53 protein-coding genes (2 of these 53 cut by a window edge) are annotated in these 55786 nt (G+C 69.7%); 22 read left to right on the plus strand and 31 right to left on the minus strand.

The genetic code is table 11. The annotated features are described in order from the left end of the window. On the minus strand, positions 1-196 hold the 5' portion of the coding sequence (locus ABD235_RS21115) for a DUF4244 domain-containing protein (protein WP_344176574.1). 44 nt of this gene lie to the left of the window's left edge; only the first 196 of its 240 coding nucleotides appear in the window; its start codon is at positions 194-196; its stop codon lies off the left edge, out of view. A gap of 101 nt (positions 197-297) precedes the next feature. Next, positions 298-1125, minus strand: coding sequence for an aldo/keto reductase (locus tag ABD235_RS21120; RefSeq protein ID WP_344176576.1), 828 nt, complete (start codon positions 1123-1125; stop codon positions 298-300). A gap of 96 nt (positions 1126-1221) precedes the next feature. On the opposite strand from ABD235_RS21120, the gene ABD235_RS21125 reads away from it, so the two are divergent. Continuing rightward, on the plus strand, positions 1222-2277 hold the full coding sequence (locus tag ABD235_RS21125; protein WP_344176578.1) for an ArsR/SmtB family transcription factor: 1056 nt from the start codon (positions 1222-1224) through the stop codon (positions 2275-2277). Here the strand turns inward: ABD235_RS21125 and ABD235_RS21130 are convergent. From ABD235_RS21130 to ssd, 4 genes are all read right to left on the minus strand, one after another. After that, positions 2274-3059, minus strand: coding sequence for a type II secretion system F family protein (locus ABD235_RS21130; protein WP_344176579.1), 786 nt, complete (start codon positions 3057-3059; stop codon positions 2274-2276). The two genes, ABD235_RS21125 and ABD235_RS21130, sit on opposite strands and share 4 nt — an antisense overlap. 228 nt (positions 3060-3287) lie before the next feature. Next, complete coding sequence (locus ABD235_RS21135) at positions 3288-4100, minus strand: type II secretion system F family protein (RefSeq protein WP_344176581.1); 813 nt, start codon at positions 4098-4100, stop codon at positions 3288-3290. After that, the gene (locus ABD235_RS21140; RefSeq protein ID WP_344176584.1) at positions 4097-5257 is read right to left on the minus strand and encodes a TadA family conjugal transfer-associated ATPase; all 1161 of its coding nucleotides are present in this window, start codon (positions 5255-5257) and stop codon (positions 4097-4099) included. The genes ABD235_RS21135 and ABD235_RS21140 overlap by 4 nt, the downstream gene beginning before the upstream one ends. After that, positions 5254-6414 (minus strand): septum site-determining protein Ssd, encoded by a 1161-nt coding sequence (ssd, locus tag ABD235_RS21145; RefSeq protein WP_344176586.1) that lies wholly within the window; start codon positions 6412-6414, stop codon positions 5254-5256. Before ssd ends, ABD235_RS21140 begins: the two co-directional genes overlap by 4 nt. Positions 6415-6640: 226 nt before the next feature. On the opposite strand from ssd, the gene ABD235_RS21150 reads away from it, so the two are divergent. Both ABD235_RS21150 and ABD235_RS21155 read left to right on the plus strand, forming a co-directional pair. Then, on the plus strand, positions 6641-8380 hold the full coding sequence (locus ABD235_RS21150; protein WP_344176588.1) for a glycosyl hydrolase family 18 protein: 1740 nt from the start codon (positions 6641-6643) through the stop codon (positions 8378-8380). Positions 8381-8388: 8 nt separating this feature from the next. Continuing rightward, positions 8389-9939, plus strand: a complete 1551-nt coding sequence (locus ABD235_RS21155; protein ID WP_344176590.1) for a glycoside hydrolase family 18 protein — start codon at positions 8389-8391, stop codon at positions 9937-9939. Between the two features lie 101 nt (positions 9940-10040). On the opposite strand, the gene ABD235_RS21160 is transcribed toward ABD235_RS21155, so the two are convergent. Beyond that, complete coding sequence (locus ABD235_RS21160) at positions 10041-10754, minus strand: SGNH/GDSL hydrolase family protein (RefSeq protein WP_344176592.1); 714 nt, start codon at positions 10752-10754, stop codon at positions 10041-10043. Positions 10755-10840: 86 nt separating this feature from the next. Between ABD235_RS21160 and ABD235_RS21165 the strand changes: the two genes are divergently transcribed. Further along, a complete protein-coding gene (locus ABD235_RS21165; protein ID WP_344176594.1) occupies positions 10841-11620 on the plus strand; it encodes an alpha/beta fold hydrolase in 780 nt (259 codons plus the stop codon). Here ABD235_RS21165 and ABD235_RS21170 read toward each other — a convergent pair. Beyond that, positions 11584-12486: a LysR family transcriptional regulator gene (locus ABD235_RS21170; protein WP_344176597.1), complete on the minus strand. Its 903-nt coding sequence runs from the start codon at positions 12484-12486 to the stop codon at positions 11584-11586. The genes ABD235_RS21165 and ABD235_RS21170 overlap by 37 nt on opposite strands. Positions 12487-12557: 71 nt before the next feature. Here ABD235_RS21170 and ABD235_RS21175 point away from each other — a divergent pair, with 71 nt between their 5' ends. Further along, the gene (locus ABD235_RS21175) at positions 12558-13769 is read left to right on the plus strand and encodes an MFS transporter (protein WP_344176599.1); all 1212 of its coding nucleotides are present in this window, start codon (positions 12558-12560) and stop codon (positions 13767-13769) included. Positions 13770-13773: 4 nt separating this feature from the next. Further along, the gene (locus ABD235_RS21180; protein ID WP_344176601.1) at positions 13774-14223 is read left to right on the plus strand and encodes an aminoacyl-tRNA deacylase; all 450 of its coding nucleotides are present in this window, start codon (positions 13774-13776) and stop codon (positions 14221-14223) included. Between the two features lie 26 nt (positions 14224-14249). Here ABD235_RS21180 and ABD235_RS21185 read toward each other — a convergent pair whose 3' ends face one another. Together ABD235_RS21185 and ABD235_RS21190 are read right to left on the minus strand one after the other, a co-directional pair. Continuing rightward, entirely contained in the window at positions 14250-15164 is a 915-nt protein-coding gene (locus ABD235_RS21185; protein ID WP_344176604.1) for a helix-turn-helix domain-containing protein, read from the minus strand. Further along, positions 15164-16861, minus strand: a complete 1698-nt coding sequence (locus tag ABD235_RS21190; RefSeq protein ID WP_344176607.1) for a chitinase — start codon at positions 16859-16861, stop codon at positions 15164-15166. The genes ABD235_RS21185 and ABD235_RS21190 overlap by 1 nt, the downstream gene beginning before the upstream one ends. A 467-nt stretch (positions 16862-17328) precedes the next feature. Between ABD235_RS21190 and ABD235_RS21195 the strand changes: the two genes are divergently transcribed. Continuing rightward, positions 17329-18135, plus strand: coding sequence for an HAD family hydrolase (locus tag ABD235_RS21195; protein ID WP_344176608.1), 807 nt, complete (start codon positions 17329-17331; stop codon positions 18133-18135). Between the two features lie 280 nt (positions 18136-18415). On the opposite strand, the gene ABD235_RS21200 is transcribed toward ABD235_RS21195, so the two are convergent. Continuing rightward, complete coding sequence (locus ABD235_RS21200; protein ID WP_344176610.1) at positions 18416-19198, minus strand: Fic family protein; 783 nt, start codon at positions 19196-19198, stop codon at positions 18416-18418. 25 nt (positions 19199-19223) lie between these two features. Between ABD235_RS21200 and ABD235_RS21205 the strand changes: the two genes are divergently transcribed. Both ABD235_RS21205 and argS read left to right on the plus strand, forming a co-directional pair. Beyond that, a complete protein-coding gene (locus tag ABD235_RS21205; protein WP_344176612.1) occupies positions 19224-21446 on the plus strand; it encodes a bifunctional glycosyltransferase/CDP-glycerol:glycerophosphate glycerophosphotransferase in 2223 nt (740 codons plus the stop codon). Between the two features lie 124 nt (positions 21447-21570). Further along, a complete protein-coding gene (gene argS / locus ABD235_RS21210) occupies positions 21571-23253 on the plus strand; it encodes an arginine--tRNA ligase (RefSeq protein ID WP_344176614.1) in 1683 nt (560 codons plus the stop codon). A 3-nt stretch (positions 23254-23256) separates the two neighbouring features. Here argS and ABD235_RS21215 read toward each other — a convergent pair whose 3' ends face one another. Beyond that, complete coding sequence (locus tag ABD235_RS21215) at positions 23257-23844, minus strand: TetR/AcrR family transcriptional regulator (RefSeq protein WP_344176616.1); 588 nt, start codon at positions 23842-23844, stop codon at positions 23257-23259. A 104-nt stretch (positions 23845-23948) separates the two neighbouring features. Here ABD235_RS21215 and ABD235_RS21220 point away from each other — a divergent pair, with 104 nt between their 5' ends. Continuing rightward, positions 23949-24932 (plus strand): GNAT family N-acetyltransferase, encoded by a 984-nt coding sequence (locus tag ABD235_RS21220; protein ID WP_344176619.1) that lies wholly within the window; start codon positions 23949-23951, stop codon positions 24930-24932. Positions 24933-25062: 130 nt separating this feature from the next. Here the strand turns inward: ABD235_RS21220 and ABD235_RS21225 are convergent, their stop codons facing one another. Continuing rightward, positions 25063-26556 carry an MFS transporter gene (locus ABD235_RS21225; RefSeq protein WP_344176621.1) on the minus strand — a complete coding sequence of 498 codons (1494 nt, stop codon included), beginning with the start codon at positions 26554-26556 and terminating at the stop codon, positions 25063-25065. A 134-nt stretch (positions 26557-26690) separates the two neighbouring features. On the opposite strand from ABD235_RS21225, the gene ABD235_RS21230 reads away from it, so the two are divergent. Continuing rightward, positions 26691-27281 carry a TetR/AcrR family transcriptional regulator gene (locus ABD235_RS21230; RefSeq protein ID WP_344176623.1) on the plus strand — a complete coding sequence of 197 codons (591 nt, stop codon included), beginning with the start codon at positions 26691-26693 and terminating at the stop codon, positions 27279-27281. A 12-nt stretch (positions 27282-27293) separates the two neighbouring features. Here the strand turns inward: ABD235_RS21230 and rfbD are convergent, their stop codons facing one another. From rfbD to ABD235_RS21245, 3 genes are read right to left on the minus strand one after another with little or no spacing between them, the layout of a single operon-like run. Next, on the minus strand, positions 27294-28121 hold the full coding sequence (gene rfbD / locus ABD235_RS21235) for a dTDP-4-dehydrorhamnose reductase (RefSeq protein ID WP_344176625.1): 828 nt from the start codon (positions 28119-28121) through the stop codon (positions 27294-27296). Next, on the minus strand, positions 28118-28681 hold the full coding sequence (locus ABD235_RS21240; protein WP_344176627.1) for a dTDP-4-dehydrorhamnose 3,5-epimerase family protein: 564 nt from the start codon (positions 28679-28681) through the stop codon (positions 28118-28120). The genes rfbD and ABD235_RS21240 overlap by 4 nt, the downstream gene beginning before the upstream one ends. After that, positions 28681-30954 (minus strand): hypothetical protein, encoded by a 2274-nt coding sequence (locus ABD235_RS21245; RefSeq protein WP_344176629.1) that lies wholly within the window; start codon positions 30952-30954, stop codon positions 28681-28683. Before ABD235_RS21245 ends, ABD235_RS21240 begins: the two co-directional genes overlap by 1 nt. A 181-nt stretch (positions 30955-31135) precedes the next feature. Between ABD235_RS21245 and ABD235_RS21250 the strand changes: the two genes are divergently transcribed. Beyond that, the gene (locus tag ABD235_RS21250) at positions 31136-31819 is read left to right on the plus strand and encodes a class I SAM-dependent methyltransferase (protein WP_344176630.1); all 684 of its coding nucleotides are present in this window, start codon (positions 31136-31138) and stop codon (positions 31817-31819) included. Between the two features lie 56 nt (positions 31820-31875). Further along, positions 31876-32604 (plus strand): glycosyltransferase family 2 protein, encoded by a 729-nt coding sequence (locus tag ABD235_RS21255; protein ID WP_344176632.1) that lies wholly within the window; start codon positions 31876-31878, stop codon positions 32602-32604. Between the two features lie 138 nt (positions 32605-32742). Here ABD235_RS21255 and ABD235_RS21260 read toward each other — a convergent pair whose 3' ends face one another. From ABD235_RS21260 to ABD235_RS21275, 4 genes are read right to left on the minus strand one after another with little or no spacing between them, the layout of a single operon-like run. After that, positions 32743-33702 carry a helix-turn-helix transcriptional regulator gene (locus ABD235_RS21260; protein WP_344176634.1) on the minus strand — a complete coding sequence of 320 codons (960 nt, stop codon included), beginning with the start codon at positions 33700-33702 and terminating at the stop codon, positions 32743-32745. Between the two features lie 43 nt (positions 33703-33745). Then, positions 33746-34951 (minus strand): DUF2786 domain-containing protein, encoded by a 1206-nt coding sequence (locus ABD235_RS21265; protein ID WP_344176636.1) that lies wholly within the window; start codon positions 34949-34951, stop codon positions 33746-33748. 13 nt (positions 34952-34964) lie between these two features. Then, positions 34965-35900 (minus strand): sigma-70 family RNA polymerase sigma factor, encoded by a 936-nt coding sequence (locus ABD235_RS21270; protein WP_344176637.1) that lies wholly within the window; start codon positions 35898-35900, stop codon positions 34965-34967. Beyond that, entirely contained in the window at positions 35897-37279 is a 1383-nt protein-coding gene (locus ABD235_RS21275) for a DHA2 family efflux MFS transporter permease subunit (protein WP_344176639.1), read from the minus strand. The genes ABD235_RS21270 and ABD235_RS21275 overlap by 4 nt, the downstream gene beginning before the upstream one ends. Before the next feature lie 125 nt (positions 37280-37404). Between ABD235_RS21275 and ABD235_RS21280 the strand changes: the two genes are divergently transcribed. Then, positions 37405-37686 (plus strand): hypothetical protein, encoded by a 282-nt coding sequence (locus ABD235_RS21280; RefSeq protein ID WP_344176641.1) that lies wholly within the window; start codon positions 37405-37407, stop codon positions 37684-37686. A 2-nt stretch (positions 37687-37688) separates the two neighbouring features. On the opposite strand, the gene ABD235_RS21285 is transcribed toward ABD235_RS21280, so the two are convergent. After that, on the minus strand, positions 37689-38492 hold the full coding sequence (locus ABD235_RS21285) for an LLM class flavin-dependent oxidoreductase (RefSeq protein WP_344176643.1): 804 nt from the start codon (positions 38490-38492) through the stop codon (positions 37689-37691). 112 nt (positions 38493-38604) lie between these two features. On the opposite strand from ABD235_RS21285, the gene ABD235_RS21290 reads away from it, so the two are divergent. Beyond that, positions 38605-39996, plus strand: coding sequence for an FAD-binding oxidoreductase (locus ABD235_RS21290; protein ID WP_344176644.1), 1392 nt, complete (start codon positions 38605-38607; stop codon positions 39994-39996). On the opposite strand, the gene ABD235_RS21295 is transcribed toward ABD235_RS21290, so the two are convergent. Genes ABD235_RS21295 through ABD235_RS21310 form a run of 4 tightly spaced genes read right to left on the minus strand, consistent with a single transcriptional unit; the run spans position 39983 to position 42689 of the window. Continuing rightward, positions 39983-40462, minus strand: coding sequence for a hypothetical protein (locus ABD235_RS21295; RefSeq protein ID WP_344176646.1), 480 nt, complete (start codon positions 40460-40462; stop codon positions 39983-39985). The genes ABD235_RS21290 and ABD235_RS21295 overlap by 14 nt on opposite strands. Then, positions 40446-41192 (minus strand): SDR family NAD(P)-dependent oxidoreductase, encoded by a 747-nt coding sequence (locus ABD235_RS21300; RefSeq protein ID WP_184801742.1) that lies wholly within the window; start codon positions 41190-41192, stop codon positions 40446-40448. The genes ABD235_RS21295 and ABD235_RS21300 overlap by 17 nt, the downstream gene beginning before the upstream one ends. After that, positions 41185-42441, minus strand: a complete 1257-nt coding sequence (locus tag ABD235_RS21305; protein WP_344176650.1) for an AMP-binding protein — start codon at positions 42439-42441, stop codon at positions 41185-41187. Before ABD235_RS21305 ends, ABD235_RS21300 begins: the two co-directional genes overlap by 8 nt. Further along, the gene (locus ABD235_RS21310) at positions 42438-42689 is read right to left on the minus strand and encodes an acyl carrier protein (RefSeq protein ID WP_012918196.1); all 252 of its coding nucleotides are present in this window, start codon (positions 42687-42689) and stop codon (positions 42438-42440) included. Before ABD235_RS21310 ends, ABD235_RS21305 begins: the two co-directional genes overlap by 4 nt. A 487-nt stretch (positions 42690-43176) precedes the next feature. Between ABD235_RS21310 and ABD235_RS21315 the strand changes: the two genes are divergently transcribed. Further along, positions 43177-45426 carry a hypothetical protein gene (locus tag ABD235_RS21315; RefSeq protein WP_344176655.1) on the plus strand — a complete coding sequence of 750 codons (2250 nt, stop codon included), beginning with the start codon at positions 43177-43179 and terminating at the stop codon, positions 45424-45426. Here the strand turns inward: ABD235_RS21315 and ABD235_RS21320 are convergent. The 3 genes from ABD235_RS21320 to ABD235_RS21330 are packed head-to-tail and all read right to left on the minus strand — an operon-like array spanning position 45419 to position 48827. Next, entirely contained in the window at positions 45419-46285 is an 867-nt protein-coding gene (locus tag ABD235_RS21320) for an alpha/beta fold hydrolase (protein ID WP_344176657.1), read from the minus strand. The genes ABD235_RS21315 and ABD235_RS21320 overlap by 8 nt on opposite strands. 25 nt (positions 46286-46310) lie before the next feature. Continuing rightward, complete coding sequence (locus ABD235_RS21325) at positions 46311-47243, minus strand: RNA polymerase sigma factor (protein ID WP_344176660.1); 933 nt, start codon at positions 47241-47243, stop codon at positions 46311-46313. An 18-nt stretch (positions 47244-47261) separates the two neighbouring features. After that, on the minus strand, positions 47262-48827 hold the full coding sequence (locus tag ABD235_RS21330; RefSeq protein ID WP_344176663.1) for a glycoside hydrolase family 10-like protein: 1566 nt from the start codon (positions 48825-48827) through the stop codon (positions 47262-47264). A 100-nt stretch (positions 48828-48927) separates the two neighbouring features. Between ABD235_RS21330 and ABD235_RS21335 the strand changes: the two genes are divergently transcribed. The 3 genes from ABD235_RS21335 (at position 48928) to pseI (ending at position 50933) form a co-directional block, all read left to right on the plus strand. After that, positions 48928-49233 carry a hypothetical protein gene (locus ABD235_RS21335; protein WP_344176666.1) on the plus strand — a complete coding sequence of 102 codons (306 nt, stop codon included), beginning with the start codon at positions 48928-48930 and terminating at the stop codon, positions 49231-49233. A gap of 120 nt (positions 49234-49353) precedes the next feature. Next, positions 49354-49878, plus strand: a complete 525-nt coding sequence (locus ABD235_RS21340; RefSeq protein ID WP_344176668.1) for a GNAT family N-acetyltransferase — start codon at positions 49354-49356, stop codon at positions 49876-49878. Further along, entirely contained in the window at positions 49875-50933 is a 1059-nt protein-coding gene (pseI, locus tag ABD235_RS21345) for a pseudaminic acid synthase (protein ID WP_344176670.1), read from the plus strand. The genes ABD235_RS21340 and pseI overlap by 4 nt, the downstream gene beginning before the upstream one ends. 78 nt (positions 50934-51011) lie before the next feature. Here the strand turns inward: pseI and ABD235_RS21350 are convergent, their stop codons facing one another. After that, on the minus strand, positions 51012-51488 hold the full coding sequence (locus ABD235_RS21350; RefSeq protein ID WP_344176672.1) for a GtrA family protein: 477 nt from the start codon (positions 51486-51488) through the stop codon (positions 51012-51014). A 42-nt stretch (positions 51489-51530) separates the two neighbouring features. Here ABD235_RS21350 and ABD235_RS21355 point away from each other — a divergent pair, with 42 nt between their 5' ends. Further along, the gene (locus tag ABD235_RS21355; RefSeq protein WP_344176674.1) at positions 51531-52484 is read left to right on the plus strand and encodes a glycosyltransferase family 2 protein; all 954 of its coding nucleotides are present in this window, start codon (positions 51531-51533) and stop codon (positions 52482-52484) included. A gap of 2 nt (positions 52485-52486) precedes the next feature. Next, positions 52487-53977: a class I SAM-dependent methyltransferase gene (locus ABD235_RS21360; protein ID WP_344176676.1), complete on the plus strand. Its 1491-nt coding sequence runs from the start codon at positions 52487-52489 to the stop codon at positions 53975-53977. Here the strand turns inward: ABD235_RS21360 and ABD235_RS21365 are convergent, their stop codons facing one another. Continuing rightward, a complete protein-coding gene (locus ABD235_RS21365) occupies positions 53978-54355 on the minus strand; it encodes a DUF4267 domain-containing protein (protein WP_344176678.1) in 378 nt (125 codons plus the stop codon). It abuts the gene before it with no gap. Positions 54356-54446: 91 nt separating this feature from the next. On the opposite strand from ABD235_RS21365, the gene ABD235_RS21370 reads away from it, so the two are divergent. Continuing rightward, a complete protein-coding gene (locus ABD235_RS21370; protein WP_344176681.1) occupies positions 54447-55037 on the plus strand; it encodes a TetR/AcrR family transcriptional regulator in 591 nt (196 codons plus the stop codon). 105 nt (positions 55038-55142) lie between these two features. On the opposite strand, the gene ABD235_RS21375 is transcribed toward ABD235_RS21370, so the two are convergent. Then, positions 55143-55786 carry the final stretch of a hypothetical protein gene (locus ABD235_RS21375; protein WP_344176683.1) on the minus strand. It continues 1129 nt past the right edge of the window, so 644 of the gene's 1773 nt are visible here — the last part of the coding sequence; the start codon falls outside the window, past its right edge; its stop codon occupies positions 55143-55145.

Raw genomic sequence — 55786 nt, forward strand, 5'->3', positions numbered from 1 at the left:
TGATGATTGCCTTGAGCACCGACATCATCGCGTCGGACTTCAGCAGGGCGATCAGGATGCCGCCGAAGCTGCAGGCGGCGACCGTGGCGACGGCGTACTCGGCGGTTGCGGCGCCGCGTTCGGTACGACGGCGGATGCGGAGGAACGCGGATCGTGCGGCCGAGGGGCGGCGGATGGCGACGAGCTGGTGGGACATGGGGATCTCCTGATCTGCGGCCGGGCTGTCCGGACGGCTTACTGACAAGATGCCGTGACGGGAGCCCTTGTACAGAAGGAGATTTCAGGCTGGGGACAACGTCAGCGAACCGCGTCGAGACGGTTCAGCTGCGCGGTGGTCAGCCGCAGATCGGCCGCCTGGACGTTCTCGATCAGGTGGGCCTCGGAGCTGGTGCCGGGGATCGGGACCATGACCGGTGAGCGATGAAGGAGCCAGGCCAGTGCGAGCTGCGACTGGGTGGCGCCGGTTTCGGTGGCGAGCTCGGCGAGAAGCTGTGAGGTTGCGTGATTTCCGCCGGCGATGGGAAGCCAAGGAATGAAGGCGATTCCTTCGGCTTCGCAGTACTTGAGGACGTCGTCGTGAGCCCGGTCGGTCAAGTTGTAGCGATTTTGGACGCTGACGATGTCGACCTGGCGGCGTGCGGTCTCCAACTGGTCGACGGTGACTTCGGACAGGCCGACGTGGCGGACCTTGCCTTCGGATTGCAGCTGGGCAAGAGCGCCCAGTTGATCCTCGAGCGGCACGGCCGGATCGATGCGGTGCAGTTGCAGGAGATCGAGGCGTTCGACGCGGAGTCGTCGGAGCGACAGCTCGGCTGCCTGGCGGAGGTATTCGGGCCTACCGACGGGCTTCCACTCCCCTGGTGACGGGCGGGTGTGGCCGATCTTCGTCGCGATCACCACGCCTCCGGCGTACGGGTGCAGCGCTTCGGCGAGGAGTTCCTCGTTGGCGCCGATGCCGTACGCGTCGGCGGTGTCGATGAAGTCGATGCCGAGCTCGACGGCTCGGCGGGCGACGCGGATCGCCGCGGTGCGGTCGGCGGCCGGGCGATACCCGGTGAGTCGCATGGCGCCGAAGCCGAGTCGGTGGATCGTGAGGTCGCCGATGCGGGTGGTCGGTGTGGTCATCTGGATGCGGTCCTCCCAAGCTGTGGTCGCCTCAGCCTGGACGGACGTGATGATGGTTCTGAAATGATTTAGCTCAGGCTGAATCGAGGAGCGGGCATGCTGACGATCACGTTCACGGTCGAGGACCTGGCACGGACGCGGCTGGCTGTGTCGCCGTTGTGGGAGATCGTCGCGAGTGTCCGGTTGCTGAAGAACCCGCGCGCGCAGCACTTTCATCGCCGCTGGGCGGACGAGACCGGGCAGCGGATCGCTCGGGAGAAGCTGGAACTGGGGTTGCTCTTCGACCTGGTCGATTCGGGGACTTGGTACACGCCGGACTTCCTCACGGCGTCACCGGCGGGTCCGGTACCGGATCTGGCGGCTGAGCTCGGGGCGTTGTCGCGGGTGCCGGCCGAGCAGATCCGGGCGGATCTCGACGTGCTCGCGTACGCGCGGACGCATCCGGTGGGGTCGTTGGCCGAGGCCGGGCTGCCGCGAAGGTTACGGAAGGCTCGGGCGGAGGAGCTGCCGTCGGCGGATGTCGTGGCGTTGTACGACGATCCAGATGCTGGGGTTGCGGTGCTGGTCGAGCAGTTGCAGGCGTACTGGGAGGTGGCGCTTGCGCCGTACTGGGGGCGGATTCGGGCTTTGCTGGAAGGGGATCTGCTGTACCGGGCGCGGCGGTTGGGGCAGGGCGGGCCGGCTGGACTGTTCGAGGATCTCGATGACTCGGTGCGGTGGAGGCAGGGCGCGCTGCGGATCAGGCATCGGCGGTTTCACGGCGTACGGGAGTTGGCTGGGGAGGGGCTGTTGCTCATGCCGTCGGCGTTCGTGTGGCCGACGGTGTACTCGAGCACGATTCCGCCCTGGCAGCCATCGGTGACATATCCGGCGCGAGGGGTGGCGGGGATTTGGGATACGTCGGTACGGCGGGCGCCGGCTGGGGTGGTGGGAGTGCTCGGGCGGTCTCGGGCTGAGGTGCTGGTGCAGTTGGACGTGCCTCGGTCGACGACGGAGTTGGCGGATCGGATCGGGTTGACGGCCGGTGGGGTTTCGCAGCATCTCGGGGCATTGCGGGCTGCGGGGTTGGTGACGGGACATCGGGTGGGGCGGGTGGTGCTGTACGCGCGGACGAGTGTGGCGGAGGGGTTGCTGGGGGCTGGTTCGGGTTAGGGGGCGAGGTCGGAGAAGACGTTGCTGAAGGTGGTGGCGATGGTGGGGACGATGCCGAGGAGGACGAAGGCGGGGAGGAAGCAGAGGCCCAGCGGGAGGACGGATCGGGTTTCTACGGCGCGGGCTTGTTCTTCTGCTGTCCAGCGCTGGGATTGGCGGAGGTCGGCGGACTGGGATTCGAGGGTTGTGGCGAGTGGGGCGCCCGAGCGGAGGGCTCGTTGGACTGCTCGGGCGAAGGGTGCGCAGGTTGGCTCTTGGCGGAGGGTGTCCCAGGCGTCGATGGGGTCGGCGCCTAGGTCGAGGCGGTGTTCCAGTTCGGCGAGGAGAGTGGCGAGGGGGCCGTCGATGGCTTGGCTGACGGTGGCGATGGCTGCTTGGGGTGGGCGGCCGGCTCTTAGGCAGGCTGCTAGCAGGTCGACTGCCAGGGGGAGGTCGGCGGACAGGCGGGCGTTGCGTTTGCGGTTGGCGGCTGGTTCGAGGCGGCTGAGGATTGTTGGGGTGGCTAGGTAGATGGCGGCGGCTGGGAGGAGGCTCCACGGGATGGGGGCGAGGAGGAGTGTGGCGGCTGCGAGGAGGGTTGCCGTTAGGCGGTGGAGGCGGCGGGCTCGGGGCGGTAGTGGGGCTGGTTTGAGGCGGTCTATTAGGCGGCGGTAGGCCGAGTTGGTGGTTGGCGTGGGGCGGCGGAGGCGGCGGGGGCCGGGGCGGCCTCGGGTGAGGAGGGCTACCGCGATGGCGGCGCAGACGGCGGCTGCGGCGGGGTGTGGGGTGAGGGCGGTGGGCATGGGGCTCCGGGGGTTGAGGTTCGTGGCGATGCGGCCGGACTCGGTGGGCGGTGGTTGAGGTTGCGGCGGCCGGAAGTACGTAAGAGGGGATGAGGCCAGGGATGGGGTGTGTGGCGCGGCCGGTGTTCGGGGGTGTGGCGGTGAGCCGGGGTGCTGGGTGGCCGGGGTGCTCGGTGGGCCGGGGTGGGGGTCGTCGCGACCGTCAGGGGGTGGGGGTCGTCGCGACCGTCAGGGGTTGGTGGCTAGGCGGTTGGTCCAGTGGAGGCCTGTTAGGGAGAGTGCGGTGCCTGCGGTTAGGCAGGCGGCGCCGGGGAGGGTGGTGGTCAGGAAGGCGAGAGGGTTGGCGCCTAGGGCGTAGCCGAGGAGGGTGGCGAAGAGGGGGAGGACGGCTAGGAGGCGGGCTGTGGATTTGGCGGCGGCCAGGTTGGTGGTTCGTTGGCGGGTTAGGGAGTCGTCGGCTCTCAGGGAGGTGGCCAGGCGGGTGACGATGGTGGCTAAGGCGGCTCCTGAGTGGTCGGAGACTCGCCAGGCGGCGGCTAGGGGTTTCAGGGCTTCTGCGCCTGGGGTTTCGGCGGCTAGGTGGAGTACGGCGGGGACGTCGCCGCCTAGGCGGGCGGCGGCTGCGGCGGGGCGGAGGTCGGGGCAGGCTTCGGCTGCGCCTTCCAGGGCTTCTCGGGGTGGGCGGCCGGCGGTGAGGTCAGCGGCCAGGAGGTCGCAGGCTTCGATGATCTGGGTGCGTTTGTGAGTGGCTTGGGTGCGGTGGCGGGACTTTGTGCGGTGGGTGACGGCTGCGGCCAGGGCTGTGATGACCACCAAGGTTGTGACCAGGGTTGAAGGGCCGAGCGACAGGCCGATGCTTAGGGCAACTACTGCTGCGGCCGCGAGCGGGATCAATCTTCTGCGGGCTGAGCGGGCCAGGTGGGTTGCGCTGGTGGTGGCTCGGGGTGGGGTCGCCAGGCGGTGAAGGGCTCTGCCTCGGCGAGGGATGAGGGTGAGGACGGCCAGGAGGGTGAGGGCGGCTGACGCGACGGCGGGGGTCATGCTGCGGCTCCGGAGAGGAGGTGGGTGAGCTGGTTGGCGGCGGTGCCCAGCTCGAGGGTTCCTTTGGGGGTGAAGTGGACGGCGGGGGCTGTGGTGAGAGTGCCGGACGGAGTCCGGTTGATGACTCGGATCTCGGTGATGCGGCGTTGGCCGGAGGGCTCTCGGGTCAGGTGGATGACGGCGTGGAGGGCCGAGGAGACCTGGCTTTGGACGGCTTGAGGGCTCAGACCGGCCAGACCGCCCAGCGCCTCTAGCCGTGCCGGTACGTCGGATGCCGAGTTGGCATGGACCGTGCCGCAGCCGCCTTCGTGGCCGGTGTTCAGGGCGTTGAGGAGGTCCACCACTTCGGCACCGCGGACTTCGCCGACGACCAGGCGATCGGGGCGCATGCGGAGGGCCTGGCGGACCAGGTCTCGCAGGGTGATCTCGCCGGTGCCTTCTCCGTTGGGCGGGCGGGACTCGAGGCGGACGACGTGCGGGTGGTCGGGGCGGAGCTCGCTGGCGTCCTCGACGATGACCAATCGTTCGGTGGTGGGGACCGCTGAGAGCAGGGAGTTGAGCAGGGTGGTCTTGCCGGTACCCGTACCGCCGCTGATGAGGAAGGCGAGTCGGGCGTCGAGGAGGTCGCGGAGGACGGCGATGCCTGTTGGAGGTAGGGATCCCGCAGCGACCAGGTCTTCGAGGGCCAGGACTTTGCGGGACGGGACTCGGAGGGACAAGCAGGTGCCGGGGGAAGCGATCGGCGCCAGGACGGCGTGGAAGCGGGTGCCGTCGGGCAGGCGGACGTCGACGTACGGGCTGGAGTCGTCGAGGCGGCGGCCGGCTGCGGCGGCGAGGCGGGTGGCGAGGCGGCGGACGGAGGGCTCGTCGCCGGTGCGGAGAGGGATGCGTTCGAGACCCGAGCCGCGGTCGACGTAGACCTCGTTGGGGCCGTTGACCAAGACGTCAGTGATGCCGGGTTCGGTGAGGAGTCGGTCGAGTGGGCCGGCGCCGATCGCCTCGCGGCGGAGGGCTTCGACGACCTCCAGGACGGTGGAGTCGCCGAAGACCGTGCCGTCGGCGCGGAGGGCCGCTGCGACGCGGGCTGGGGTCGGGTCGGCGCCTTGCGAGGCGAGCGTGCCTCGGACGCGGTCGAGGAGTTCGATGGAGACGGTCATGCGGCCAGTACTCCGGTGAGGCCGAAGAGGTCCAGGAGTTCGCCGGCGGTGCGGCCGAGGGCGCCGCGAGGGCGTGGATCGAAGCGGCCTTTGTCCATCAGGGCGGGGAGGTCGCGGTCGAAGCGGAGTTTGGCTGCCAAGGGCAACGACAGGTGCTTGGCCACGTCGACGGCCGAGAGGCCGCCGAGGCCTGGTTCGCGAGCGACGACTCGGAGGTCGGTGGCGACTTCGCGGAGAGGGCTGACCAGGCGTGCGGCTGCCGCGCAGGAGCGGACGTCCCGGGGGACGACGACGAACGTTGCTGTCGAACGGACGAAGGCTTCTTCGGCGGCCGGGTCGGTACGGCGTGGGAGGTCGACGACGACCAGGTCGCTGCTGCGTTGGGCTGCGCCGAGGACCGAGCGCATTGCCTCGGGCGGGAGGGCGGTGACGTCGGACCGGTCCCACGAGAGGACGGCCAGGTCGTCGACGGTGGGCAGGGCTGCTCGCAGGGCGGCGGCGCTCACGCGGCCAGAGGCGTTGAGGAGGTCAGGCCAGCGGGCGCCGGTGCCTGTTTCGCTGCCGAGGGCAAGGTCTATGCCACCGCCCAGGGGGTCGCCGTCGATAAGCATGGTGCGTACGCCGCGGCGGCTGGCGGTGACCGCGACGGCAGCGGCCAGGGTGGTTGCGCCGGCGCCGCCGCAGCCGCCGACGAACGCGAAGGTGGTGGCGGTACGCACTCCCCCGTCGAGGGTGTCGGCCAGACGGTCGCCAAGGGCGGACTCGTCGCCCGGCAGGTGGTAGACGCCTTCGGCGCCGATCGCCAGGGCGCGGCGAAAGATCGAGGCGTCGTCGGGCATGGCGAGGGGCGGGTGGGACGAGGCGCGGGATGACGGGAAGCCAGGCCCGGCACCGGTGGGGACCCGAAGGGACGGGCTAGCCGTGGCCGCCACCAGCACGCCGGGGCGGCGGGGTGGTTGGGTGCGGGCGAAGGGGTCGACGAGGTCGTGGCCGACGACCACCAGGGCGGCGGACTGCCAGTGGCGGCGTAGGCCCAAGAGGTCCTTCTCGACGTGCGGGGTCACTTCCGCGGCGGCGGACAGGCGGAGCAGGTCGTCCAGCAGCAGCTCGTCGGCAGTGGCCAGCAGGACTGGTTGGGGCAGCGGTGAGGTCTCCATGCCTACAAGGTGCCGTGAAAGCGCATCCCCTCCGGACAGTGACGGATTCCCTGTGGACAAAGGCGGTTTGGCGGGTTTCCGTCAGCAGCGGCAACCCGCCAGCACGAGCCGGAGACCGGCAGGCCACCAGGAGTTACCGTTCCTTTCGAAGCGTCTTTAACTAAGTTTCACCCGCGACGCTTCGCGCTGGACACCGTGCACTGCATCAGCTCCGGAGGACCCGCCCATGCCTCGACTGCCTCTGCTCGCCGCCACGGCGACGGTCGCCGCCACCGCCCTGATCGCCGCCGCGGGGATCTCGGTGGCGACCGCCGGCCCACCCGCCGACTCGTCCGCTCCACCAGCCGCACCGCAGGCCACCTCGGGTGGCGTGAAGACGGCGTACTTCGCCCAGTGGGGCATCTACGCCAACGCCTTCTACCCCAAGACCCTGTCCACCACCGGCGCCGCCGCGAAGCTGGACTTCGTCAACTACGCGTTCGCCAACATCCACCCGACCAGTCATACCTGCTTCATGGCGAACAAGGCCGCCTCGCAGGACGAGAACAACCCGAACGCCGGCGACGGCGCGGGCGACGCGTTCGCCGACTACGGCAAGTCCTACGGCGCCGACATCAGCGTCGACGGGGTCGGCGACGTCTGGAACCAGCCGATCCAGGGCAACTTCAACCAGTTGAAGAAGCTGAAGGCCAAGCACCCGAACCTGAAGATCCTGATCTCGATCGGCGGCTGGACCTACTCCAAGTACTTCTCCGACGCGGCCTCCACCGACGCCAAGCGCAAGGCCTTCGTCAGCTCCTGCGTGGACATGTTCCTGAAGGGCAACCTGCCGGTGGTCGACGGCTTCGGCGGCCCGGGCAGCGCGGCCGGGATCTTCGACGGGATCGACATCGACTGGGAGTACCCGGGCTCGCCGAACGGCCACGTCGGCAACCACTACAGCGCGGCGGACAAGCAGAACTTCACCCTGCTGCTGGCCGAGCTGCGCAACCAGATCGATGCCTACGGCAACAGTGTCGGGCGGAAGATGTGGCTGACCGCGGCCACCCCGGCGGGCCAGGACAAGATCGCCACCATCGAGACGAACAAGATCGGCCAGTACCTCGACTACAACAACGTGATGACGTACGACATGCACGGCGGCTGGGACGCCACCGGGCCGACGAACTTCCAGGACCCGCTCTACCAGGCACCGAACGACCCCAGTACGCCGATCCCGCCCGGTACGGCGAAGTACTCGATCGACGGCGCGGTCAAGGCGTGGACCACCGGCGACCCGGCGTACGGCATCCCGGGCGGCTTCCCGGCGAACAAACTGACGATCGGATATCCCTTCTACTACAGGGGATGGAAGGGCGTGCCGGCCACCGCGAACGGCAAGTACCAGACCGCGACCGGCCCGGCCGACGGCGGTGCCGCGAGCGGCAACGTCCCGGGCGTGTCCTTCTACAAGGAGCTCACCGGCTTCGTCGACAACCCGGCGTACAGCTTCTTCGACGACACCACGAAGGCGTCCTGGTTCTACCGCAACGGCACCTTCTGGACCGGTGACAACGCCCAGTCGATCAAGGCGAAGGCCGACTACCAGCACTGCAACGGACTGGCCGGCGCGATGATGTACTCGATGGAGGCGCTCGACCCGCAGGTCACGCTCTTCAACGCCGTCGTCGACGCGGTCAACGCGTCCACCCCCGGTTGCAGCGGCCCGACCCCGACGCCCACGCCGACCCCGACGCCGACTCCCACCCCGACGCCCACTCCTACCCCCACCCCGACGCCGACACCGACTCCCACGCCGACCCCGACCCCGACGCCTCCGACGGCGACCCCGTGGGCTCCCGGTACGGCGTACGCGACCGGCTCGCTGGTCTCGTACAACGGCGTCACCTACCGCTGCATCCAGGGCCACACCGCGCTGGCCGGCTGGGAACCCCCGAACGTCCCCGCGCTGTGGGGACAGGTCTGAGGAGCATCATGAAACCCAAACGTCTTTCGGTGGCACTGGCCGCCGCGGCAGCACTCGTCGTCTCCTTCCTGGTCGCTCCGGCGGCCCAGGCCGCACCGGTCACCGCCGCCTTCACCAAGGTGTCCGACTGGGGCAGCGGCTTCGAGGGCAAGGTGACGGTCACCAACGGCACCAGCAGCCCGCTCAGCACCTGGTCGATCGCCCTGGACTTCCCGTCCGGCTACACGGTCAGCAGCTCCTGGGACGCCACGCGGTCCAGCAGCGGCCAGACCCACACGTTCACCCCGCCCAGCTGGGCCGGGCCACTGGCTCCGGGAGCCAGCATCACCTTCGGCTTCAACGGCAACCCGGGCAACTTCCCGGGCCTGGCAGCCTGCCGACTCAACGGCGGCTCGTGCAGCGGCGGTGGCGGCGGCACTGTGCCCGGCGCGCCGTCAGGACTGACCGGTACGCCGGCCGCAACCTCGGTCAGCCTCTCCTGGTCCGCAGCCGCCAACGCCACGAGCTACAACGTCTACCGCAACGGCACCAAGGTCGGCAGCCCGTCCGGTACGTCGTACACGGACTCCGGTCTGACGGCGAACACGACGTACAGCTACCAGGTCAGTGCGTCCAACAGCGTCGGTGAGGGCGCCAAGAGCGGCACGATCTCCGTCAAGACCACCACCGGTGGCGGCAACGAGAACCCGGCCCGCCGAGCGGCGCCGTACCTCTACATGGGCTGGGGCAACCCGCCGAGCCCGGCCACGGTCATGAACGCCACCGGCATCAAGTGGTTCACGATGGCCTTCATCCTGTCGTCGGGCGGCTGCACCCCGGCCTGGGACGGCGCCCGCCCGCTGCAGGGCAGTGCCGATGCCACGGCGATCGCCCAGATCCGCGCGGCCGGCGGCGACATCGTCCCGTCGATCGGTGGCTGGAGCGGTAACAAGCTCGGCCCGAACTGCAGTACGCCGGAAGCGCTGGCCGGCGCCTACCAGCAGGTGATCAACGCCTACAACCTGAAGGCGATCGACGTCGACATCGAGAACAGCGACGAGTTCGAGAACGAGGTCGTCCAGGACCGGATCCTGAACGCGCTGAAGATCGTCAAGCAGAACAACCCCGGGATCCAGACGATCCTCACCTTCGGCACCTCGACCACCGGCCCGAACTACTACGGCAACCGGCTGATCGAGCGGTCGCAGGCGCTCGGCGCGAACATCGACATCTTCACGCTGATGCCCTTCGACTTCGGCAGCTCGAACATCTACAACGACACGGTCGGGGCGTCGCAGGGCCTGAACAACAAGCTGAAGGCCGTCTTCGGCTGGACCACCGCGCAGGCCTACGCCCACCAGGGCATCTCCGGCATGAACGGTCTGTCCGACCAGCAGGAGATGACCACCACGCAGACCTGGCAGAACATCACCAACTGGGCCAAGAGCAACGGCCTCGGCCGGCTCGCGTTCTGGTCGGTGAACCGGGACCGCGGTTGTGCCGGTGGCGGCGTGGTCTCGAACTGCAGCGGCATCGCGCAGCCGGACTGGGAGTTCACCCGGATCACCGCCGGGTTCTGACCGGTACGCACCGGGGCAGGAGAGAGGCACTCTTCTGCCCCGGTGCGGCGGTCACGACCGGGCTCCAATCTGGGGAGACCGTGTACCCGGCCGGGTCTGGGTCAGCCCGCTTCGATCCCCTGCACGATCAGCTCGTTGCGGGCGTCCTGGCCGAGCGGGACGGTGGTGTGCACGCCGTCTTCCAGGTACGCCGTGAGGCGCGAGATCTTGCCGGCCAGGAACTCCGCCCAGTGCACGATCCGCAGGTTCGGGTGCCGGCGCTGGGCCTCGGACAGCTGCAGGTTGATCCAGCCGCTGTTGCGCTGGTCCGCGAGCCGCACGTCGGCCGCGACCGAGGTCCGGGCCGCCTGCACGTTCACCCAGAACACCTTCCGGGTCGGTCCCGCCAGGGCCATCGTCCGATCCACCTGGGCGGCGAAGACAGGTGGCGTAAAGATGTCATTCGTACCTGTTGCCATCAGGATCCGCGACGGCAACCCGTACGTCGTCTTCCACGACTCCAGGGCGTCGACGGCGGGGGTCGTCGGCCGTCCCGACCAGTTGTGCACGGCCAGCGGTACGCCGAGCCGGCTCGCGATCAGGGTGGCCAGCGACTTGCCGTCCTGCACCGAGATGCTGTCGCCGAACATGAACAGCCCGTTGCGCTGAAGCGTTGTATTGATGAGTTCCGGCGTCGCGATGGCCTTGTTCAGGCCCTGCCAGTCACCGAGGTCGCCCGACCCGTACCCGCCGGCGAAAGCAGTCTCCGCGGACACGACGGTCGAGCCCGCCACCACGGCACCCGCCAGGAACAGCTGTCGTCGACTCGGTCTCATGCGGGCAGCCTGGCAACCCGCAGCCGCTCCCGGCAATGGTTCTGCACGTAGCTGCAGCTCTGGGGTGCGTGGCTACGCTGATTGACATGCAAACGATCCACCTGCGGTACTACGGCGACCTGGCCGCCGACAGCGCTGGTACGACGGACGAACGGCCGCCACTGGTACTGCTGCACGGGCTCGGTTTCGACCGCCACCAGTGGGCTCCGATGCTCCAGGAGCTCGCCGTGCTCGACCCGGACCGGCGGACGGTCGCCTTCGACCTGCCCGGACATCTGGACTCCCCCGCACAGCCGTCGTACGACCTCGGTGACGTGGCCGACGTCCTGCACGGAGCGGTGGTCGAGGCCGGGCTGCACAAGCCGGTCCTGGTGGGCCACTCGATCGGTGGAGCGCTGGCGACGATCTACGCCGGCAAGTACCCGACGGGCGGCGTGGTCAACGTGGACCAGCCGCTGCTGGTCGGCCCGTTCAAGGACGTGCTCGCGCAGCTGGAGCCGACGCTGCGCAGTCCGGCGTACGGCGAGGTCTGGGACCGGATGCTCGCCGGGATGGGCATCGAGCAGTTGCCGCAGGCGGCGCAGGAGCTGATCCACGCGTCGACCCCGCCGACCCAGGAGCTGCTGCTCGGGTACTGGCGTGAGGTGCTGGAGTCACCGGCCGAGGTACTCAAGGCCAAGCGGGAAGCGGATCTGCACGCGATCGACGCGCCGTACGAGTACGTGACCGCCAACGAGCCGCCCGCGCCGTACCGGCAGTGGCTGGAGGCCAACAAGCCGGGCGTGCGGATCACAGTGCTCCCCGGCAGCGGCCACTTCCCGCACCTGGCTCACGCGGGCGAGCTGGCGAAGTTGCTGGCCGGCTGAGCCTCGACGAACGCCCGGAACCGCTCAGCAGCTGGTGACAGCGTCCCGCGCAGTCGCCAGCTGAGTCCGATGTCCCGACGAGCCCGTACGCCGGCCAGCGGCACCGGCGTCGCTCCGCTGTCCGTTCCACGGACCGCCCCACCAGGCAGTACGGCGACGCCCAGTCCCGCACCCACCAGCCGGTCGATGGTCGTCAGGTCGGTCGACTCGAACGCCACCGACGGCGTGAACCCGGCAGCCTGGCACAGCTCGTCGGTCAGCCGCCGGAACCCGAAGTCCGGACGCAGCCCGATGAACGGCTCGGTCGCCGCCTCGGCCAGATCGACCCGCTGCCGCCCGGCCAGCGCGTGCCCCGGCGGCACGTAGAGACACAGCCGCTGGCGCTGCAGCAGATGCCAGCCGAACACAGCGGGATCCGGCCGAGGGCCGGTGATCGCCAGCTCGGACTCCCCCGCGGACAGGTCCTGCACGATGTCGTGCGACGCCTGCTCGCGCAGCGCGAAGCGGATCGTCGGAGCGACCGCCCGGAACGCCTTCAGCAGATCCGGTACGACGCCCGTCGCGACCGAGTGCAGGAACGCGAGCCGAACGGTGCCCGAGTCGGGATCGACCAGCGTGTCGATCCGCTGCCGCGCCGCGTCGACCGCCGCCGTACCGGCGCGGGCCGCCTCCAGCACGATCCGCCCGTACGGGTTGAGCCGCAGGCCGCGGTGCTCGCGCCCGAACAAGGGCACGCCGAAGGCCGTCTCGACGCGGCGCAGCGAGCGCGACAGGTTCGGCTGACTCGTGCCCAGAGCAGCGGCCGCAGCGGTGAGGTGCTCGGCCTCGGCCAGCACCACGAACCAGCGCAGATCGTCCACATGCATGCAGAAAGCGTATCGATTGCCGTCGACCAAGACATTTTACGTATGCACCTGGATCTGGCACCGTCGAAAGCATGGAGGAGACCTCGACCAAGGTGATGGGCCATCGCCCAGGCACCCCGGGGTACCGCAGGCTCTCCACAGCCCTGTTCGCCGCAGGCCTGGCCACCTTCGCCATGCTCTACAGCACCCAAGCGCTGCTCCCCGAGCTGGCCACGGCCTTCGACGTCTCCCCCAGCCAGAGCGCGATCAGCGTGTCCTTGGCCACACTCGGCCTGGGAGTCGCCCTCCTGATCGCCGGCCCGGCTTCGGAGGTGCTCGGCCGGACGAAGCTGATGCGCTGGTCGGTCATCGCCGCCGCGGCGATCGCCGTCCTGTGCGCACTCGCACCCAACTGGCAGACGCTGCTCGCACTCAGAGGCATCCAGGGGGTCGCTCTCGCAGGACTGCCCGCTGTGGCAATGGCCTACCTCCGAGAGGAGGTCCACGAGGACAGCCACGCCAGAGCCAGCGGCCTGTACGTCGCCGGTACGGCGGTCGGCGGCATGACCGGTCGCCTGGTCGCCGGCGGCCTCGCCGACCTCGGCGGATGGCGGACGGCGCTGGGCGGCATCGCCGTACTCGGAGTCGCCTGCGCAGTCCTCCTGATCCTGCTGCTGCCCGAGTCCCGCAACTTCACAGCCACTCGACCGAGCCTGCGACAGACCGGCAAGGTGCTGAAGGACCCGGCCTTGCTGGCGCTCTACGCGATCGCGGCGACAGCCATGGGCGCGTTCGTCGCGGTCTACAACGCGACCGGCTTCCGGCTGGCGGCAGCGCCGTACGAGCTCGGGCCGGGGCTGGCCAGTCTGGTGTTCGTGGTCTACCTGGTCGGCTCGGCGTCGTCGGCGACGGCGGGACGGTTGGCCGACAGCTACGGCCGGCGCGCGGTCGTGCCGGTCGGGTGTCTGGTCACGCTGGCCGGCGTGGCGATCACGCTGACACACCAGCTCGCACTGGTCGTACTCGGTCTGGCCGTGATGACCGCCGGGTTCTTCGCGGTGCACGGTGTGGCCAGCGGCTGGGTGGCCGCGCGGGCGCACGCGGCCGGAGGTGGGACCGGGCAGGCAGCGAGCCTCTACCTGTTCGCCTACTACCTGGGCTCGTCCGTCTTCGGCGGGATCGCCGGAGCCGCCTGGACCCACGCGGCCTGGCCGGGCGTGGCGGCGGAAGCCACGGCGCTGTTCGTCGTCACCCTGCTGCTGGCGCTGGCGCTCCGGCGGGTGCCGAGCCGGGTGAGAAGCTAGAAGCATGACGCGAGCGACAGAAGCGGCGGACACCCTCGGCCTGGCCTACGAGGAGACCCGGCACGGCCGGGTGAACTCGCTCGAGGAAGCCGCGGCCGCCCGCGGGATCGAGCCGGCCAAGCTGATCAAGACGATCGTGGTCCGGCTGGCCGACGACGACTACCGGTTCGTCCTGGTGCCGGGCGACCGCGAGATCGCCTGGCCGAAGCTGCGCACGCTGCTCGGCGTGAACCGGATCTCGATGCCCAGCGCCGACACGGCCCTCGCGGTGACCGGCTACGTCCGCGGCACGATCACTCCGCTCGGCAGCACGCACGACTGGCCGGTCATCGCCGACGAGCGGATCACCGGCACGATCTCGATCGGCGGCGGCGACCACGGCGTCGGCCTGACCGTCGACGCCGAGGCGCTGGTCAAGGCGGTCAACGCCACGGTCGCCGACGTCACGGAGTAAGCCGGAGTCACCGAGTAAGCCGGACGTCAAGGAGTGAGCAGCCCCCGCTGCCCGGCCCGAAGCCCCGCCTGGAACCGGGTCGTCGCGTCGAGCGCCTTCAGGATCCGCTGCATCCGCCGCTCGACCGTCCGCTGCGCGACCCCGAGCCGCCGCGCGATCGCCTGATCGGTGAGCCCCGCCGCGGCCAGCGCCAGCAGCTGCTGGTCCTCGGCCGACAACGGCCCGTCCGACGGCTCGAACGCCAGCGGCGTCGCCTGCTGCCACAACAGCTCGAACAGTCGCAGCAAACCGTCCAGCAACGACGACGGCCCGAGTTCCACGAGTACGTCGGCCCCCGTCTGCAGCAGGCCGGTACGCCGGTCGACGACCACGAGCTTCAGCGGTACGTCGCGCAGCATCCGGCACGACGTACCGGCCGCACGGGCGGCGTCCAACGACGCCGGGTCGACCAGCAACGCCATGTCGTAGACCATCCGGTAGACCACACCACTACGAGCCCGCGCAGGCAGTACGGCGTCGAGCACCACCACCTCGCTCTGCGCAGCCTGCTGCGCCTGCTGGTACCGCTGCGCGATGGCCTCGGCTCCCCGGATCACCGTGAACGGCCCGGACTCCGTCGCGGCCCGGAACTCCGCGGTGAGCACGGACGCGCCGAGCCGCGCCTCGACGATCGCGGCCTGCCGTCGCAACGCCAGGAGCTCGACAGCCGCCTCCGGCACGGCAGGGGTGTACCGGGCCGGGCGGCCCGGCGTACGGGACGCCAGGCCGAGGCTCAGCAGCGACCTGAGGTGCCGAGTGACCCGTGCGGCAGGCCAACCCGTGACCTCAGCCAAACCCAACGTGGTGGATTCCGGCCGGGCCAGAAGCGCCCGGTAGAGCTGCTCGTCCTCCGAGCAGACACCGAGCGCCTCGAGCACCGGAGCGGGGCGGTAGCTGTGCATCAGGGCAGCGAGTGGACGTGCGCGCCGACCTGGTTGGAGAACTGGTTGCCGTTGGTGGCGTCCCAGTTCGTCGACCAGGTCATCGCACCGCGCAGCGTCGGCCAGGTGGTGCTCGGCTTGAAGCTGCCGCAGTTGGTGCCCTTGGTCAGGCAGTCCAGCGCGTTGTTGACGACGGTCGGCGAGACGTACCCGCTGCCGGCCCCACGGGTGGACGCCGGCAGGCCGAGTCCGACCTGGTCGGGCCGCAGGCCGCCCTGCAGCATGATGCAGGCCTGGGCGGTGATGAAGTCGACCGTGCCTTGCGAGTAGACCTGCCCGTTGCAGCCGTTCATCGCACCGGAGTTGTAGTACTGCACGTTGACGACGGTCAGGATGTCCTTGATCGCCAGCGCCAGCTTGAAGTACTCGAACGACGGCGACTGCATGTCGATCGTCTGCGGCGCCATCGCGATGATCAGCCCGGCGCCGAACTGGCTCTGCAGGCTGCGCAGCGCCTGGCCCATGTACTGCGCGTTGACGCCGTTCTCCAGGTCGATGTCGATCCCGTCGAACCCGTACTCGCGCAGCACCGACAGCGCGGTGGAGGCGAAGTTCGTCGCTGCGGTCGCGTTGCCGACCGAGATGGTCCCGCGCTCACCGCCGACGGACAGGATGACCCGCTTGCCGGCCGCCTTCTTCGCGGCGATGTCGGCCTTGAACTGGGCGACGGTGTACCCGTTCAGGCCCGCGCTGTCCAGGTTGAACGTGATACCGCCCGGACGGGAGGCGTCCGCGTCGGCGAAGGCCACCGCGATCAGGTCGTACGCCGCGGGCACATCGGAGATCCGCTGGACCGCGGCACCGTTGTTGAAGTTCTGCCAGTACCCGGTGAGGATGTGCTTCGGCAGCGACGACGGCGGCACGGTCGGACCGTCCGACGTGGTCCCCGAGACCGAGGCCCCGTACGGCGAGCAGTTCCCGGACGGGTCGCAGGCGCGAACCTTGAAGCTGTAGCTGGTGCTCGGAGCGAGTCCCGTCGCGGTCCAGCTGGTCACGTTGCCGACGCTCGTGCCGGCCGCGCTGCCCCGGGCCACCTCGTAGTGGTCGATACCGGAAGCGTCCGTCGCGGCGGACCAGTTCAGCCGCAGCGAGCTCGACGTCGGGCTACCGACCGTCAGGCCACCCGGGGTCGTCGGCGCGGTGGTGTCCGGCGGCGGTCCGGTGCCACCCGGCCCGTCGAGCACCACGTCGTCGGCCTGGTACGCCGGTACGCCGTACCAGCCGTGCAGGTAGATGGTCGCGGTGGTGGCACTCGCGCTGGTCGTGAAGTTCACGGTCAGCTGTGACCAGGTCGAGCTGGTGGTCCAGGTGCTGGGCCCACCGTCGGTGCCCAGGTAGACGTTCGATCCCTTCACCCAGGCGGACAGGGTGTAGGCCGAGTTGGGCCGGACCGCGATCGTCTGGCTGCAGCGGGCGGTGTCACTCGAGGTCGGTGTGCCCTGGAGGGCGTAGGCGCCGGTCCGGGCCGAGCCGCTGACGGCGGCGCCGGTACCGGCCGAGCAGGACCAGCCGGCCAGCGAGCCGGTCTCGAAGGTCCCGTTGGTGACGAGGTTGGTCGCGGCGGAGCCGGTGCCGGGCACCAGCAGCAGACCGACGGAGGCGAGCAGGACGGCGGGGATGATCGCGGCCAGGGGGCGGCGGCTTCGCGAGCGGGTCATGAGACACAAAATGTGACGGGGCAACTACAATGTCAAGACCCTGCATAAAGTGGGAACGCTCTCACGCTCACAAAAACTGAAGAATTTACAGAATCCGCAACCAAACGGCCGGGGCCCGCATCAGAGAGTCGGGGGCGACCTGCGTCAGGAAAGGCGACGGCCCCCGGCGGGGGGGTGACCGGGGGCCGTCTTCGGCCACGGGCTCGGGGGGAGGAGCCGGGGGCCGATCAGGAGGCGACAGTCTGCCACTGTCGAGGAGTATCTACCCCCCGATCCCGGGCTTCACACATCTCAGTTCTGTTGCAACCGAGACGGTGTCCACCGAGTGCCGAACACCCTCGGAAAGGGCGCCCGAACCAGTGTCACTGTCACACTGCTCAACAGTCTAACGGGAGAGTAGGCCACACGAAAGGCCGGGCCCCTCGGCGTTTCGCCGAACCCCGGAAAACGCCCCCTAAACTCGCTCCATGGAGCACCGGCCGGCCGCCTTCTTCGACCTCGACAAGACGATCATCGCCCGCTCCAGCACCCTGGCCTTCTCCAAGCCGTTCTACGCCGGCGGCCTGATCAACCGGCGGACCGTGCTGCGCAGCGCCTATGCCCAGTTCGTCTACCTGCTCGGCGGCGCGGACCACGACCAGATGGAGCGGATGCGGGAGTACCTGTCCGCTATGTGCACAGGCTGGGACGTCGACACCGTCCGGGCGATCGTCGCCGACACCCTGCACCACATCGTCGAGCCGATCGTGTACGACGAGGCGGTGACACTGATCGAGCAGCACCACGCCGCCGGCCGGGACGTGGTGATCGTGTCGTCGTCCGGTGCCGAGGTGGTCGAGCCGATCGGCGAGCTGCTCGGCGCCGACCGGGTGATCGCCACCCGCATGGTAGTTGCCGACGGCAAGTACACCGGCGAGATCGCGGAGTACGCCTACGGCCCGCACAAGGCGACCGCGATCACCGCCCTGGCGGCCGCGGAAGGCTATGACCTGCAGGCTTCCTACGGCTACTCCGACTCGATCACCGACGAGCCGATGCTGGCCGCGGTCGGGCACCCGTTCGCGGTCAACCCCGACAAGGCGCTGCGCCGGCTGGCGCTCGAGCGCGACTGGCCGGTGCTCGACTTCAGCGAACCGGTCGCCCTGGCCGAGCGGACGAGGCGGCTGCACCGCGCTCGCCGGCCGGCCGTCGCGGCGACCGCCGTCGGGGCCGGACTGGCCGCCGGAGCCTTCCTGTACGCCGCCCGCCGGCGGTCCCGCCGGGGCGAGAACTGAACGTCACATCAACTTTCTCAACTTGATCAAGACCCCTCAAACTCTTCCCCCACAGGGGTTTGGAGAGTACAAAGGAATCAGCAAAGGGACTTCGGTCCCGGTAGAGAAAATTGCACGGCAGTCAGGTACCCACGCGGCGACCAGCCCATCCCAACCGGGCAGCTCGACCCAGGCTCGATCCTGTGGCGGCAGACAAGGTGCACGCCTGGTAACCAGAATGACGTGCCAGCGACGGCGCTCTCGCGAGAGAGCGCCGTTCGCACGTCCGGCCCGGAAACCCTTACCGGGTTGGGGAGTTGAGCGGTGACCGTTCCGCGGCCAACGCGATCACCTCGCACTCGCGCAACAGCCAGCTCTGCACGCCGGTCACTCCGCGTACGGCGTAGTCGGTCAGTCCGCCCGGGTACGACGCGCCGAGCTCGAGGTGCCCGACCTCCGGCACCGTGACCGCCACCTGATCGATGCCTCGGGCAACCAACAGGCAGCGCTCGGCGGCCCGCGCGACCAGTCCGTTCGCCATCGGGAACGGCCGCAGCACCGCCAGCTCGGCGTGCACGATCGCCGCGACGACCAGCCCCGGCGCGGTGGTCGGAGCGGTCAGCGCCTTGGCCAGGCCACTCAGCCGCTCCCACATCTCGTCGGCGGGCGGCGCCGGCGGCAGACCGGGGATGTCGTCGGGCAGCGGCTCGCGGCTGGTCCGCAGGTGACCCAACTGGTCTGCCGAGCCGAGTTCGGCCGCTGCCAACTGGTGCAGTCTGGTCCAGACCTGGACAGGAGCGGTGTCGGCCTGGGGAGCCAGCCCCATCAACTCACCGGTCATCCGCACCGCCCCGGCGGACAGCGCGTCGCCCTCTCCCTGTCGTACCTCCTCCAGCGTCGACGGACTCCCCGCCAGCGCCGCCGAGGCATGCGCCCCGCGGAGCAGCGCCTCGGCCGTCGCGTCGGAGCCGACACGCCGCAGGCCGCGGTCGCGGAGCAGGACGTCCACCGCGTCCCGAGCCGCCCGGGCCGCCGACCCGACCCCCTCCAGCGCGGCCAGCGGAGCGAACACATCAGCAGTCATGACCTAGACCCTAGGATGGCGTCCCATGGCCAGCAGCACCGACTCCGCTCCGCGGTTCAGCATCGTGGTTCCCTGCCACGACGTGCGACCGTGGCTGCGGCCGTGCCTGGACTCGGTGCTCGGGCAGTCGTTCACCGATTTCGAGGTGATCGCGGTGGACGGCGCCAGCTCCGACGGCACCGACCGGATCCTGGCCGAGTACGCCGCCGCCGACCCGCGGGTCCGGGCGATCACGCTGACCGAGGACATCGGGCTCGGCCCGACCCGCAACGCCGGGCTGAAGGAGTGCCGCGGCGACTACGTGCTCTTCCTGGACGCCGACGACCTCTACACGCCCGGCTCGCTGCAGGCGCTGGCCGAGCGGATCGACGCGACCGGCCGGCCGGACCTGGTGATCTTCGACTACGAGCGGATCTTCTGGGACGGCCGTGTGGTCCGCAACCAGCGCCACGACGCGTTCGCCCGCGAGGGCGAGGGTGTCTTCACCGCCGCCGAGCGCCCGGTCTTCCTGACCTTCCTGGAGCTGGTCTGGAACAAGGCCTGCCGGCGCGACTTCCTCACCCTGCACGGGTTCGCCTTCACCGCCGGGTACTACGAGGACGCCCCCTGGACGTACTCGACGATGCTGACCGCCGAGCGGATCGCCACCCTGGACCGGGTCGTCGTGCACTACCGGCAGCACCGCACCGGCGGGAACATCCACGCCACCCGGACCCGCCGGCAGTTCGACATCTTCGACCAGTACGACCGGGTGCACGCGTTCATCACCTCCGACCCGGAGCTGGCCGGCTGGCGCAAGTTCGCGTTCGACCGGTCGCTGGACCACATCCTGGCCGTGCTGGCCAAGCCCGAGCGGCTGGACCCGGAGGACCGGGCCGAGTTCTTCCACGCCGCCCACCGGTTCGCCAAGCGCTGGAAGCCCGAGGGGTACGCCGCCGACCGAACCAGTCGCGGGTTCAAGCGCTGGATGCTGATCCACGACGACTACGCGACGTACTCGACGCTGAAGCTGAGCTCGAAGGTGCTGCACGTGCCGAGTCCGCGCAAGGCGGTCGGCAAACTTCTGCACCGCGGCGACCTGGACCCGAACCTGGCGCTGTACGGCGCGTACTGGTTCAAGCAGTACGCCTGCAGCCCGCGGGCGATCTACGAGAAGGCCGCCGAGCTGGTCCCCCAGCTGCGCGGGGTCTGGGTGATCGACGCCGACCACGTCCGGGCGATCCCGGAAGGGGTCGAGTACGTGGTGGCCGGCTCCCCGGCGTACGAGAAGCTGGTGCACCGGGCCAAGTACTTCGTCAGCAACATGAACCTGCCGAAGGAGCTGGAGAAGCGGGACGGCCAGATCCACGTGCAGACCCAGCACGGGACGCCGCTGAAGACGATGGGCACCGACCTGCGGCTGTACCCGCAGGCGGCCCAGGACCTCGACCTGGACGAGCTGATGCGCCAGGTCGACCGGTGGGACTTCAACATCTCCGCGAACCGGTACTCCTCGGAGATCTGGGAGCGCACCTACCCGTCGTACTTCGAGGAGCTCGAGACCGGGTTCCCGCGCAACGACCGGCTGCTGACGGCGACGCTCGACGAGGTCCGGGCGATCCGGGCCGGGTTCGGCTTCGACGACTCGAACCTGGTCGTCCTGTACGCGCCGACCTGGCGGGACGCCAAGGACGCGGTCCGGACCCCGTCCGGCCTGGTCGACCTCGGCGGGGACGGGATCCACGTCGACCTCGACCGGCTGGCGGCAGCGGCCGGGGACAACGGGCGGGTCCTGGTCCGGACCCACTACTCGCTGGCCAAGGGCGCGCCCGAGGCGCACTCCGACCGGGTGGTCGACGTGTCCGAGCACCCGCGGGTCGAGGACCTGATGCTGGCGGCCGACGTCCTGGTTTCGGACTACTCCTCGATCAGCTTCGACTACGCGAACCTGGACCGCCCGATCGTGCTGCTGGTCGACGACCTGGACTTCTACGACAACACCCGCGGGACGTACTTCGACATCACCGAGTTCCCGCCCGGACTGGTCGCGCGGTCGGCCGACGAGCTGTTCTCCGCGCTGCAGACCGGACGGTTCGCGGCGGCCGAGGCGGCCAAGCACCGGCAGCTGTTCCGGGAGAAGTTCTGCGAGTACGACGACGGCCTGGCCGCCGAGCGCGTCGTACGGCGGGTGTTCCTCGGTGAGACCGAGCTGCCGCCGATCATCCCGATGGGCGACCGGAAACCTGCTCCCTCCGCGCACCGGCCGTAGGGCATACTGGTCCGCATGTCGACGAGCCTGGTGACCGCCCGCGGTCGCTTCGGCCTGCGACGACGACGCACTGTCTGAACACCTCAGCCCCTGTTCCAGTGCCTCGTCTTCCCAAGGACCTCTCATGTCCGCTGTCCCTGTTCTGTCCGCGCGGCTGACCGCTGCCGCCACCGCCGCCTTCGGCCTGACCGTCGACCCCGAGCTGCGGGCCGCGACCAAGCCCGAGTTCGGGCACTTCCAGACCAGCGTCGCCTTGCGGCTGGCCAAGCAGCTCGGCCGAGCCCCCCGGCAGATCGCCGAGCAGCTGGTCGCACAGGCCCAGCTGGACGACATGTGCACGCTCGACGTCGCCGGCCCAGGTTTCATCAACCTGACCCTGTTGCCGAGCACGTTGGCGGCGGGCGTCAACGAGCTGCCCGAGAGCCTGCCTCGGAACGGGCGGACCGTCGTCGTCGACTACTCGCAGCCCAACGTCGCCAAGCAGATGCACGTCGGCCATCTCCGGTCGACGGTGATCGGCGATGCCCTGTGCAACGTTCTCGCGTACGCCGGGTACGAGGTCGTCCGGCAGAACCACGTCGGCGACTGGGGCACCCAGTTCGGGATGATGGTCGAGCAGCTCCTGGCCGAAGGCACGCCGGCCGAGGGGCTCGATCTGGAGGCGATGCAGCAGCTCTACCAGCGGTCGCGCAGACACTTCGACAGCGATCCGGCGTTCGCCGACCTGTCGCGGCGGCGGGTCGTCCTGCTGCAGTCGGGTGATCCGCAGACCAGGGGCATCTGGCAACAACTCGTGGACATCTCGCTGAGCGAGTTCGACCGGGTCTACACGCTGCTCGGGTCGCCGCTGACGCAGGCCGACGTGGTCGGCGAGAGTGCGTACAACGCCGACCTGCCGGGAATCGTGGACGACCTGCGGGCGGCCGGCCTGCTGACCGAGTCCGAAGGCGCCCAGTGCGCGTTCCTCGACGGGTTCACCGGTCGCGACGGGTCGCCGTTGCCGGTGATCGTGCGGAAGTCCGACGGCGGCTTCGGCTACAGCGCGACCGACCTGGCCGCCGTACGGCACCGGGTCCGGGACCTGCGCGCCGATCGGATCGTCTACGTCGTCGACCACCGGCAGTCGCTGCACTTCCAGCAGATCTTCGCGCTCGCCCGGGCGGCCGACTGGTTGCCTGAGACAACAACAGCCGAGCACGTCGCGTTCGGCACCGTGCTCGGTCCGGACGGCAAGCCGTTCAAGACCCGGGACGGCGGGACGGTCTACCTGGTCTCGCTGCTCGACGCCGCCGTCGAACGGGCCGCCACGCTGCTCGCCGACCTGGAAGGGATCGACCGGGACGCCGTAGCCCGCGCGGTCGGCATCGGCGCGGTGAAGTACGCCGACCTGTCCAGCGACCGGACCAACGACTACGTCTTCGACCTGGACCGGATGGTCGCGATGACCGGCAACACCGGCCCGTACCTGCAGTACGCCCATGCCCGGCTGACCCGGCTCCTCACCAAGGCCGGCACCGCCGACGGCAAGGTCACCGTGCTCCAGGAGCCCGCCGAGCAGCGGCTGGCCCTCCTGCTGGCCGGCTTCGACGACGCCGTCCTGCAGGTCGCCGAGACGCTGCAACCGCACCGGCTCTGCACCTACCTGTACGACGTCGCGACCGCGTTGTCGGCGTTCTACGAGTCCTGCCCGGTCCTCACCAGCGATGGCGAGACCCGGACCAGCCGGCTAGCGCTGTGCGCTGCCACCCGCGGCGTACTGCACGACGGCCTGGCCCTGCTGGGCATGACCGCCCCGGACGCGATGTGACGGTCAGAGCTTGCGGAGGGTCTGCAGCGCCTCGACGGCGTGGGCGACCAGCTCCAGGTCGGTGATGCGGCGCTCGTCCTCGGGCAGGCCGGACCACTCGATCGCCAGGTCCTCGACGTACGCGAACCACGCGTGCACCCGCATCCGGTCCTGGGCAGCCGGCTCGCGGTCCTCCTCGGGGACGTCGAGCAGGGCCAGCACCCGGTCGGCCATCGTGTCGCGGGTCTTCGCGTAGACCTCGACCGCGTAGTCGTCGCCGCCCGCGGCACCGCGGACGAACGAGATGTAGGCCCGGCGCCGGCGGGCGATGAACGCGACGAAGGCGAGCAGCAGCTCGCGCAGCTGCTCGTCGCGCGGCCGGGACCCGTCCGGCTTGGTCAGCCGCAGCAACCGGCGGCCGGCCGCCTCGACGACGGCGAGGTAGTAGTCGTGCTTGCTCGGGAAGTACTGGAACAGCACGCTGCGGGAGATCCCCGCCTCGCTCACGATCGCGTCGATCGACAGTTCGTGGATCGGCTGCTCACGCAGCATCTTCAGACCGATCCGGACCAGTTGCTTCTTGCGGTCCTCCGCCGACAGTCCGTGATCCATGCGCCGAGCATTGCTCAGGAGCTATAGGGGGGTCAAGAAAGCCACGACGAGGTTGACCGGTAATTGAGGTGCCGCGGCAACATCGTCCGCTCTACCGTCGGAGGATGGGTATCGACGAGGGGTGGCCGGCCGGGCTGGACGTGCGGCCGATCGGGAACGACGACGCGGCCGCGTGGGCCGAGCTGCTGGCGGCCAAGGAGAAAGTGGACGCCGAGGGGGAGAACTACGACGCCGACGACCTGCTCGAGGAGCTGGCCGATCCGAAGCTCGACGCGGCGCGGGACACGATCGGCGTCTGGTCCGGTGAGCAGATGGTCGGGTACGGCGTCGTCCGCGCGCCGGACGTGGTGGTGGACGTGCACCGGATCCACACCGAGGGCGCGGTGCACCCGGAGTGGCGCGGACGCGGGATCGGCAGTGCGCTGGTGCCGTGGCTGGTCCGTCGCGCGACCGAGCTGCACCACGAGCGGCAGCCGGGTTCCGCGGGCGAGATCAACACCGGGGCGATCGACACCAACACCAGCGCCCTGGAGCTGCTGACCGGCCTGGGCTTCGAGCGGTGCCGCTACTTCTTCACCATGCACCGCGACCTCCGTACGCCGGTCGACGTACCGCCCGTGCCTGAGGGGCTGCGGCTGGTCAGCTTCAGCCCGGAGTACGACGAGTCGCTGCGGGTCGCGCACAACGAGGTGTTCCTGGACCACTGGGGTTCGTCGCCGAAGAGCCCGGAGAGCTGGAAGACCTGGTTCACCGGCGCCCGGGCGTTCCGGCCCGAGCTCGTGTACCTGGTGCTCGACGGTGACGAGATCGTGGCCTACACCAACGGCTACGAGTACGTCGCCGACACCGAGGCGACCGGCATCCGCGAGGTGTACATCGGCCAGGTCGGCACCAAGCGCTCCCACCGCGGCCGCGGTCTGGCCGCGCTCGCGCTGGCCAAGGTGATGGCCGAGGCGCAGGCCGCCGGGTTCCAGCGGGCGTCACTCGGCGTCGACGCGGACAACCCGACCGGCGCGCTGGGCCTGTACGAGCGGCTCGGGTACACGAACAAGAACACCTGGATCACCCACCGGTTGCCTATCAACTGAAATCCCGCCACCGAACTGCCGACCGAAGCGAAGGCTTGGGGGCGCCGCTGCCCCTCCCCTCCACACTCCTGCTTGAGGGGTGTGGAGGGGAGGCGGGGCGTCGGGTCCGGGACGCCCCTTCAGTGGTGGATCAGAAGTGCGAGTCCGCGACCGGGACCGGCTCGACTGCCGTGGGTTCGGTGGCGGTCTCCGGCTGGACGGCCTTCTTGCGGACCCACGGGCGGACGCCGAGCACGATCACCAGCAGCGTCAGTCCGGCGTACACGGCCGAGCCGATGAATGCGGCGTGCACGCCGTCGGTGAGAATCTCGCGGGCCGCCTCGGCGGGGTTCGTCGAGGACGGGGTCGCGTTGCGGCTCGCCGTACCGAAGACGGTGACCAGGATGCCCAGGCCGAGTGCGCCACCGACTTGCTGCAGGACGTTGAGCAGACCCGAGGCCGCTCCCGCGTCCTCAGCCGGTACGCCGGACAGCGCGCGCCCGGTCAGCGGGATGAAGATCAGGCCGGCTCCGGCACCGAACAGGATCAGCGGACCGACCACGCCACCCAGGTAGCTGCTGTCGACCGTGATCCGGGTCAGCCAGAGCATGCCGGCCGTCACCGAGATCGCGCCCGCGATCATCATCAGCCCGTTGTCGAGCCGGCCGGTCAACCGCGGCACGATCCGCGACGACGCGAACAGCAGACCGGTCATCGGCAAGAAGGCCAGACCGGCGGCGAGCGGGCTGAACTTCAGCACGCCCTGCAGGAACTGGGTGAGGAAGAAGAACATCCCGAACATCGTGCCGACCACCAGCAGCATGGTCAGGTACGACGCCACCCGGTCGGCGTTCCGGAACATCCGCAGCGGCACGATCGGGTGGCTGACCCGGCGCTCGACCAGCACGAAGACGACCAGCAGCGCGAGGCCCACCGCGAACGACGCGAGCACCTCGGGCGAGCTCCAGCCCTTCTCCGCCACGCGGATGAACCCGAAGACCAGCGCGGTGATGCCGACCGTCGAGGTGAGCGCACCGGCCACGTCGAAGCGGCCCTGCTCGCGCGGCGTCTCCGTGAGCACCCGCCGGGCCGCGATCACCAGCGCGATGCCGATCGGGATGTTGATGAACAGGCCCCAGCGCCAGGAGACCCAGTCGGTCAGCATGCCGCCGAGCACCAGGCCGATGCTGGCGCCGCCGGAGGAGACCAGGCTGTAGAGACCGAGCGCCTTCATCCGCTCCGGCCCCTCCTTGAAGGTCAGCATCAGCAGGGTGAGCGCGGCCGGGGCGGCGATCGCGCCACCGATGCCCTGCAGGACCCGGGCGGCGAGCAGCAGCTCGGCCGTCGGGGCCAGACCGCCGAGCGCGGACGCGAGCGTGAAGACGCTGACGCCGGTGATGAAGACCCGGCGGCGACCGAGCAGGTCGCCGGCGCGGGCGCCGAGCAGCAGCAGCCCACCGAAGGCCAGGGCGTACGCGTTCTGCACCCAGGACAGGTTGGCCGGGCTGAAGTCGAGGGCGGTCTGGATCTTGGGCATCGCGATGTTCACCACGGTGCCGTCGAGGATCACCATCAGCTGGGTGATCACGATCACCGCGAGAACGACGCCCGGTCGTCGGGCGGGAGCAGCGGAAGTTGCTGACATGGGAGAGAACTTGCTCCTTCCCCCGGAGGGGCTAGAGTTGAGATCAGAGGAAGTGGAGTCCACCTCCGGATACGATACGGAGGGTACCTCCGCTTTTTCAAGTGAATTGTTCTGCCGGTTTCCGAGGAGGTTCGATGAGCACGTCCGCCCAGCAGCGGCCGACCCTGCCCGATCTCCGGCCGACCCGGGCCGACGCCCGGCGCAACTACGACCTGCTGGTCGCCGCCGCCCGGGAGGCGTTCGCCGAGACCGGTACGGACACCTCGCTGGAGGAGATCGCCCGCCGGGCCGGCGTCGGGATCGGCACGCTGTACCGCCGCTTCCCGAACCGCTGCGCCCTGCTCGAAGCCGTCTACGTGGACGAAATCCAGTCCGTCTGCGACCGGGCGTACGGGTTCCACGAGCAGCTCGCCCCGTTCGAGGCGCTGGCCTCGTGGATGCGCAGCTTCGTCGGGTACAACGTGTCGAAGAAGAGCCTGGCCCACGAGCTGACGTCCGCCCTCGGCAAGGACTCGGAGTTCTTCAAGGCCTGCAAGATGAACGTCAAGGACGCCGGCGGCCTGCTGATCGACACCGCCAAGGCGGCCGGCGCGGTCCGCGACGACCTGGAGCTGATGGACGTGATGCGGCTGATCGGCAGCATCTCGTCGCTGCCCGGGATCGAGCCGGAGCAGGCCGAGCGGATGCTCGACATCGTGCTCGCGGGCATCAAGCCCCAGGCCTGAGAATCCTCGGGTCTACAGCGTCTTCAGGTACTCCGCGAGCGCCTCACGCCAGTCGCGCATCGTGATGCCGGCCGCTTCCAGCGCCGACAGGTCGAGCGCGCTGTTCACCGGCCGCGGCGCGATCGTCTTGCCCCGCGCGTACTCCTCGGAGCTGATCGGCCGCACCTTGCACGAGCTGCCCTCGAGGATCGCCGCGGCGAAGTCGGCCCACGACACCACGTCGCCCGCGCCGGTCGCGTGGTACGTGCCCGACGGCGCGCCGCTGTCCAGCAGCGCGACCAGCGCCGCCGCCAGGTCGACCGTGTACGTCGGCCGCCCGTACTGGTCGTCGACCACGGTTAGCTCGTCGCGGTCGGCGCCGAGCCGCAGCATCGTGCGGACGAAGTTCGGCCCGTCACCGAAGACCCAGCTGGTCCGCACCACGTAGTACGTCGGACTGAGCCGCGCGGCCAGCTCCCCGGCCGCCTTGGTGATCCCGTAGACACCCTGCGGGTCGATCGGGTGCTCCGCGGACAGGAACCCTTCGCCGTCGCCGAACACGTAGTCCGTGCTGACGTGCACCAGCGGGATCTCCAGCCGGCGCGCCTCCCACGCGAGGTTCGCGACGCCGTTGGCGTTCACGTTCCAGGCGGCGAGCGTGCTGTCGGCGTCCTCGGCCTTGTCGACCGCGGTCCAGGCCGCGGCGTTCACGATCGCGGTGATCCCGTCCCAGTCGAAGGCCTCCAGCGCCGCGCGCGAGGTGATGTCCAGCTCGCCCGACGTGACCGCCCGGGCCTGCGGCAACTGGTGCGTCAGCGCCTTGCCGAGCTGTCCCCCGGCCCCCGTGATCAGGATCGTCATGCGAAGTCCCAGTCGACGCGGATTGGGGCGACGTTCTCGAGCATCGGGTGCCCGGCGTCCTTCTCGCTGTAGATCAGCTGGTCCTTCGGCAGCGGCCACGGGACATTCAGCTGCGGGTCGAACAGGTTGACCAGCGTGTACTTGGCGTCCGGCGACCAGTGCGCGTTGACCAGGTAGTTGTAGACCGTGTTCGGCTCCAGCGTGCAGAACGAGTTGCCGCAGCCGCGCGGGACGTAGATCCCCTGCCGGGGTGTCAGCTCGAAGGTCTCCATCCGGCCGAAGCCGGGCCCTTCGCGCAGGTCGACGATCGCGGTGAACACCTTGCCGTACGCCGGCGAGATGTACTTGTCCCACGGCTCGGCGTGGATTCCCCGCGTCACGCCGACCTCGGCGTTGAAGGACACGTTGTTCTGCACGACCTCCAGGTGCGGCAGGCCGAGCTTCTCCAACTTCTCGGCCTGGAAGCTCTCCTTGAACCAGCCGCGGCCGTCGTCGAAGACCTGCAGCTCGACGTGCAGCAGCCCCGGGATGCTGGTCTCGGTCAGGGTCGGTCCGGTCATCATCCTGCCTTGGTGAACTCGTAGACGGCGGCACTGCCGTTGCGGTAGCGCTCCTTGGCGTACGGCTCGAGCGTGGCCGCGTGCGGGCGGGTGAACTCGACGTAGATCCAGCGCACGCCGAGGTCCTTCAGCTGCTGGGCCTTGGCCGCGTCCGGCTGGGCGACGAAGCTGTCGTTCAGCTGCAGGATCTCAGGCTTCCAGTAGTCGACGGTGATCGAGTCCCGGCCCTCGGGGCCGAGCTTGTTCGCCTCGACGGTCGGCGTCCACGCCTCGACCAGCATCTGCCGCTCGGAGAACGCGCCGACCACGAACCGCCGGCTGTCGCACTTCTTCGGCTCGATCGGCGTCGTGCAGTGCCGGTTGGTCATCACGATGTCGTTGACGTCGGAGTGGTCGCGGATCCACCGGGCGGCCGCGATCTGCTCGGTGCCGACTGCGAGGTACGCCTCGGCCTTCACCGGCTTCAGCGGCGGGACGGGCATCGCCTCGATCTGGATCCGGGTCACCATCGTGACGCCACCGGCCAGGATCGCCACCGTGATCGCGGCGAAGAACGCGGTGAACCGCATCCGCGGGGTGAGGAACCAGGCGACCGCTCCGGCCACCACGAGCACGGCCAGGCCGACCAGGATCATCTTGGTCGCGTGGATCAGGCCACCATGGTTCGGCTGGATCAGCCCGATCGTCCAGATCGGCAGCAGGATGAAGAACGGGCCGAAGGCCAGGCCGATCAGCACCGCGCGCCACCAGCGGCTCTGCAGCTCGCGGACCATGGTGACCAGGCCGACCGCCGAGCCGATCGCGAGCAGCGGGCCCGCCGTACGGGCGAAGTAGTACTGGCTGGCGCCCGGGTGGCTGAAGACCGCGACCGCTGCCGCACCGGCGAAGCCGCCGCCCAGCAGCAGCCAGGTCGCCGGGTCGCGGCGACCCTCGACGGTCTTGAGCCGCCAGAGCAGGCCGGTCCCGCGCGCGAGGATGGCCAGTACGGCGACGATCGACGAGAACGCCATCGAGGTCGTGGTGATCGCGCCGACCCGGGTGATCGCCGGCGTCGACATCGCCGCGTCGTGGAACTGGACGTGCAGACCGGAGTCCGAGCCCTGGAACACCACCACGAGCGCGACGATCAGCGCACCCGCGGTCAGGACGCCGTCCAGGAACAGGCCCTTCAGCCGGGAGCGGTCGAACAGGATCATCGCCACGAAGGCGACCCCGACACCGGCCACGACCAGCGGCATCGTCGAGCCCTTGGTGCCCGAGGCCGTCAACGCCAGCAGCGGGATCAGCAGCAGGCCGAGCCGTCCCATCTGGTTGCGCCAGCGGAAGACCAGCAGGATGACGATCGCGATCAGCAGCGGTACCGACGGCGCGAGGCTCGGCGACAGCGGGGCCATCGGGTAGCCCAGGGTGGTCAGGCCGAACAGGTTCAGCTCGGAGCCCGCGATACAGAGCAGTGCGGCGACCGGCCCGGTCCACGCCACGCCGGTGATCCGGACGGCGGCGATCGCGACGACCAGGACGATGGCCAGCGGCATCAGGGCCGGCATGAAGCGGAACAGCACCTCGTCGAGGCCGATGCCGGAGACCGTGGCCACCTGCGCGATCCAGGCGTGGCTGAACCAGTGGTAGGCCATCGGGGCGTTCTCGACCCAGGGGAAGCTGATCGGGCCGCGGTGCTGCAACTGACCGGCCATCGCGAGGTGCAGGTACGCGTCGATGTACGGCGCCCGGAAACCGCTGGCCCACTCGAGCGGCTCACGGTGGTAGTACTGCCGCAAGTCCTGCAGGCCGAACAGCGAAGTCGCCAGGACCGCGGGCATCCACCACAGCGGAAGCGTGCTGGTCCGGACCCGGCGGATCCGGGCCCGGCTCCGCGGGACCGCCAGCAGGACGACCGCGAGAGCCAGCGGCAGCGCGGCCGAGAGCCACGGCCACTGCAGCAGACCGGCGACGATCTGCGCCCCGATCGCCAGCATGAAGCCGACGGCGAGGCCCATCATCACGTCCTCGATCCACCAGCCCCGGTTCGGGCGGACGCACCGCCACACCAGGACACCCGGCAGCAACTGGGTCACCACCAGTCCCAGCAGGCCCAGAACCGCCGCGCCGGCCGGAAGATCGGCCCGTACGGCGGTGGTCAGGAAGAACGCCACGGCCACCAGCAGCACCAGTGCACTGACCGCGGTGGAGGGCCACCGGCCGAACCGCGATCCGGTCTTCTTCTCCGGAGGTGTCGTCGCGACAGGGGACGACAACTCGGCGGTCTGTGACATCAAAGCTCCTGACAAACGGGAATCACGCACAGTGCACGGGCCGGGGCGCGGCGGCCGGGTCGGGCAGCAGCATAGCCCCGTCGCGAGGGCAGCCAGACGGCGTCGGGGGGCATCCAACCCTCCGCGCTGGTAGGGTGACCCGCTGATGCGCGCACGGCGCACGCTTCCGAGGAGAGCTATCTTGTCCGACGATCCCCTCGCCCAAACCCCGCAGAGCGGCGAGCCGGACGGCACGTACGTGTCGAACTACTTCGAAACCCGTCTGGCGCACAACGCGAACCGGACCAAGATCTGGCAGCACCTGTGCAAGTACCTGCAGAAGTGGGTCAGCACGGACGCCGAGGTGCTCGAGCTCGGGGCGGGCTGGTGCGACTTCTCGAACAACGTGCAGGCCAAGCGTGTCGTCGCGATGGACCTCGACAGCACGGTGGACCGCGCCGCCGCCGCCCACGTCGAGCCGGTGATCGGTGACTGCACCGACCTGGGCAAGTTCGAGGACGCGACCTTCGACGTCGTGTTCGCCTCGAACCTGCTGGAGCACCTGGACCGCGACTCCTCGAACCGGCTGCTCGCCGAGGCCAAGCGGGTGCTGCGGCCCGGTGGCCGGCTGATCCTGATGCAGCCGAACTTCCGGCTGAACCCGGGCCGGTACTTCGACGACTTCACCCACGTCGCCATCTTCACCGACCAGTCGCTGCAGGACTACCTGGTCGCCGAGGGCTGGACGATCGACGCGGTGAAGGCGAAGTTCATGCCTTTGACGCTGAAGTCCAAAGGCGGCAACCTGACCTTCGTGGTGCCGTGGTACCTGCGCTCGCCGATCAAGCCGCTGGCCGGGCAGATGCTCGTCGTCGCGTCCCGCTGACCCACAACGGAAAACCCGATAGGTGCAGAAACGTGTTCAACGGTAAAACACTGTCCGTGGTCCTTCCGACCTACAACGAGAAGGACAGCATCGCCGACGTCATCCGCCGGTTCGACAAGCTCGGCGTGGTCGACGACATCCTGGTGATCAACAACAACGCGGCCGAGGGCACCTCCGAGGAGGTCGCCTCGACCAACGCGCGGGAGATCATCGAGACCACGCAGGGCTACGGCGCGGCGATCCGGCGCGGGCTGCGCGAGGTCGACACCGACCTGGTCTGCGTCTGCGAGCCGGACGGCACGTTCAACCCCGAGGACCTGTTGAAGCTGCTGTCGTTCTCGGCCGAGTGCGACGTCGTGGTCGGCTCCCGGACGGTCTCGAACTTCATCTGGGACGGCGCCAACATGGGCTGGTTCCTGCAGTTCGGCAACTGGGCGGTGGCCAAGATGCTCGAGGTGCTGTTCAACACCGCCTCGATGAGCGACGTCGGCTGCACCTTCCGGGTGATCACCCGCGAGCACGTCAAGACGATCTCGGACCGGGCCACGCTGAACGGCTCGGCGTTCGGCCTGGAGATGCTGCTGACCTCGGTGGTCACCCGGGCCCGGATGGTGCAGATCCCGGTGAACTACCACCCGCGGGTCGGCGTCTCGTCGGTGACCGGCGACTTCGGCAAGACCGTCACGCTCGGCCTGGAGATGATCCGGCTGATCCTGAAGACCCGGCTGAAGACCCTGGGCCGGCGTCCGCGCCGCGCCACGACGACGGCCAACGCGTCCGTCTGAGCCGGCTTCCGAGCCCGGAGCGTCCGAAGAATCTCGCAGCGTCCGAAGAAACCGAGGCAATAGCCTCGGGTTCTTCGGACGCTGTTGCTTTCTTCGGACGTTGCCGGATTCTTCGGACGTTGCGGCTCTCTTCGGACGTTACGGGGTCTTCGTCGACTCCAGGAGGCGGTAGGCGAGGGTTTCGAGGGCGGTCCGGAGCTCAGGCGGCTCCACCACCGTGAACGGCACGCGGACGAAGGCCAGGCGTTCGGCGTACCACTCGGGGTCGTCGGTGCTGCCGACCAGGCGGGAACGGTCCGGGCCGAGGTCCTCGAGCCGGCCGAGGCTGCCGGGGACGCAGCGGGCGATCTGCTCGGCGCTCGTCTCGAAGACGATCTCCACCTGGTGCCGCCAGCCCGCGGAGAGGTGGTCCTGGACGGCCTGGGCCGGGTCGAGACCCTCGGGTGGGGTGAAGGTGTCCGGCAGCGGTTCGGCCGACATGATCCGGTCGATCCGCAGTACTCGCTGGGCGTCGCGCGAGTGCGACCAGCCGAGCAGGTACCAGCGGCCGTGCCGCACGCTGACCGCCCACGGGTCGACGTCCATGCTGAACGGCTCGGGATCGCACTCGCCCCGCTGATAGCCCAACCGCAGCCGGCGGCGATCGGTGCACCCCCGTACGACGGCCGCCGTGATCTCCGGGTCCGGCATCGCCAGCCGTGACGACGGCGGGATCATCGCCCGGATCGCGTCGGCCGGACCGGCGACGGCGGTCGGTAGCACCCGGATGATCTTGGCCAGCGCGCTGCCGGCCGGGACGGTCACGTCGGAGACGCTGTGGTGACCGCCGAGCGCGGCCATCATCAGGCCGAGCGCCTCGGCCGTCGAGAACATCAACGGGGGAACGCGGAAGCCGCGGCCGATCCGGTAACCGCCGTACCGGCCGGAGGTGGACTCGATCGGGATGCCCGCCTCGCGCAGGATCCCCACGTACCGGCGGGCGGCGCGATCGGTCACCCCGAGCCGCCGGCCGAGCCGTTCGCCGGTGATGCCCGGGCTGTTCTGGATCAGCTCGAGCGCCAGCAGCGCCTTCGCGGTCGGGCTCGCGTCCTCGTCCATCCCATCCCCTGTGTTCCGGAAGTAGATCGTCCGCGAACTCAGGTTAACGCGTGACCGGGCGGTGGTTGTCGAGCTGGGCCAGGTCGGCGGCGGTGAGACCGGCGTGCCAGCCGGCGCCGTTGGTGATCCTGGTCCGGCGGGTGACGGTCTCGGGGAAGAGCTTGGTGAACAGGGCGTCGACCTGCTGCTCGCGGCGGCTGAGCACCGGGAGGAGCCGGTCCTGGTCGGCCTCGGCCACGGCGGACCGGGCCCGGTCGGCGGTGGCCTGCAGGCGCTCGCCGATCCGCTGGGCGTAGGCCATCAGGAAGGACTGCCGGAAGGACCTGGTCCGGGACTCGCCGTACTGCCCGTAATGCTTGCCCGCAGCAAGCATCGCGCGGTTGGCCTGGACCAAAAGCGAGGTGGCCAGCAGCTCGGTCAGCTGCAGGTCGAGCTCGGCGCCGACGATGGTGACGACGGCGAGCTGGTCCATCGTCACGGTCCGGCAGCCGTTGGCGTCGGCAACCACTCCGACGAGCTGCGCTTTCGCTGTGACGTAAGGGGTTTCGACCCAGATCCGGCGCGCGCCGGAGTCGTCGGGCAGCTCGAGATCGGGGCCGGCGTCGAGCAACGCGTGGTCGAGCGAGAACTTCGCCATCAGCTCCTGCGCCTTGCCCGACAACGCCTCGGCTTCGTCGGGGAACTCGGTCGCCTCCGCCTTCGCCAGCAACGCACGAACCCGGGCCAGCATCTTGCGGTCGGTCCCGGACTGCTGCGTGCGGTCGGCGGCCTTCCGCTGGGCCGTTCCAGGCAGTGGGAACAGACGGGCCAGGGCCGGCAACCGGTACAGGAAGGCGGCGATCTGGAGCGCGAGGTCGAGCGACAGGTACCGCCCGGTCCGCTGCGCGGCGGACCAGTCGGTCAGGTCGAGGTCGTCGAACGGGTGCTGAAGCCCCAGGTCGGCCAGCTGGTCGGACCACCGGGAGTCGATGGTGCTCGGCTTGTACGCCTGGTGCTCCGCGGCGATCACCGCCGTCAGCAGCGGCTCCACACCGGGCTCCAACTGCCGCCGAGCATGCTGTACGACGTCAGCCGGGGCCCAGCCGCGCTCCCAGGTCAGGCGCATCAGGTCGGTCAGGTAGTTGCGCACCACCTGGTCGACCAGCTGCTGGTCCTGCTCGTCGTACCGCCCGAGCTCCGCGAGATGCTCTTCAGGCTCCGCCGCGACTGTTGCCTGCTGCAGCACCTGCAGGATCTCCGCTTCACTCACACTCTCCAGTCTCTCAGGTCCTGCTGACAGGTAGCCCGAAGGCCGCGAAGAGGTCCGGCCGGTGGAACGCCATCACCGCCGCGATCCCGTCCTCGCGGAGGGTGAGGACCTGGATCGCGTAGCCGTGCCAGGCCTGGTCCCGGCCGCGCAGGTAGACACCGAAGGCGGGCTGGCCGTTGGCCGACGTCTCGACCATCAGGCGCCGACCACTTCCCAGCGGCAGCTTGGCTTCGAGCAGCCGCAGGACATCGGCCCGGCCGGAGAACCAAGTGGGCACCGGCGGCATCTCCCAGCGGGTGTCGGCCGTCAGCAGCCCTTCCAGCGCGACCAGATCGCCCTTCTCGAACGCCGTGGCGTACTGGTCGAGCAGCGCACGGCGTACTGGCTCTTCCGGCTCGCTGAACTGGTCCTCCGCCGGTGAGAGCCGGGCCAGCTCGGCCCTGGCTCGCTGGAGCGAGCTGTTGACGGCCGCTGTCGTCGTCTCGAGCAGGTCGGCCACCTCTGCCGCCGGCCAGGCCAGGACCTCCCGCAGGATCAGTACGGCGCGCTGACGCGGCGGAAGGTGCTGCAGGGCCGCCACCATCGCCAGCCGGAGCGTCTGACGGTTGCCGACGACCAGCGCCGGGTCCAGCAGGTCCGGGAAGGGCTCCAACCAGCTGGTCTCCAGCGCCTGCGCCTCCAGGTCGTTCGGGTCGTTGCCTGGCGCACCGAGCGCGGACGGGACGATCCGGCGGCTGCTGTGCTGCAGCGCGTTGAGACAGACGTTCGTGGCGATCCGGTAGAGCCAGGTCTTCACCGACGAGCGCCCCTCGAAGGAGTCGAAACTCTTCCAGGCCCGTAGGTACGTCTCCTGCACCGCGTCCTCGGCGTCGTGCAGCGAGCCGAGCATGCGGTAGCAGTGTGCGACCAGTCCTCCGCGGTACTGCGCGAACTCGTCCTCCAGGTTCATACCCGCACCTCCACCTTCCGCCGCGCGGTGATCCCCAGCCCGGTCAATGCCCCGGCCAACGACAGTACGCCGCAGACGACCATCGCCCGGGTGATCCCGGCGCCGAACGACGCGTAGCCTCCCGCGCCGGCGAACACGGCGGCCGCGACGGCGACTCCGGCCACGCCGCCCAGCTGGCGGAGCATGGCATAGACGCCGGACGCCGTACCGACCGACTCGCGGGGCACGGAGCCGACTCCTGCGCTCTGGGTGGCGGGCAACGCCATGGAGACGCCACAGCCGGCAACCATCAACGGAACCACCAGGGCGGCGTACCGCGTGTCCGCGTGGATGGCCAGGGCGATCCAGAGCATGCCGGCGCCCTGCAGCAGCAGGCCGACGACGACGAGCGGCCGTTCGCCGTACCGGTCGACGAGGCGCCCGGCGATCGGCGCGACCACGAAGAGGGTGGCTGTCCAGGGCAGGAGCTGCAGACCGGCCTTCAGTGGGCCGGAGCCGAGCTCGACCTGTAGGTACTGGTTGAGGAAGAAGACCGCACCGAGCAGGGCGGCGCTGAGCAGGAAGCCGGCCGCGTTCCCCGCCGAGAACGTGTGGTTGCGGAAGAACGTCAGCGGAACCATCGGCTGGTCGCTGCGGCTCTCCCAGGCCAGAAAAGCCACCAGGAGAAGGGCTCCTGCGACCAAGCTGCCAACGACCTCGACGCTGGTCCAGCCGGAAGGCTCACCCCGTACGACGCCCCAGACCACACCCAGCACCGCCAGCGTGGCCAGTACGGCGCCCACCGGGTCGAGCCGGCGTACCGCTCCCCTGCTCTCCGGGATGCGGCGCAGGACCAGCGGTACGGCGAGCACACCGATCGGTACGTTGATCCAGAAGATCCACTGCCAGGCCAACCCCTCGGTGACCGCGCCACCGATCATCGGACCGCCGAGCACGGCCAGTCCGGTCAGGCTGCTGAACACGCCGATCGCCCAGCCGCGGCGCTCGGGTGGGAAGGCCGCCCCGAGCAGGCTCATCGACAACGGCATCACCACCGCGGCCCCGACGCCCTGCAAGGCCCGGGCGCCGATCAGCCACGGCACCGAGGGAGCGAGCGCGCAGGCGATCGACGCGAACGTGAACAGGGCCAGGCCCCCGGCGAAGGTGCGGCGCCGTCCCCACCGGTCGCCGAGGGCGGCCGCGCTGAGCATCAGTACCGCGAAGGTCAGCGCGTAGGCGTTGACCGTCCACTCGAGCTGCTCGATCGACGCGCCCAGGTCCTGCCGGATCGTGGTCAGGGCCGCGGCCACGACCAGCGTGTCCAGCGCCACCACCATCGACCCGATCGCGGTCAGCCCGAGCACCCATCGCTGCTCGCCCGTCGTCTTCTGCTGTCTCACTGCATCCTCCAGGAACTGTCGCTGTCACCGGTACTGACAGCTCCCGGACCCGGAACTCATCGCGGCGATGAGTTCCGGCGTTCGCGCCGGTCTGCAGCAGGAGAGAACAACTCCAGGAGGAACCCATGAGCAGCTCAGTGATCCGCTACCGCACCAAGCCCGAGGCCGCCGACGAGAACCAGCGCCTGATCGAGAAGGTCTTCGCCGAGCTGGCCGAGACCCGGCCGAGCGGGCTCGCCTACACCAGCCACCGGCTGGACGACGGCGTCACGTTCGTCCACGTCGTCTCGGGCGACGGCCTACCCGAACTGTCCGCCTTCCAGGAGTTCCAGCGCGGCCTGGCGGACCGCATGGAGGCACCCCTCGACCGCGAGGCGTCCACAAGGCTCGGCAGCTACGCCGGCTGACCTCAGGCCCGGGGAGGACCGGCAGCCAACCGCCGACGGACCTGCTCCATTCGCTCCGGTGCGTTGTGCGGCATCTCCCAGCGCGTCTCCAGCCACCAGGTCGCACCGGCGTCCGCCCAGGGCTTCACTTCGGCTGCGGCGGTGGAGGGGTCGGTCTCCCCCTCCGCCACCACGTCGAGCTCCGGCCGGGCCCCGCGCTCGTTCAGCCAGGCCCGCAGCGCGGTCAGCTCGGCCGGACCCGCCTCCCCGGCGTACTGCGGGAGCACGCCGTCGCAGCGCAGCACCCGGCGCATCGACTTGGGCCGCGGCCAGGCGCCGACCACCCAGATCGGGATCCGGTCCTGCACCGGTCGCCCGACCACCGTCAGGTCGTCCCGGACGGACTCGTACGTGTAGTGCTCGCCCTGATAGACCTGACCGCCGTCCCAGAGCGTGCGGATCAGGTCGATGCCCTCGTCCATCATCGCGGCCCGCGTCCGCAGGTCGAGCTCCTCGCCGGTCGACGGCAGGTCCGTCTCGACCGCACCGAGGCCGACCGCCAGGATCGCCCGGCCGTTCGACAGCTGGTCGAGCGTCGCGACCTGACTGGCCACCTTCCACGGCCGCCGCCACGGGAGCGGGGTGAGCATCGTGCCGAGCTTGATCCGGGTGGTCCGGGCCGCGATCGCGCTCAGCAAACTCCAGGCGTCGACGCCGTACGCCGCCTCCCAGACGAAGACGCCGTCCCAGCCGGATTCCTCCGCGAGAACGGCCTGCGCGAGCTGCTCGGGCGCGGTGCCGCCCGGAAGGATCATCCCGAATCTCATGGGTCCGTTCCTATCGCGGATCGGGTCCATGCCTGAAGGGCTGCTCGTCGAGACCTCGTGGAGACGGTGGATGCCACGTAGAGTAACGGGCACCGAAACGGGGAGGTGCAGGATGACTCAGACTGCGGAGCGGGGAATCGGCGACCTGAGAGCTGCCGTCGATGGACCGGTGTTCACGCCGGGTGACGACGGGTACGACGACGCGCGGCGGGTGTGGAACGCGGAGATCGACCGGCGGCCGGGCGTCGTCGTACGGTGCGCGAGCGTCGACGACGTCCGGGCCGCACTGGCGTTCGCGGTGGACACCGGGCTCGAGGTGTCGGTGCGTGGGGGCGCGCACAACGCCTCGGGGTCCGCGGTGGTCGACGACGGGCTGGTGATCGACCTGAGCCTGCTCAACCAGGTGTCGGTGGATCCGGAGGCCCGGCGGGCCAGGGTGGGCGGCGGCGCGTTGCTGGGCGACCTGGACGCGGCGACGCAGCAGCACGGTCTCGCCGTACCGGCGGGGATGATCAGCCACACCGGCGTCGGCGGGCTCACGCTCGGCGGCGGCATGGGATGGTTGACGCGGATCGGCGGGATGAGCATCGACAACCTCGTCTCGGTTCAGGTCGTCACCGCCGACGGCCGGGTGCTGCGGGCCGCCGAGGACGAGAACCCGGACCTGTTCTGGGCGGTGCGCGGCGGCGGGGGCAACTTCGGGGTCGTCACCGAGTTCGAGTTCACCCTGTACGCCGTGGGCCCGATGGTGCAGTACGGCCTGCTGTTCTGGGGCCTGGACCAGGCGACCGACGTACTGAAACTGGCGCGAGAGGTGATCCCCACGCTGTCCCGCGAGTTCAACGTGGTGATCGCAGGGCTGAGCGCACCGCCGGCGCCGTTCGTGCCGGAGCAGTTCCATTTCCAGCCCGGCTACGCCCTGGTGGTCATCGGCTTCGGCTCGCAGGAGGGCCACGCGGAGCTGTTCGAGCAGCTGCGGACGGCGCTGCCGCCGCTGTTCGAGTTCGCCACCCCGATGCCGTACGTCGCGCTGCAGCAGACGCTGGACGAGCCGAACGCGTGGGGCCACTACGTCTACGAGAAGAACTGCTACCTGGAGGAGCTGACCGACGAGGCGATCGCCGTGTTCGCCGAGCAGTTCGCGCGCAAGCAGTCGCCGCTGTCGGTCAACCTGTTCTACCGGCTGGACCAGGCGTACTCCGAGGTCCCCGACGACGCCACCGCGTTCGCCGGCGGGCGGTCACCGCGGTACGCGACGTTCATCGTCGGCCTCGGCCTGACCGCGGAGCAACTACCGGCCGAGCGGGAGTGGGTCAAGTCGTTCTGGACCGCCCTGCAGCCGCACACGATCGGCGCGGGCTACGTCAACGCGCTGGGCGAGGACCTGCCCGATGACAGGGTCCGGGCGGTCTACGGCGACAAGTACGACCGGCTGGCCCGGATCAAGACCGAGTACGACCCGGCCAACGTCTTCCACCGCAACGCCAACATCAAGCCGGCCTGACCGAAGGAGCGAGGCTCGGACCAGAGCCGGTGCTGGGCGCAAGGGCCACCGAGACGACCAGTGGACCGAGCTCCAGCGTGCGCCACTCACCGGCGAACTCCGCCGGGACGTCGAGGCCGTGCTGCGGCCACCAGGCCAGCATCGGTACGTCGGCGAGCTTGCAGAGGCACTCCGACCGGGTCCAGCGCTCCCAGAACCGGTCGGTCCCGAAGCGCTTCGCCAGCGGCGCGGGGACCGCCTGGTCCGCGTACTCGGCGTCGACGACCACTGACCACCCGGCGGGCGGTACGCCGTACCAGCCGACGCAGCGGAAGTCCGGCAGGTGGGAGCGGGTGAGCGCGTCCAGGACGTCGTCGACCGAGCCGACGCGCAGGTGCGACTCGGCCTGGTCGAGCAACTGACGGACGCGCGGGAGCGGGCCGGACACCGGGCCCCGCGCGCCGGAGTCGTCAGATACCGGCGGCACCGTCGATGACGATCGCCTGGCCGTTGATGTTCGTGTTCTCCAGCAGCAGCATCCGGACCACCGGGACGACCTCGTCCGGCTCGGTCAGGTGACCGGTCGGCGTCCGCCGGACGATCTGGTCGAGCTGGGTCTGGCCGAGCACCGCGGACATGTCCGAGGCGAAGAAGCCGGGGGCGACCGAGTTCACCAGCACGCGGCCGCCGAGCTCACGGGCCATCGAGCGGGTGGCCGAGTCCATGCCGCCCTTGGTGGCCGAGTAGGCGACCAGGCCGGGGAAGCCGCGCTGGCCGCAGATCGAGGTGATGTTGACGACCCGGCCCTTGAGGCCCTTGGCCATCATCCGGCGCAGCACGTAGCGGGTCAGCACCAGCGGGGCGGTCAGGTTGGTCTGGATGATCTGCGCGATCTGGTCCGCCGAGGTGTGCACGTGCAGCGAGTCCTGGCCGATCGCGGCGTTGTTCACCAGGCCGTCGATCGGGCCGAGCTTGGCCTCGACCTCCTTGACGAACGCCTGGGTGGCCTTCTCGTCGTTGAGGTCGACCGCGCCGGCGTGCACCTGGTCGGGGTACTTCTCGGCCAGGGCGGCGATCTCCGGCGTCACCGACCGGGCGAACGCCGCGACCTTCACGCCCGCGTCGATCAGCCCGTTGACGATGGCCAGGCCGAGGCCGCGGGAGCCGCCGGACACCAGCACGACGGTCGACGGCGGAACCAGAGTGACATCAGACATCGCTTTTCAGGGTCTCCTTCTGGGGAATCTCGGCCAGGAAGCGGATCCGGCGCGGTACGCCGTAGTCCGGCAGCCTGTTCGTGCACCACTGCACCAGGTCGGCGTCGGTGACCGGACCGAGGTCGGGGTTCAGCACGACCTCGGCGGCGACCATCCGGCCGACCAGCGGGGCCTTGCGGGCGAACACCCGGGCCCAGGCGACGGCCGGGTGGGCCATCAGCACGTTGCGGACCAGGCCCGCCGACACCTTGGACCCGCCGACGTTGATCTCGTCGGTGTCGAGCCGGCCGGTGATCAGCACCCGGTCGTCGACGAACTCGACCCGGTCGCCGGTCCGGTGCGCGCCCTCGAGACCCGCGCCGTGGTGCGGGGAGGCGATCACCAGCTCGTCGCCGTCGACCGACAGGACCGGCCGCTCGGACTCCGGGTCGGGGTCGCGGTCCAGCCAGGCCTTCGGGAAGCCGGCCTTGCCGTCGTGCACGACGATCGAGGCACCGACCTCGGACGAGGCGTAGATCCAGGAGATCCGGGCGCCCGGGAAGAGCTCGGCCAGCTGGTCCAGGATCGCCTGGTCCACCGGCTCGCCGCCGAGCGTGATCTGCTCCAGCGGGACCTTCGACAGCGCCTCGGAGTCACGGAAGATCGTCTGCCGCCAGAACGTCGGCGTACCGGACGCGGCGGTGACGCCGTGCTCGGCGGCGATCCGCGGCCAGGTCTCCAGCTCGGACGGCTCGATCACGACCAGGCCCTGGTCGGCCTGGGTCAGCGAGATGGTGATCACCTGCCACCACGCGTACGTGCCCGGCGAGTACGGGACCAGCCAGGTGCGCGGCTGCTGCTTGCCGCGGACGGTGGTCAGCGACTCGAGCGTGTGACCGATCCGCTTCGGGCGGCCGGTAGAACCGGAGGTGAGCAGCCAGACGCGGCCGGACTCCTCGACCCGCTTCAACCGTGCGGGGGTCACCGAGTGCTCGTCGCCGTTGGCGATCACGACCGCGAAGCCGGACTCGCCGAGCTCCTCGCGCATCGCCAGGTCGACCCGCGACGACGTCGCCACCAGCAGCTCGGTGCCGTGCACCGCGTGGTGCCGTACGGCGGCCAGCGCGTCCGCGCCATTGTCGACCAGGACCGCGGCCGGCGACGGCAGCTGGGGCAGCTTGTGCAGGGTCCGCCAGGTCAGCTTCTTCCCGCCGACGACGACGGAGTTGTCGTCGCCGATCAGGGCGGTGCTGCGACGCTGCGCGGTCACGCCGACTGGAGCTGCTCGATGAAGTCCAGGACGTCGCCGACCTTGGCGATCTGCCGCAGTCCGGGAGCATCGAAGTTCAGCTCGTCGCCGATCTCGTCCTCGACCCGCAGGGCCAGCTCGGAGAAGTCCAGGGAGCGGAAGCCGATCTCCCGCAGGTCGGCGCTGTCGTCGCTCGGCAGCTCCTTGCCCTGCGCCTTCATCACCTCGCCCATCAGGTCCCGGATCTGGGCGCGCGTCAACTCACTCATAGGCCAAGACTCTAGCCGGAGATCCTGGGGGTCGACGATTCGCGGGGACCCCTCGGTGGTTGATGTCACTTTCTGCTGCGCGCGTGTGGTCGGGTTGCGCGAGCCTCTGGGCTGCTCGACCTCGATCCACTCGCTCATGCGATGGGTGGCCGGTACTTGTTGGGTAGATGGGCGGCCGGCGCGTTGTCTTCTCGGCGTACGAGGGATCGGAGACGGCGGAGCCGGTCTCTGATCTCCCATCCGAGGAGGGCCAGCAAGGGAGCGGCTGCGGCGGTGGCGGCGAGGAGGAGTTCTTCTACGGGGAAGCCGGCGATGTGCTGAGCGAGCATGATGCCTCCCTGTCACGGGTCTTCACTCAGGGTAAGCGGCTGTTGCGACGGGGTAAACGGCTCGGCGGTGACGTTTTGGGGCCGACTACCGTTGGGGCAGAACTTTTGGTCGCCCACGGGTCTCTCTCCGTGTGCAGGAACAGCGGAGGGAGTACGGGGTGAGCCGACCGGGCCGGGCGATGTCGGTGGCGGCGCTGGCGAGTCTGCCGGTGCTGCCGCTGGGCTGGTTCGTCGGCCTGCAGGCCCATCCGCCGTGGGTCGCGGCGGCGTACCTGGCCTACTTCCTCGTGGTGCTCGCCGTACCGGGGACGATGTTCTGGCGGCGCCTGACCGGCGGCTCCGGCTGGTTCGCCGTCGACGCGGTGCTCGGTACGACGTTCGGCCTGGCCTGCGAGGTGTTGATCTACCCGCTCGGCCGCTGGCTCGACATCCCGCTCGCGGCACTGGTGATGCCCGCCCTGGCGCTCGGACTCTTCCTGGCCGTGCCGAGTACGACGCGCTCCACCAAACCGACCCCCTGGTGGTCGGTGGCCGGTGTGATGGTCGTGGCCGGGGTGGTCGCGGCCTGGTTCGTCCGGGTCGGCTCCCGGCTCATCCCGCTCGACGGACCGGCGGCCCTGCGCCCCAACTCGGACTCCCCGTTCCAGCTGTCGCTGGCAGCCGAGCTGACTCACCACTTCCCGCCGCAGGTCCCGTACGTCGCCGGAGAGCCGCTGCGATACCACTGGATGGCCTTCAACCACATCGCGTCGGCGCACTGGATCACCGGCATCGAGCTGGACGTTCTGACCCAACGGGTGGTCCCCTTCGCGTTCCTGCTGCTGACAACGCTCGGCGCCGCCGCCGTCGGCATGGTCCTCACCGGTCGCGCAGTCGCAGCACCGATCGCCGCCGGACTCACTGTGCTCGCCGGCGACCTCGGACCGTGGGGCTGGACGGTCACCCACACCCTGTACCACGACAGCCCGCTGTCGATGGGGCAGATGATCAGCACGACCCAGGCCTTCTCCACCGTGCTGATGCTGCCGCTGATCGCCGTCACCGCTCAGCTCGTGCGGCGTCCACCGGGCCAGACCAGGAAGCACCTCGCCGGACTGTTCCTGGTGGCCGGCATCCTGATCAGCGTCCTCTCGATCAGCAAGGCGACCGCACTCCCCGTGTACGGCGCCGGTCTGGCCGCCGCGTGGATCTACCTGACCATCAAGGCCCGTCGCCTCAACCTGCGCGCGCTGGTCCTCGGCCTGACCGTCGCCGCGACGTACGCCTTCAACTTCTTCGTCGTACTGCGTGGTGCGAGCCAAGGCGTGCGGTACAAGCCGGCCGGGACCTACCGGACCATGCTGGACGGCATGCTGCGCGGCATCGACCCGTCGGTTCCGGTCGGCCGCTCGGTGCTGCTCATCGTGACCGCGGCCGTGGTGATCGGCTGGCTGATGCCGGCGGTAGGCGCACTGCTGATCAAGCGCCGGCTCCCGCGCGACCCGATGGTGGTCTTCCTGCTGGCCGGGCTGATCGGAGCCGTCGCGGCCACCAGCCTGCTCTACCAGTACAGCCAGGCTCAGGTCTTCTTCGTCCGAACCGCCTTTGCCTACGGGGTCCTGCTCGCCGCGTGGGGTCTTGCCTCGCTGGAGCGCCGCCAGTACCTGGTGGTCGGTCCGGCCCTGGCCATCGGCGTCGCCGCGATCTACATGGGCAGGGCCCAGACCAAGACGCTGATCCGCGACTGCCAGGACACCAGCTGCCTGGACCGGATCTTCTCCGCTCCACTGATCGCCGCTCTGATCCTCACCGCGGCGGGCATCGTCGTGCTCGGCGTGAGCCTCCGGAAGCGTTCACTGCGGACCTGGGGAGTGATCACCGTCTGCGCGCTGCTCGGGCTGACCGTGTCTCCGACGGTGGTCGGCCTGCGGCAGTTCGCGTTCCCGCCGCAGACGGCGTACGACTCGATCGCGCCCGGTGGGATCGAAGCGGCGCGGTTCATCCGCCGCCAGTCCGGGCCGGACGACCTGATCGCGACCAACATCCACTGCCACGCCCCGACCGGTCCGCGCTGCCACACCGGCTCTTTCTGGATTCCCGGGTACGCCGAACGCCGGGTGCTGGTCGAGGGCTGGTCGTACACCGCGAAGGCGAACGACGTGAAGAGCTCGACCGAGGCGTCGTACGGGCCGTTCTGGGACCAGGAGAAGCTGAAGGTCAACGACGAGGCCTTCACCGCTCCGACCCGCAAGGTGCTGGACCGCCTGCGCACGCAGTACGGCGTGCGCTGGCTGCTCGCCGACGACCGGGTGAACCCGGCGCCGGAAGAGCTGGAGAAGCTGGCCGAACTGCGCTTCCAGTCCGGCACGGTGCGCGTCTACCAGCTCTACCCGCCACGGGTCGGCGCCGGTTCCACCCCGATCAGCTAGTCCTGCTCACGAACTTGGTGACCGCGGCCGCGAACGCCTCGGGCTCCTCGAGGTGCCCGAAGTGGCCGCTGTGCTCCAGGAAGACCAGCTCGGCGCCCGGGATCAGCTTGGCGAGCTCCTCGCTCCACCTCGGCCCGCAGATGGGGTCGAAGCGCCCACCGATCACCAGCGCGGGCAGGTCGAGCCCGCCGAGCAGCGGCCGGTCGTCGATCGTCTCCGGCGTACCGTCCGCGGCGACCGCCTCGACGTAGGTCCCGCCCACGCCGGCGCTCAGCGTCGCGAACTCCTGCTCGCGCGGGCCCCAGTAGTCGGCCAGGTACGCCGGAAAGATGCCGCGGGCAACCTTCGCGAACTCCTCGTCGTTGCTGATGCTGCCGATGGCCTGGACGACGGCCATCACCTCGGGCAGCGCCGGGTTGCCGGCCTTCCGGGCGGCGAACGCGCCGAAGTTGCGGCCGGCCTCCTCGCCGAACTCCGGTCCGGTCACCGGAGCGCTGTCGTACAGGACGACGCCGGCCAGCCGGTCGGCGTGGTGCAGCGCGAAGCGCTGGGCCACGAACCCGCCGTGGGAGTGCCCGATGAGGTACACCGGGCCGACGCCGAGGTCGTCGATCACGGCGGCCAGCCGGTCGGCGTACCGGTCCCGGACGTAGCCGCGCGGGTGGGACGGGAGCCGGCCGGAGTCGCCGGTGCCGACCGGCTCGACGTACACGACCTGCAGGTGCTGCTCGACGACGGGCATCCGCAGGTACTCCCAGTTGATCCCCGGGCCGCCGGAGTGGGCGACGAGGGTCGGTCCACTGCCGTGCACGTGGTAGCGCTGGGTGATGCCGTCGACCTCGATGGTGTGAGTTGTCATGCCGGCAAGACGGAGAACGACGGCCTTAGTTCACCGGCTGCGCTGTGAGGCCGGCCACACGGTCCGCATGGAACAACCGGAGCTCTTGGACCCGCCCGTCCCGCAGGGACATCAGCCAGGTCACCGCGGGCGGGCAGTGCTCGGGATTGTCGGGCGCGTTGAGCAGGTCCATCTCCCACACCGCGAGGTCCCGGCTCGCCACCACGTGGCGGACCCGCTGCCGGACCCCGGCAGTCAGGTCGGAGTCCATGCCCCGGTTGAGGAAGTCGTGTCCGACGATCGGCTCCGGACCACTGAGCAGAGCGACGTCCGGTGACCAGCGCTCGGCCAGCACCGCCGGGAACTCGCCACGCTCCGCGGCCGCCAGCGTCTCGCGCGCCTCTCGCTCGCTGGCCGCCATCAGCTGTGAGGCGTCGCTGTGAGCGGTGTCGGCCGTGGCCAGCAGCGCTTCAGCCAGCCGGGCGCGCCCGAGGCTCAGCCGGCTCCTGACAGTACCGACCGGCACGCCACAGGCGTCCGCGATCTGCTGGTACGACGTGACGCTGGTGCTGAAGTGGCGAAGCATGATCGCCAGCCGGATCTGCGGCGGCAGCTCGTCCATCGCCGACCAGATCCAGTCGCGCAGGGCGTGGCGGTCGAGCGCCTGCTCAGGGGTGAGATCCAGCGAAGCCAGTGCCACCTCGTCGACCGACAGCGGGTACGTCGTACTGCGCAGCCGGGTCCGGCAGGCGTTGCGGACGATCATCCGCAGCCAGGCGCCGACGGCATCCGGCTGCCGGACGTCGCCGATCCGGCGGAGTGCTGTGACCGCTGCGTCCTGCAGCACGTCCTCGACGTCAGGACTGTTGCCCAGCAGGCTGACTGCTACCGCGCGCATGCCGGCCTGGTGCCTGGCCAGCAGCGTTCCCAGAGCTGCGACATCTCCAGCCTGGGCGCTGCGGGTCAGGTCGGCGTCCACGTCCTCCAGTATTGCTCCCTACCGAAGAACCGCCGCGGGCAGTGGGACGCTCTGGTTCCAGGTGCGGTCCAGTGCGGTGACCAGGTAGATGTAGTGGCGTCCGGCAGCAGCCGTCGTGTCCGTCCACGTCTGCTGACCGCTGGTGGCCCGTAGCGTCGCGACCAGGTTGCGGGCGTCGTTGTCTCCACACCAGTCACCGGCCAGCAGGTCGCGGCGGTAGACGGCGTACGACGTGGTGTCGTTGGAGGTCGCCCGCCAGTCCAGCTTCACACCGGCGGCGGTGCGCGAGGCCTTGAGCGCGTGCACCGGGAGCGGCGGGCGGGCGTCGAGCGACGGCATCGCCGGGACCAGTGCGGGCCGGGTGTACCAGGTGCTGTTCAGCAGGCTCGTGGCACCGAGGCGGTCGGCGCGGACGTCCTTGGCGGAGAAGTAGATGTCGCCCTTCACCTCGGGAATGGTGCTGTTGAACGCCAGGTGGTCGCTCAGCTCGGCCGGGTCGGCCCAGTCCGGCGACTGCGTCGACGTACCGACCTTGTACGTCGCCTGGCCGATGTAGAGGTGCACGTCGGTGCCGCGGACCTGGTCGGCCCACCAGGGCACGATCTTGTTGTAGTCCGCGGGCGCGAAGCCGCCGGCCCAGTAGACCTGGGGAACGATGTAGTCGATCCACTCCTCGCGGACCCACTTGCGGGTATCCGCCGCCAGGTCGTCGTACGTCTGGACGCCGGCCGTCGTGTCCGATCCTTCGGCGTCGGTGGCCTTGTTGCGCCAGACGGCGAACGGCGAGATGCCGAACTTCACCCACGGCTTGGCGGCCTTGATCTGGTGCTGCAGCTCCTGGATCAGCAGGTCGATGTTGTTGCGCCGCCAGTCCTGGAGGGTGGCGAAGCCGCCGCCGTACTGCGCGTAGGTGGCCGCGTCGTCGAAGACCTGGCCGGCCACCGGGTACGGGTAGAAGTAGTCGTCGAAGTGCACGCCGTCGATGTCGTACTTGCCGACAGCGTCCATGATCGCGCTCTCGACCAGCTTGCGGGCCGCGGGGATGCCGGGGTTGTAGTAGAGCTTGCCGCCGTACGTGACGACCCAGTCGGGGTGCTGGCGCGCGGGGTGCGTCGGGACGAGCGCGTTGAGGTTCGTGCCCATCGAGAGCCGGTACGGGTTGAACCAGGCGTGCAGCTCGAGGTTGCGCTTGTGCGCCTCGGCCACGGCGAACGCCAGCGGGTCGTAGCCGGGATCGCCGCCCTGTGTACCGGTCAGGTACTGCGACCAGGGCTCGACGGCCGACGGCCAGAACGCGTCGGCGGTCGGGCGGACCTGGAGTACGACGGCGTTGTGGTGCTGCCGGACGGCGTCGTCGTACCAGGTGAGCAGCTCGGCCTTCTGCTGCTCCGCGGTCAGACCGGTCCGCGACGGCCAGTCGATGTTGACCACCGACGAGATCCAGCTGGCCCGGAACTGACGCAGGGGCGTTTTCGGGTCGGCTGTGCAGCCGCTGCTCGGCGCGGCGGACGCCGTACCGGTCAGACCGCCGACCAGCATTCCCAGGGCCACACCGAGGACTCCGACCACACGCCAGGCTCTCATGTCACTCTCCGACTACTCTGCGGGACGGGTTCGAAAGATAGTTACACACCCGGCGCCGGCTTTGAAGACGTCGAACCGCTCAACGGCTACTGTCCGCGCCATGCGATCGATCGTCACGGCGCTCGGCCTGCTCGGGCTCCTGCTGGGCAGCTGCGTCACCGTCTTCTTCGGCATCCTGGCCCTGACCCCGACCTCCCCGTGCACGGGCGGTGCGACGACCGGCACCTGCGCGTACGGTCAGCTGCCGTTCAAGCTCGCGCTGTTCGGGCCGCTGCTGACCCTGCCGGTCGCGCTGCTCGCGACCTTCCTCCGCTCGCGCGGCAAGCCCCGGCCGGGCTGGCTGTACGCCGGGCTGGCCGCCGTCGTCGCCGAGCTGGTGATCGCCCTGCAGCTGGCCGCCGACTGACGCCATAACCGGCGGTGATCGGTCCACACGATCTGCGTCTGGCGACCGGATCGCTGGCGGTGGGCCGCAGCCGGTACCGTGGTGGCCGATCCCACCGGTGGACACGAGAGGGCGGAACAGGTGCTGCGCACGGCCACGGACGGCGACGTCGACATCATCCGGGACCTGCGCAACCAGCAGCCCAACCGCGACGTCAGCATCAACTCCCACGAGATCACCGCCGAGGAGCACCTCGGCTGGTGGGCCAAGGCGAGCGTCGACCCGACCCGCCGGGTGCTGATCTACGAACGCGACGGCGTCGCCGCGGGCGTGGTCAACTTCTTCGACCTCGAGCTGGACGGCTCGCCGAAGACCGGCGCCTGGGGGTTCTTCCTGGACGCCGAGGGGCTGGCCGAACGGGGCGAGACGCTGCCGGCCTGGATCGAGGTCATGAAGGAAGCCACCGGCTACGCCTTCGACGAGCTCGGACTGGACGACCTGTACGGCGAGGTGCTGGAGCACAACGCCGTCGTCCGGCAGATGAACCGGCGGTTCCGGTTCGTCGAGGGTGAGCCGGAGACCCGTTACTCCGACGGCCGCGAGATCACCGTGCTGCCGATCAGCTTGAACAAGAACAACCGGCGCAAGCCGAAGGGAAACTCATGAGCGCCTCTTCCACCATCAACTTCGGTGACGTCCCGGTCGGGCCGGAGCACCAGCCGTTCGTCATCGCCGAGATGTCCGGCAACCACAACGGCGACCTCGAGCGGGCCAAGGACATCGTCCGGGCGATGGCCGAGACCGGCGTCCAGGCGCTGAAGCTGCAGACCTACACCGCCGACACGATCACCCTCGACGTCGACCTGCCGGCCTTCCGGCTGCCGTCGGAGCACGAGCTGTGGGGCGGCGCGCGGCTGTACGACCTGTACCAGGAGGCGCACACCCCGTGGGAGTGGCACGAGCCGATCTTCGAGCTGGCCAACTCGCTCGGCATGCTGGCCTTCTCGTCGCCGTTCGACCCGACCGCGATCGACTTCCTGGAGAAGCTGAACGTCCCGGCGTACAAGGTCGCCTCGAACGAGATCGGTGACCTGCCGCTGGTCCGCGGGATGGCCGAGACCGGCAAGCCGATCATCATCTCCACCGGCTCCGCCACGCTGATGGACATCGACGCGGCGGTCCGCGCGGCCCGCTCGACCGGCAACGAGCAGATCGTCGTGCTGTCCTGCACCGCGAGCTACCCGGCGCCGCCGGAGCAGTCGAACCTGCGCTCGATCCCGGTCCTGCGCGACGCCCTCGGCGTCCAGATCGGCCTGTCCGACCACACGATGGGCATCGGCGCCTCGATCGCCGCCGTCGCGCTCGGCGCCACGGTGATCGAGAAGCACGTCACGCTGTCGCGCGCCGACGGCGGTGTCGACTCCGCGTTCTCGCTGGAGCCGGACGAGGTCAAGGCGCTGGTCGAAGGCACCAAGGTCGCCCAGCAGGCCCTCGGCGAGCCGATCGTCGGCCCCAAGCAGGCCGAGCAGAACGTACTCCGCTTCCGCCGCTCCCTGTACGTCACCCGCGACGTCAAGGCCGGCGAAAAGGTTGCCCCCGACAACGTCCGCTCGGTCCGCCCGGCCGGCGGCCTCCCGCCGGACGCCTTCGCGTCGGTCGAAGGCCGCGAGTTCCGCCAGGACACCCCGAAGGGCACCCCGCTGACCTGGGACGTTCTGTAAACACCCGACGTACGAAGAGGGCCCCGACCGTCACGGTCCGGGGCCTTCTTCGTCGTGCAGGACAACTTCGGGGCGTACCTACGCATCAACTGGGGTGTGGGAAGCGTCGCGGAAGGTCCAGAAGCGGTGGAGGAGGTAGCTCGCCACGGGGACCAGCAGGATGACGAGGGCCTGGGCCAGCAGGACGGGGAGGTGCAGGAGCTCGATCAGGAGTGGCATGCCGATCAGGGAGCAGGCGAGGCCGAACAGGTACACCGTGTAGAACTTGGCGAAGCCCTGGAGCCAGCCTGTCGTGGAGTTGAAGACGAAGGTGCGGTACGCCGGGTACACGACGACCGCGGTGGCGAAGTTGGCCAGGGCGGTGACGACCAGGTACGGCAGGGTGCCTTCGAACAGGTGCCAGCCGAGCCAGAACAGGCCGAAGTACAGGACGTTCGTGCCGGCGCCGACGATCAGGTAGCGGACGCGGTGGTCGCCGAGGAGCTTGGCCGGCAGGCGCGTCGCGGCGGCGAGGTCGACGGAAATGGCAGTGCCTCTCAGCAGTGGGATAATCACAGCGGCGGATGCCCCGCCGCCTCGTCTTCAGAAGGGCAAGCAGTGCTCGTCTCCGTCGTCGTGCCATGTTATCGGTCCGCCAAGACTCTCCCGCGCCTTGTCGAGGACCTGTCGCACGTCCTGCCGGAGGCGACCACCGGGTTCGAGATCGTGCTCGTCGTCGACGGCAGCCCGGACGACACCTGGCAGGTCGCGAGCGAGCTGGCGAACAAGTACCCGGAGACCCGCGCCCTGCGCCTGGCCCGCAACTACGGGCAGCACAACGCGATCATCGCCGGCGTCCGCAGCGCGCAGTACGAGGTGGTCGTCACGATGGACGACGACCTCCAGCACCCCGCCGACCAGGTCCCGGTGCTGCTGGCCGCGCTGACCGACGACGTCGACCTCGTGTACGGCGTACCGAAGGAGGAGGAGCACGGCGTCGTCCGGTCCTTCTCCTCCCGGATGGTGAAGGCCGCGATGGCCTCGACGCTGTCGGTGCAGAACGCGAAGTCGATCAGCGCGTTCCGCGCCTTCCGGACCTTCCTGCGGGACGGTTTCGACGGGCTCGACGGCCCGCACGCGTCGGTGGACGTGGCGCTGTCGTGGTCCACCACACGGATCGCGCAGACCACGGTCCGGATGGAGGACCGCGCCGAGGGCCGGTCGAACTACACGACCTGGATGCTGATGAAGCACGCCCTGACCCTGATCACGGGCTACTCCACCGAACCGCTGCGCCTGGTCGGCTACCTGGGCTTCATCTGCGCGGTCTTCGGCGTCGGGCTGTTCGGCGTGATCATCTACAAGTACGCCGTCGGCGCGACCACGGTCGCGGGCTTCACCACGATCGCGTCGATGGTGGCGCTGTTCTCCGGCGCCCAGATGCTCGCCCTCGGCGTCCTCGGCGAGTACGTCGGCCGCCTGCACTCGGGCTCGATGGGCCGGCCGACGTACGTGATCCGCGAACGCACCGACGGGGACGCGCACCCGGACATCACCACCGAGACCGACTGATCGTGTACCTGCTCTTCCCGGGCCGGCACCACGTGCTGACGGCGTACCAGGCGGACTTCCTGCGCGAGGCGGCCCCGGCCGGTACGACGGTCGTCTGGGCGGTGACGTCGTCCAACCACCACACCACCAAGCGCAACCCGATCCCGTTCGACCGGCGCGAGGCCGCGATCGAGCGGTTCAGCATGGCGACCGGGCTGCGGTCGCTGGTAGTGGGCGTGACCGACACGCCGCCGACCGACGACTTCGCCGAGGTGACGGTGAAGGCGATCGAGGCGGGCACCGACGACGCCGTCCGCCTGTCGCCGGAGAACACGGTCGTCGCGTGCTCGACGCCGGAGGTCGCGAAGCTGTACGAACGCCTTGGGTACCAGGTGATCGGGGTCGAGCCCGAAGGTGTCGCGCGACCGTGGGACGTCCTGCTGATGATTGCTGCAGGCAACGATGAGTGGCGGTCGCTGGCGCATCCCGCGACGGTCGACGTCTTCGACCGGTACCGGCTGGACGCGCAGGTCCGGCGCTGCGTGAACGACCCGGTCGTCGGCGACGACGGCGGGCTGACGACGACCCGCGACTACAAGACGTACGCCGACGCCTTCGAGACGGCGGCGGACCGCAAATGGGCGCAGATCAAGGACTTCGTCCGTCCCGGGCGCATCCTCGACATCGGTTGCGCGACCGGCGCGACGCTGCAGCTGGTCGACGGCGACCCGCGCTTCCACGAGTCCGACCTGATCGGCGTCGAGGTCGCCCGGCACCTGTACGCCGAGTGCGTGCACAAGAAGGAGCAGCGCTTCTTCGACAACCCGAACGTCTACTTCTACCAGCGCAACATGCTCGGCGCGGCCGTCTTCCCGCCGCGCTCGATCGACACCACGCTCACGCTCGCGCTGACCCACGAGATCTGGTCGTACGCCGACGGCTCGCGCGCCGAGACCGTGCAGCGCTTCGTCGACGGGCTGTTTGCACACACGGCGCCCGGCGGGGTCTGGATCAACTCCGACGTCTGCGGGCCGGCGGAGCCCGATCGGCCCGTCGTACTGGCGCTTGACGATTCGGACGGCGTGAACGCCGAGCCGGTCGAGCTCGAGTCCCTGGCCGATCCGGCGGCGCACGTGCGGACGCTGTCGACACGGGCCCGGTTCTTCCAGTTCGCGCAGGACTTCCGGCGCAACGCGCGAGTCCCCTTCGCCTACACGCTGCAGGGTCGCCACCCGGTCCTGCGTCTGGCCGACGCGATGGACTTCCTGACCCGCAAGGACTACGCCGACAACTGGCTCAGCGAGACCCACGAGCAGTTCTGCGGTCTGTCCTTCGCCGATTGGACCACGATCGCCCAGTCGGCCGGCTTCACGCTGGACCCGTCGTCCAAGCCCTGGCGCAACAACTGGGTGATCACCAACCGCATCGCGCCGGTCGCTTCGCTCACCACCCCCGACGGCGATCCTGTCGACTGGCCCGACACGCACCAGCTCCTGATCGCGCGTCGCTCGTAGTCAGCCGACGAGCAGCAGCACCCCGACGACGACCATCACCGCGGCGGTGGCGCCGTGGACGCCGTACGCGGCGGCCTTCGGGCCCTTGCTGTGCAGGACGATCAGCGCGTCGCCGATCGGGATGAGGGCCGCCACCAGCAGGTAGCCGCCGAGCAGTTGGGGTGTCGCCGCGATCATCAGGAGAAAGAGGAAGAGCCCCGTGGCGATGTCGCGGACCGCCTTGACGTACAGCCACGAGCGCATGGTCGGGTCCTCGGTCGGGGTGTGCGGAATGCCGAAGCCGGCCACGACCCGCGGTGCCCGGATGGCGTTGACGCCGATGAAGATGATGCCGAGGCCCAGGAGGCCCGCGAGCACGGTGGCGACGGTGATGATCATGACTTGCTCCTCAACTTGCTAGCACTGCTAGATGATGTAGCGACGATAACCCTATCCTCGACAGAATGTCTAGCAGTGCTAGAATCTGCTCATGAACGCCGTCAGCGAACGCCGGGAACGGGAACGGGCCGACCGCCACCGACTGATCGTCACGGCCGCGCGGGAGCTCGCGGAGGCCGAGGGCTGGGAGGCGGTGACGACGCGCCGGCTGGCCGACCGCGTCGAGTACAGCCAGCCGGTGCTCTACTCGCACTTCAACGGGAAGAACGGGATCGTCAGCGCCGTCGCGCTCGACGGGTTCGAGCAGCTCGCCGCTCAGCTGCGGGACGCGCGGGAGGGGGCCCCTGATCAGGCCGGCGGGAAGTCGTTGGGCACGGTCTGCCATGCGTACCTGGACTTCGCACGCACGCGACCCGCGGTGTACCAGGCGATGTTCGTGCTGCCGACCGACCTGAAGTTCGCGAGTGACGAGACACCGAAGTCGATGCGGGCCTGCTTCGACGAGTTCGTCGCGTGCTTCCGGCCGGACGACGACCGGCGCGAACTGTCCGCGGAGGTCGTCTGGAGCGCGGTGCACGGGATGGCCGTGCTCGCGGGCAGCGGGCGGATTCCGCAGGCCCTGCAGGAGGAACGGGTCGACTTCCTCGTCTCGCGGCTCTCCGACAAGCCGGGCACCTCGTAGCGTCCGAACAAACCGCCAGCGTCCGAAGAACTGTGGCCTATAGCGCTAGGTTCTTCGGACGCAGACCAGTTCTTCGGACGCTGTTGGCGATCGGGAGCGTGCTGGTTACCCCAGCTTGTTGCGCAGCTGGCGCTTGACGCGGCGCTTGACCTTGCCGGCGAACTTGCGCGGGTTGCGGATCTGCGCGGCCTGGCGGATCAGCTTCACCGCGGAGTACGCCCTGGAGTTCTTCAGCTTGGTGCGCTCGGCGTTGGCCTTCTGGACCTGGGTACGCATCTCGCGCAACCGGGTCTCGCGGGTCTTCAGGGCCTTGTCGCGGAAACCGAGGGTGCGCTCCAGGCCGAAGATCTGGCCCTTGAGCTCGTGGATCTCCTGCGCGGCGCGGTCGACGTCGGCCAGCGCGGTCCGTACGTCGGGCGTCTGCGAACCGTCGGACGGTACGCCGAGCGCGGTGGCCAGCGCGGCGGCCAGCTCCTTGCCCCGGGCAACCTGTGCGACGGAGGCCGACGGGGTGTCGGGCGTGGTCGCCGGCGTCTGCTGCGGGGCCTCGATGCCGGACATCGCGAGCCAGGCCGACACCAGGTCGTCGCCGACCATCCACGGCGGCCACGGGTGCCGGCGGTGGGTGCCGATCAGGCGGTCGTGGAAGCGCGCCCAGGCGGCGGCGAGGCGGTCCTGCTCGGTCTCGTCGGCGACGGTCACCCAGGCGGACACGCCGAAGGCGAAGCTGTCGCCGTTCACCACCACGT

This window comes from Kribbella lupini, assembly GCF_039529595.1.
Lineage (GTDB): Bacteria > Actinomycetota > Actinomycetes > Propionibacteriales > Kribbellaceae > Kribbella > Kribbella lupini.

Excerpts from the sequence above, each read along its gene's own strand:
- ABD235_RS21175 (WP_344176599.1), top strand. The coding sequence starts at position 12,558 with ATGGAGGAGACCTCGACCAAGGTGATGGGCCATCGCCCAGGCACCCCG.
- ABD235_RS21300 (WP_184801742.1), bottom strand. The coding sequence starts at position 41,192 with ATGTCTGATGTCACTCTGGTTCCGCCGTCGACCGTCGTGCTGGTGTCC.
- ABD235_RS21220 (WP_344176619.1), top strand. The coding sequence starts at position 23,949 with ATGGGTATCGACGAGGGGTGGCCGGCCGGGCTGGACGTGCGGCCGATC.
- ABD235_RS21195 (WP_344176608.1), top strand. The coding sequence starts at position 17,329 with ATGGAGCACCGGCCGGCCGCCTTCTTCGACCTCGACAAGACGATCATC.
- ABD235_RS21170 (WP_344176597.1), bottom strand. The coding sequence starts at position 12,486 with ATGCATGTGGACGATCTGCGCTGGTTCGTGGTGCTGGCCGAGGCCGAG.
- ABD235_RS21150 (WP_344176588.1), top strand. The coding sequence starts at position 6,641 with ATGCCTCGACTGCCTCTGCTCGCCGCCACGGCGACGGTCGCCGCCACC.
- ABD235_RS21280 (WP_344176641.1), top strand. The coding sequence starts at position 37,405 with ATGAGCAGCTCAGTGATCCGCTACCGCACCAAGCCCGAGGCCGCCGAC.
- ABD235_RS21310 (WP_012918196.1), bottom strand. The coding sequence starts at position 42,689 with ATGAGTGAGTTGACGCGCGCCCAGATCCGGGACCTGATGGGCGAGGTG.
- ABD235_RS21125 (WP_344176578.1), top strand. The coding sequence starts at position 1,222 with ATGCTGACGATCACGTTCACGGTCGAGGACCTGGCACGGACGCGGCTG.
- ABD235_RS21260 (WP_344176634.1), bottom strand. The coding sequence starts at position 33,702 with ATGGACGAGGACGCGAGCCCGACCGCGAAGGCGCTGCTGGCGCTCGAG.
- ABD235_RS21370 (WP_344176681.1), top strand. The coding sequence starts at position 54,447 with ATGAACGCCGTCAGCGAACGCCGGGAACGGGAACGGGCCGACCGCCAC.
- ABD235_RS21215 (WP_344176616.1), bottom strand. The coding sequence starts at position 23,844 with ATGGATCACGGACTGTCGGCGGAGGACCGCAAGAAGCAACTGGTCCGG.
- ABD235_RS21230 (WP_344176623.1), top strand. The coding sequence starts at position 26,691 with ATGAGCACGTCCGCCCAGCAGCGGCCGACCCTGCCCGATCTCCGGCCG.
- argS (WP_344176614.1), top strand. The coding sequence starts at position 21,571 with ATGTCCGCTGTCCCTGTTCTGTCCGCGCGGCTGACCGCTGCCGCCACC.
- ABD235_RS21225 (WP_344176621.1), bottom strand. The coding sequence starts at position 26,556 with ATGTCAGCAACTTCCGCTGCTCCCGCCCGACGACCGGGCGTCGTTCTC.
- ABD235_RS21165 (WP_344176594.1), top strand. The coding sequence starts at position 10,841 with ATGCAAACGATCCACCTGCGGTACTACGGCGACCTGGCCGCCGACAGC.
- rfbD (WP_344176625.1), bottom strand. The coding sequence starts at position 28,121 with ATGACGATCCTGATCACGGGGGCCGGGGGACAGCTCGGCAAGGCGCTG.
- ABD235_RS21245 (WP_344176629.1), bottom strand. The coding sequence starts at position 30,954 with ATGTCACAGACCGCCGAGTTGTCGTCCCCTGTCGCGACGACACCTCCG.
- pseI (WP_344176670.1), top strand. The coding sequence starts at position 49,875 with ATGAGCGCCTCTTCCACCATCAACTTCGGTGACGTCCCGGTCGGGCCG.
- ABD235_RS21205 (WP_344176612.1), top strand. The coding sequence starts at position 19,224 with ATGGCCAGCAGCACCGACTCCGCTCCGCGGTTCAGCATCGTGGTTCCC.
- ABD235_RS21160 (WP_344176592.1), bottom strand. The coding sequence starts at position 10,754 with ATGAGACCGAGTCGACGACAGCTGTTCCTGGCGGGTGCCGTGGTGGCG.
- ABD235_RS21285 (WP_344176643.1), bottom strand. The coding sequence starts at position 38,492 with ATGAGATTCGGGATGATCCTTCCGGGCGGCACCGCGCCCGAGCAGCTC.
- ABD235_RS21140 (WP_344176584.1), bottom strand. The coding sequence starts at position 5,257 with ATGACCGTCTCCATCGAACTCCTCGACCGCGTCCGAGGCACGCTCGCC.
- ABD235_RS21130 (WP_344176579.1), bottom strand. The coding sequence starts at position 3,059 with ATGCCCACCGCCCTCACCCCACACCCCGCCGCAGCCGCCGTCTGCGCC.
- ABD235_RS21190 (WP_344176607.1), bottom strand. The coding sequence starts at position 16,861 with ATGACCCGCTCGCGAAGCCGCCGCCCCCTGGCCGCGATCATCCCCGCC.
- ABD235_RS21120 (WP_344176576.1), bottom strand. The coding sequence starts at position 1,125 with ATGACCACACCGACCACCCGCATCGGCGACCTCACGATCCACCGACTC.
- ssd (WP_344176586.1), bottom strand. The coding sequence starts at position 6,414 with ATGGAGACCTCACCGCTGCCCCAACCAGTCCTGCTGGCCACTGCCGAC.
- ABD235_RS21185 (WP_344176604.1), bottom strand. The coding sequence starts at position 15,164 with ATGCACAGCTACCGCCCCGCTCCGGTGCTCGAGGCGCTCGGTGTCTGC.
- ABD235_RS21155 (WP_344176590.1), top strand. The coding sequence starts at position 8,389 with ATGAAACCCAAACGTCTTTCGGTGGCACTGGCCGCCGCGGCAGCACTC.
- ABD235_RS21330 (WP_344176663.1), bottom strand. The coding sequence starts at position 48,827 with ATGAGAGCCTGGCGTGTGGTCGGAGTCCTCGGTGTGGCCCTGGGAATG.
- ABD235_RS21270 (WP_344176637.1), bottom strand. The coding sequence starts at position 35,900 with ATGAACCTGGAGGACGAGTTCGCGCAGTACCGCGGAGGACTGGTCGCA.
- ABD235_RS21240 (WP_344176627.1), bottom strand. The coding sequence starts at position 28,681 with ATGACCGGACCGACCCTGACCGAGACCAGCATCCCGGGGCTGCTGCAC.
- ABD235_RS21335 (WP_344176666.1), top strand. The coding sequence starts at position 48,928 with ATGCGATCGATCGTCACGGCGCTCGGCCTGCTCGGGCTCCTGCTGGGC.
- ABD235_RS21180 (WP_344176601.1), top strand. The coding sequence starts at position 13,774 with ATGACGCGAGCGACAGAAGCGGCGGACACCCTCGGCCTGGCCTACGAG.
- ABD235_RS21290 (WP_344176644.1), top strand. The coding sequence starts at position 38,605 with ATGACTCAGACTGCGGAGCGGGGAATCGGCGACCTGAGAGCTGCCGTC.
- ABD235_RS21320 (WP_344176657.1), bottom strand. The coding sequence starts at position 46,285 with ATGACAACTCACACCATCGAGGTCGACGGCATCACCCAGCGCTACCAC.
- ABD235_RS21200 (WP_344176610.1), bottom strand. The coding sequence starts at position 19,198 with ATGACTGCTGATGTGTTCGCTCCGCTGGCCGCGCTGGAGGGGGTCGGG.
- ABD235_RS21135 (WP_344176581.1), bottom strand. The coding sequence starts at position 4,100 with ATGACCCCCGCCGTCGCGTCAGCCGCCCTCACCCTCCTGGCCGTCCTC.
- ABD235_RS21365 (WP_344176678.1), bottom strand. The coding sequence starts at position 54,355 with ATGATCATCACCGTCGCCACCGTGCTCGCGGGCCTCCTGGGCCTCGGC.